41 protein-coding genes are annotated in these 45045 nt (G+C 72.1%); 9 read left to right on the top strand and 32 right to left on the bottom strand.

The window, feature by feature from the left end:
* Positions 1-1014 (bottom strand): AAA family ATPase (locus tag ACFP3V_RS28350; RefSeq protein WP_380589468.1); only part of this gene is annotated, 1014 nt, incomplete at its 3' end.
* Between the two features lie 145 nt (positions 1015-1159).
* Here ACFP3V_RS28350 and ACFP3V_RS28345 point away from each other — a divergent pair.
* From ACFP3V_RS28345 to ACFP3V_RS28330, 4 genes are all read left to right on the top strand, one after another.
* Entirely contained in the window at positions 1160-1528 is a 369-nt protein-coding gene (locus ACFP3V_RS28345) for a nuclear transport factor 2 family protein (RefSeq protein WP_380589465.1), read from the top strand.
* A 179-nt stretch (positions 1529-1707) separates the two neighbouring features.
* Positions 1708-3144, top strand: coding sequence for an MFS transporter (locus ACFP3V_RS28340; RefSeq protein ID WP_380589462.1), 1437 nt, complete (start codon positions 1708-1710; stop codon positions 3142-3144).
* A gap of 155 nt (positions 3145-3299) precedes the next feature.
* Positions 3300-4154 (top strand): Rieske (2Fe-2S) protein, encoded by an 855-nt coding sequence (locus ACFP3V_RS28335; protein ID WP_380589459.1) that lies wholly within the window; start codon positions 3300-3302, stop codon positions 4152-4154.
* Entirely contained in the window at positions 4151-4684 is a 534-nt protein-coding gene (locus ACFP3V_RS28330) for a DUF488 domain-containing protein (RefSeq protein ID WP_380589456.1), read from the top strand. The genes ACFP3V_RS28335 and ACFP3V_RS28330 overlap by 4 nt, the downstream gene beginning before the upstream one ends.
* Positions 4685-4707: 23 nt before the next feature.
* On the opposite strand, the gene ACFP3V_RS28325 is transcribed toward ACFP3V_RS28330, so the two are convergent.
* The 14 genes from ACFP3V_RS28325 to ACFP3V_RS28260 form a co-directional block, all read right to left on the bottom strand.
* Positions 4708-5514, bottom strand: coding sequence for a hypothetical protein (locus ACFP3V_RS28325; RefSeq protein WP_380589453.1), 807 nt, complete (start codon positions 5512-5514; stop codon positions 4708-4710).
* Positions 5515-5680: 166 nt separating this feature from the next.
* Complete coding sequence (nusB, locus tag ACFP3V_RS28320) at positions 5681-6121, bottom strand: transcription antitermination factor NusB (protein WP_380589450.1); 441 nt, start codon at positions 6119-6121, stop codon at positions 5681-5683.
* Positions 6122-6123: 2 nt separating this feature from the next.
* Positions 6124-6690, bottom strand: coding sequence for an elongation factor P (gene efp, locus ACFP3V_RS28315; protein WP_380589447.1), 567 nt, complete (start codon positions 6688-6690; stop codon positions 6124-6126).
* A gap of 79 nt (positions 6691-6769) precedes the next feature.
* Complete coding sequence (locus ACFP3V_RS28310; RefSeq protein WP_380589445.1) at positions 6770-7843, bottom strand: M24 family metallopeptidase; 1074 nt, start codon at positions 7841-7843, stop codon at positions 6770-6772.
* A gap of 248 nt (positions 7844-8091) precedes the next feature.
* Positions 8092-8808: an AAA family ATPase gene (locus tag ACFP3V_RS28305; protein ID WP_380589442.1), complete on the bottom strand. Its 717-nt coding sequence runs from the start codon at positions 8806-8808 to the stop codon at positions 8092-8094.
* 29 nt (positions 8809-8837) lie between these two features.
* A complete protein-coding gene (aroB, locus tag ACFP3V_RS28300; protein ID WP_380589439.1) occupies positions 8838-9920 on the bottom strand; it encodes a 3-dehydroquinate synthase in 1083 nt (360 codons plus the stop codon).
* On the bottom strand, positions 9917-10444 hold the full coding sequence (locus tag ACFP3V_RS28295) for a shikimate kinase (RefSeq protein WP_380589436.1): 528 nt from the start codon (positions 10442-10444) through the stop codon (positions 9917-9919). The genes aroB and ACFP3V_RS28295 overlap by 4 nt, the downstream gene beginning before the upstream one ends.
* A complete protein-coding gene (aroC, locus tag ACFP3V_RS28290) occupies positions 10441-11625 on the bottom strand; it encodes a chorismate synthase (protein WP_380589433.1) in 1185 nt (394 codons plus the stop codon). Before aroC ends, ACFP3V_RS28295 begins: the two co-directional genes overlap by 4 nt.
* A gap of 89 nt (positions 11626-11714) precedes the next feature.
* A complete protein-coding gene (locus ACFP3V_RS28285) occupies positions 11715-12545 on the bottom strand; it encodes a shikimate dehydrogenase (RefSeq protein WP_380589430.1) in 831 nt (276 codons plus the stop codon).
* Positions 12545-14245: an endolytic transglycosylase MltG gene (gene mltG, locus ACFP3V_RS28280; protein WP_380589427.1), complete on the bottom strand. Its 1701-nt coding sequence runs from the start codon at positions 14243-14245 to the stop codon at positions 12545-12547. The genes ACFP3V_RS28285 and mltG overlap by 1 nt, the downstream gene beginning before the upstream one ends.
* Positions 14246-14363: 118 nt before the next feature.
* Positions 14364-14825, bottom strand: a complete 462-nt coding sequence (gene ruvX, locus ACFP3V_RS28275; protein ID WP_380589424.1) for a Holliday junction resolvase RuvX — start codon at positions 14823-14825, stop codon at positions 14364-14366.
* Between the two features lie 11 nt (positions 14826-14836).
* Positions 14837-17506, bottom strand: coding sequence for an alanine--tRNA ligase (gene alaS / locus ACFP3V_RS28270; protein WP_380589421.1), 2670 nt, complete (start codon positions 17504-17506; stop codon positions 14837-14839).
* Positions 17493-17846 carry a hypothetical protein gene (locus ACFP3V_RS28265; protein ID WP_380589418.1) on the bottom strand — a complete coding sequence of 118 codons (354 nt, stop codon included), beginning with the start codon at positions 17844-17846 and terminating at the stop codon, positions 17493-17495. Before ACFP3V_RS28265 ends, alaS begins: the two co-directional genes overlap by 14 nt.
* Before the next feature lie 11 nt (positions 17847-17857).
* Positions 17858-18343, bottom strand: coding sequence for a DUF948 domain-containing protein (locus ACFP3V_RS28260; RefSeq protein WP_380589415.1), 486 nt, complete (start codon positions 18341-18343; stop codon positions 17858-17860).
* A 369-nt stretch (positions 18344-18712) separates the two neighbouring features.
* On the opposite strand from ACFP3V_RS28260, the gene ACFP3V_RS28255 reads away from it, so the two are divergent.
* Complete coding sequence (locus ACFP3V_RS28255; RefSeq protein ID WP_380589412.1) at positions 18713-20875, top strand: ATP-binding protein; 2163 nt, start codon at positions 18713-18715, stop codon at positions 20873-20875.
* On the opposite strand, the gene rpsD is transcribed toward ACFP3V_RS28255, so the two are convergent.
* The gene (gene rpsD, locus ACFP3V_RS28250) at positions 20863-21477 is read right to left on the bottom strand and encodes a 30S ribosomal protein S4 (RefSeq protein ID WP_380589409.1); all 615 of its coding nucleotides are present in this window, start codon (positions 21475-21477) and stop codon (positions 20863-20865) included. The two genes, ACFP3V_RS28255 and rpsD, sit on opposite strands and share 13 nt — an antisense overlap.
* 297 nt (positions 21478-21774) lie before the next feature.
* Positions 21775-23121, bottom strand: a complete 1347-nt coding sequence (locus ACFP3V_RS28245; RefSeq protein ID WP_380589406.1) for a replication-associated recombination protein A — start codon at positions 23119-23121, stop codon at positions 21775-21777.
* Positions 23122-23410: 289 nt separating this feature from the next.
* Here ACFP3V_RS28245 and ACFP3V_RS28240 point away from each other — a divergent pair, with 289 nt between their 5' ends.
* Entirely contained in the window at positions 23411-24040 is a 630-nt protein-coding gene (locus ACFP3V_RS28240) for a hypothetical protein (protein WP_380589403.1), read from the top strand.
* A 4-nt stretch (positions 24041-24044) separates the two neighbouring features.
* On the opposite strand, the gene ACFP3V_RS28235 is transcribed toward ACFP3V_RS28240, so the two are convergent.
* Together ACFP3V_RS28235 and ACFP3V_RS28230 are read right to left on the bottom strand one after the other, a co-directional pair.
* The gene (locus ACFP3V_RS28235) at positions 24045-24719 is read right to left on the bottom strand and encodes a response regulator (RefSeq protein ID WP_380589400.1); all 675 of its coding nucleotides are present in this window, start codon (positions 24717-24719) and stop codon (positions 24045-24047) included.
* Positions 24716-26308 (bottom strand): sensor histidine kinase, encoded by a 1593-nt coding sequence (locus ACFP3V_RS28230; protein WP_380589397.1) that lies wholly within the window; start codon positions 26306-26308, stop codon positions 24716-24718. The genes ACFP3V_RS28235 and ACFP3V_RS28230 overlap by 4 nt, the downstream gene beginning before the upstream one ends.
* A 123-nt stretch (positions 26309-26431) precedes the next feature.
* On the opposite strand from ACFP3V_RS28230, the gene ACFP3V_RS28225 reads away from it, so the two are divergent.
* Entirely contained in the window at positions 26432-27781 is a 1350-nt protein-coding gene (locus tag ACFP3V_RS28225) for a cation:dicarboxylate symporter family transporter (protein WP_380589394.1), read from the top strand.
* Between the two features lie 153 nt (positions 27782-27934).
* Here ACFP3V_RS28225 and aspS read toward each other — a convergent pair whose 3' ends face one another.
* From aspS to ACFP3V_RS28210, 3 genes are read right to left on the bottom strand one after another with little or no spacing between them, the layout of a single operon-like run.
* Positions 27935-29689, bottom strand: a complete 1755-nt coding sequence (gene aspS / locus ACFP3V_RS28220) for an aspartate--tRNA ligase (protein ID WP_380589391.1) — start codon at positions 29687-29689, stop codon at positions 27935-27937.
* On the bottom strand, positions 29686-30951 hold the full coding sequence (gene hisS / locus ACFP3V_RS28215) for a histidine--tRNA ligase (RefSeq protein ID WP_380589388.1): 1266 nt from the start codon (positions 30949-30951) through the stop codon (positions 29686-29688). The genes aspS and hisS overlap by 4 nt, the downstream gene beginning before the upstream one ends.
* 12 nt (positions 30952-30963) lie before the next feature.
* The gene (locus tag ACFP3V_RS28210) at positions 30964-31674 is read right to left on the bottom strand and encodes an MBL fold metallo-hydrolase (protein ID WP_380589386.1); all 711 of its coding nucleotides are present in this window, start codon (positions 31672-31674) and stop codon (positions 30964-30966) included.
* Between the two features lie 308 nt (positions 31675-31982).
* Here ACFP3V_RS28210 and ACFP3V_RS28205 point away from each other — a divergent pair, with 308 nt between their 5' ends.
* Both ACFP3V_RS28205 and ACFP3V_RS28200 read left to right on the top strand, forming a co-directional pair.
* Positions 31983-32720 carry a peptidylprolyl isomerase gene (locus ACFP3V_RS28205; RefSeq protein WP_380589471.1) on the top strand — a complete coding sequence of 246 codons (738 nt, stop codon included), beginning with the start codon at positions 31983-31985 and terminating at the stop codon, positions 32718-32720.
* A gap of 184 nt (positions 32721-32904) precedes the next feature.
* Complete coding sequence (locus ACFP3V_RS28200; protein ID WP_380589383.1) at positions 32905-34131, top strand: DUF349 domain-containing protein; 1227 nt, start codon at positions 32905-32907, stop codon at positions 34129-34131.
* A gap of 204 nt (positions 34132-34335) precedes the next feature.
* Here the strand turns inward: ACFP3V_RS28200 and ACFP3V_RS28195 are convergent, their stop codons facing one another.
* The 10 genes from ACFP3V_RS28195 to pdxT all read right to left on the bottom strand — a co-directional run bounded on the left by ACFP3V_RS28195 (position 34336) and on the right by pdxT (position 45009).
* Positions 34336-36711 carry a RelA/SpoT family protein gene (locus ACFP3V_RS28195; protein WP_380589380.1) on the bottom strand — a complete coding sequence of 792 codons (2376 nt, stop codon included), beginning with the start codon at positions 36709-36711 and terminating at the stop codon, positions 34336-34338.
* 162 nt (positions 36712-36873) lie between these two features.
* Complete coding sequence (locus ACFP3V_RS28190; protein ID WP_380589377.1) at positions 36874-37416, bottom strand: adenine phosphoribosyltransferase; 543 nt, start codon at positions 37414-37416, stop codon at positions 36874-36876.
* A gap of 17 nt (positions 37417-37433) precedes the next feature.
* Positions 37434-38561 (bottom strand): protein translocase subunit SecF, encoded by a 1128-nt coding sequence (gene secF / locus ACFP3V_RS28185; protein WP_380589374.1) that lies wholly within the window; start codon positions 38559-38561, stop codon positions 37434-37436.
* A gap of 3 nt (positions 38562-38564) precedes the next feature.
* Positions 38565-40349 (bottom strand): protein translocase subunit SecD, encoded by a 1785-nt coding sequence (gene secD / locus ACFP3V_RS28180; protein ID WP_380589371.1) that lies wholly within the window; start codon positions 40347-40349, stop codon positions 38565-38567.
* A 160-nt stretch (positions 40350-40509) separates the two neighbouring features.
* Positions 40510-40962 (bottom strand): preprotein translocase subunit YajC, encoded by a 453-nt coding sequence (yajC, locus tag ACFP3V_RS28175; RefSeq protein WP_380589368.1) that lies wholly within the window; start codon positions 40960-40962, stop codon positions 40510-40512.
* 183 nt (positions 40963-41145) lie between these two features.
* Positions 41146-42207, bottom strand: coding sequence for a Holliday junction branch migration DNA helicase RuvB (gene ruvB, locus ACFP3V_RS28170; RefSeq protein WP_380589365.1), 1062 nt, complete (start codon positions 42205-42207; stop codon positions 41146-41148).
* A 38-nt stretch (positions 42208-42245) separates the two neighbouring features.
* On the bottom strand, positions 42246-42860 hold the full coding sequence (gene ruvA, locus ACFP3V_RS28165) for a Holliday junction branch migration protein RuvA (RefSeq protein WP_380589362.1): 615 nt from the start codon (positions 42858-42860) through the stop codon (positions 42246-42248).
* Entirely contained in the window at positions 42857-43387 is a 531-nt protein-coding gene (ruvC, locus tag ACFP3V_RS28160) for a crossover junction endodeoxyribonuclease RuvC (RefSeq protein WP_380589359.1), read from the bottom strand. The genes ruvA and ruvC overlap by 4 nt, the downstream gene beginning before the upstream one ends.
* Before the next feature lie 181 nt (positions 43388-43568).
* Positions 43569-44327 (bottom strand): YebC/PmpR family DNA-binding transcriptional regulator, encoded by a 759-nt coding sequence (locus ACFP3V_RS28155; RefSeq protein WP_380589356.1) that lies wholly within the window; start codon positions 44325-44327, stop codon positions 43569-43571.
* Between the two features lie 58 nt (positions 44328-44385).
* Positions 44386-45009, bottom strand: a complete 624-nt coding sequence (gene pdxT, locus ACFP3V_RS28150) for a pyridoxal 5'-phosphate synthase glutaminase subunit PdxT (RefSeq protein ID WP_380589353.1) — start codon at positions 45007-45009, stop codon at positions 44386-44388.
* Positions 45010-45045: the final 36 nt, after the last annotated feature.

The following is a 45045-nucleotide window of genomic DNA, read 5'->3' as shown; positions in this document are numbered from 1 at the left end:
GGCCTCCGGCCCCAGCGCCTCGGCCAGGGCGGCGTGCGCCGCCAGCCGGTCGGCCAGCGGGGCACGGTCCACCAGCGCGGAGCGCAGCAGCGGGTGGCGGAAGGTCAGCTCCCCTGCCGTCAGGTCCACCCGCACCAGCCCCGCGGCCTCCGCCGGGGCCAGGTCCGCGACGGTCAGACCGCACTCCCCGGCCGCCCGCAGCAGCACGTCCAGCGCACCGGTCTCCTCCAGCGCGGCCAGCAGCAGCCACCGCTGAGTTGCCCCGGGGAGACGGCTGACCTGGCCGTGGTAGGCGACCCGGAGGCGTCCGGCCGGCGGCAGGGCGAGGTCGCCCGTCTCCGTCGCACGGCTCTTCGGCAGTTCCACCAGTGCCAGCGGATTGCCCTGGGCCTCGGCCAACACCCGTTCCGCCCCGCCGAGTTCGGGGGCGACGGCCGTCAGCAGCTCGGCCGCGGCCGCGGCCGTCAGCGGCTCGACGCGCAACTCGGGCAGGCCGGGCAGCTCCGCACCCTCGGGGCGGGCCGCGAGCAGCAGCGCCACCCGCTCCGCACCCAGGCGCCGCGCCGCCAACTGCAGTGCCTCGGCCGAGCTGTGGTCCGCCCACTGCACGTCGTCCACGACGCACAGGACGGGCCGCTCCTCGGCCATGTCGCCGAGCAGCGTCAGCACGGCGAGGCCGACCAGCAGCCGGTCGCCGCCGCCGACGGGGCCCTCCGCGAGCCCCAACGCCCGTTCCAGCGCCGCCCGTTGCGGGCCGGGCAGCGCGGCGGACCGGTCCAGCACCGGGGCCAGCAGCTGCGTCAGCGTGGCGAAGGAGAGCCGCGCCTCCGACTCGACGCCGGACGCGCGCAGTACCCGGAACCCCTCCGCCTCCGCCACGGCATGGTCGAGCAGCGCCGTCTTGCCGATCCCCGGATCGCCGCGGAGCACCAGGACCCCGCTCGTCCCCTCGCGTGCCGATGCCAGCAACCGGCCGATGGCCGCCTGCTCCCGCCCCCGTCCGTACAGCAGCATGCTCCGCACCCTACCTACACCTGCCGACAATCCCGCGCCGGCGGTACCTAAGGACGACAGATTCCCTCGTCCCCGCTCCTCCGTAACTTCTTGACCTGCAAGGACAACCGGTCACGAAGAGACCACCCGGACCACGGAGGACACCATGTCGCACAACCTGCAGGACCTCGCCGAGCGCTACCTCGCCGCCTGGAACGAGACCGACCCCGCCGCCCGCCGCAAGCTGATCGACGAGACCTGGGCGGAGGACGGCAGCTACACCGACCCGCTGGTCGAGGCCCGCGGCCGCGACGCGATCGACGCCACCCTGGCCGCCGTGCAGGGCGAGTTCCCGGGCTTCGTCTTCCGGCTGGCCGGCCCGGTCGACGCGCACCACCACATCGCCCGCTTCACCTGGGAGTTGGGCCCGGCGGGCGAGGAGCCGCTGGTCCTCGGCTTCGACGTGCTCGCCGCGGACGAGGAGGGCCGGATCGCCACCGTGCTCGGCTTCCTCGACCGGGTGCCCGCCGTCTGAGCATCCCGGCACCGCCGGCGGCCGCGCGCCGCGGCCGCCGACCGGCGCCCCGTCCCCACCGCACACAACAGCCCCGCCCCGTCACCACCGCTCACCCCGCAGCCCGCCCCGTCACCACCGCTCACCCCGCAGCCCGCCCCGTCACCACCGCTCACCCCGCAGCACCAAGGAGCCCCAGCATGTCCACCACCAAGGCCCCGGCCGCCGTCCCCGGCGCCGTCGGCACCGCTGCCGCCGAGCAGCCCGCCCCGCGGGGCCTGCTGCCGGTCGTGCTCGTCGCCACCTTCATGTCCGCGCTCGACTTCTTCATCGTCAATGTGGCCATCCCCTCGGTCCAGCGCGACCTGCACGCCGGGGCCTCGGCCATCCAGTGGGTGATGGCCGGCTACTCCCTCGCCCTGGCCGGCGGGCTGATCACCGCCGGGCGGCTGGGCGACCTGCTCGGCCGGCGCCGGATGTTCTCGCTGGGCCTGGGCCTGTTCACCGCGGCCTCCGCGGCCTGCGGCCTGGCCACCGGTCCGGCCTTCCTGATCGCCGCCCGCGTGGTCCAGGGGCTGGGCGCGGCGCTGATGGGCCCTCAGGTCCTGGCCCTGCTACGGACCAGCTTCCACGGCGCCGCCCAGGCGCGGGCCTTCGCCCAGTACGCGCTGACCATGGGACTGGGCGCGGTACTCGGCCAGCTCATCGGCGGCCTGCTGATCCGGGCGGACCTGTTCGGCACCGACTGGCGGGCCTGCTTCCTCATCAACGTGCCCGTCGGCCTGGTCACCCTGCTCCTGGTGCCGCGCGCCGTGCCCGAGTCCCGCGCGCCGCAGCGCCCGTCGCTCGACCTGCTGGGCGTGGTGCTGGTGACGGCGGCCCTGGTGACGCTGGCCCTGCCGCTGATCCAGGGGCGGTCGAGCGGCTGGCCGCTGTGGACCTGGATCTGCCTGGGCGCCTCGGCGCTGCTGTGGGCCGCGCTGGCCCGGCACCAGGTGCGGCTGGCGGGCCGTGACGGCTCCCCGCTGGTCCACCCGCACCTGTTCCGGGCCCGCGCGTTCAGCGCCGGGATGCTGGCCCAACTCGCCTTCTGGCTGGGGCAGGCGTCGTTCTTCCTGATCCTGGCCGTCTACCTGCAGCAGGGCCGCGGTCTCGACGCGCTGGGCTCGGGCCTGGTCTTCACCGCGCTGGGCGTCGGCTACCTGGCCACCTCCCTCTGCGCGGACCGGGTGGCGGCGCGGCTGGGCCACCAGGCCGTCACGCTGGGCGCGGTGCTGATGGCCCTGGGTCTGGCCGGTCTCTGGCTGACCGTCAACTCCGGTGCGCCCGGGACCGCCTGGCTCGTCCCGGCCCTCGTGCTGGACGGCCTGGGCATGGGCCTGGTGATCGCCCCCCTGACCACCTCGGTGCTTGTGGGCGTCCCCGCCCACCTGGTCGGCTCCGCCTCCGGCAGCGTGGCGACCGTGCAGCAGGTCGGCGGCGCCCTGGGGGTGGCCCTGATCGGCATCCTCTTCTACGGCGCCGGTTCCGTCGGCTCCGGCTTCCAGGCCGGACTGGTCGCCCTGACGGTCCTCGAACTGGTCCTCGCCGCCACCGTGCAGCTGCTGCCCAAGCCCGCGCAGGGGGCCGGGGCCTGACCGCCCGAAACCCCGCGAGGCCCGCAGGCCCGTCCCCGTCCGGGGGGCGGGCCTGCGGGCGTTCCGGATGGCTGCCCGCACGGCCGTGTGGCACGGTGAGTCCGAAACGCCCTGAATGTCCGTCAGCGATCGGACAGCAACGAGGAGTGACCGTCATGCAGCAGGTGGTCCAGGAGATCGGGGAGCAGCACCTCCTCGACGGTGTCTGCGGCAAGCTCTCCGGCTGGGTGTCCCGGGTGACCAGCCAGACCGAGGTCCGCAACGCCCTGTCGGGCACCTGGTTGGGCCATCCACTGCATCCCGTGCTGACCGATCTGCCCATCGGGGCCTGGGTGATGGCGAGCGTCGTGGACGTCGCCGGCGGCCGGGCCGGGGCGCGGACGGCACGCCGGCTCGTCGGCGTCGGACTGCTGGCCGCGGTGCCGACGGCGCTCTCCGGTGCGTCGGACTGGTCCAGCAGCTACGGCGCCGCGCGGCGGATCGGCTTCGTCCACGCGGTGGCCAATGCCACGGCCTCCACCCTGCAGGCGGCCTCCTGGCTGGCCCGCCGCAGGGGGCGGCGCGGGACCGGGGTCGCGCTGAGCGCGCTGGGCGTGGGCTGCACGCTGGGCTCCGCCTACCTGGGCGGCCACCTGTCCTTCGTGCTGGGCGTCGGCGTCAACCGCACCGCCTTCCAGGAGCCCGTCACCGAGTGGACCGAGGTCGCGCCGCTGTCCGCGGTGTCCGACGACAGCCCGCTGCGGGTGACGGCGGGCGGCGTCCCCGTGCTGCTGGTCCGGCACAAGGGCGAGCTCTGCGCGCTGTCGGCGACCTGCCCCCACGCCGGCGGCCCCCTCGACGAGGGCAAGCTCGCCGAACCGGGGTGCATCCGGTGCCCCTGGCACGGCAGCACGTTCCGGCTGACGGACGGCGCCGTGGTCCGCGGCCCCGCGGCGGTGGCCGCCCCGCGCTGGGACGTCCGGGTCGACGACGGCCGCGTCTTCGTCCGCTCCGCCCGCGCGGCGGGATGAGCCGGCTCGTCCACACCCTCGGGCACTCCGACCGGGACTTCGACGAGGTGCTGGAGATGCTCCGCAGGAACGCGGTCACCCATCTGGTGGACGTCCGCGCCTTCCCGTCCTCGCGGAAGCACCCGCAGTGGAACCAGGACGCGATCCGCGCGGCGCTCCCCCCGGACATCGGGTACCGCTGGGCGCCGAAGCTGGGCGGGCGGCGGCACACCCCGGCGGGGGCGCCCAGCGTCAACACCGCCTGGCGGGTCAAGGCCTTCCGCGACTACGCCGACCACATGGCGAGCGACGAGTTCCGCGAGGGCCTGGCGGATCTGCTGGCCCTCGCCGACGAGGGGCGTCCGGCCGTCATGTGCAGCGAGGCGGTGCCCTGGCGCTGCCACCGCCGTCTGATCACCGACGCGCTGATCGTCGCCGGCGCCGAGGTCGTCGACATCCTCTCACCGGCCTCCACCCGCCCGGCGGTGCTGAACGAGCACGTCCGGGTGGTGGACGGGGTCCTCACCTACCCTGCCGGAACGGCGACCTGACGCGGCGTCGGCACGCGCCGCGCCTACTCCTCCAGCCGGACGCCCGTCAGCGAGTAGCCCGGCGCGGAGACCGCGTCGGGGGCGGCCGCCGCGAGCAGGGCGGCACCCCGGGCGGTCAGGTCCAGGGCCACGTCGCTGGCGTGACGGGGCGTCAGCCTGCTGCCGTCGAAGGACCAACCCCAGCGGACCTCTCCCGCGCCGGTCCGCTCGCCGGCGAGCAGCAGTCCGCCCGGCAGGCCCAGCGCGTGACCGGTGCACAGCAGCGAGCAGAGCAGGTCGAGGCACTCCTCCTCGACGACCAGCACCCCGTCCGCGTCCATGGTCAGGTCCGCCCACGCCTCGACGGGCCCCTCGGGCGGGCAGAGCACGGCCAGCACCCGGTAGCTGCCGGGGCCGGCTCCGACCAGCACCCGGCGCAGCTCGCGGGCTCCGTCCTCGTAGGCCGGGCGCAGCAGCTCCACCGGGAAGCCGCCGTTCTCGGCGGCCTCCACGGTCTCCTCCAGCAGCTGCTCCAGGATGCCGTGGACGGCGTCGCGCTCGCGGGCCTCGCGGGCCCGGTAGAGCAGCTCGCGCAGCGGCTCGCCCTCCCACTGGACCCAGGAGGCGTCCTCGCTCCAGCTGAGCGCGCGGGCGAAGACGACCTTGCCGGCGCGGCGGCAGTGGTCCAGGTAGTCGGAGATCCAGCGCAGGTACTCGCCGAAGTCCAGGTGCCGGGTCTCGCCGAGCTCCCGCAGCATCGCGAACTCCTCGCCGTCGGTGATGAGTTCGAGGTGCGCGGGGGTGGGCCAGGTGGTCGCGGCTGCCGGAGCGAGGTCGCGGGACTGCTTCATCGGAGCCTCCGTTGACGGGGAGTGGGCGGTACGTCCGTTACCTCCCCGATCACCCCGATCACATGCGCACCGTGTGTCACAGCACTGTCACCATCCGTGATGCCGGGAGGGACGACAGAGGCCCGGCTCCCGCGAGGCGGGACGCCGGGCCCAGAAGCCGTGTCGCTCAGTCGCGCGCGGCGCGCAGCGAGGGCTTGAGCTCCTTGAGTCGGGCCAGCAGGCCGTTGACGAACGCGGGCGACTCGTCGGTGGAGTACTCCTTGGCGATCTCCACGAACTCGTCCAGCACCACCGCGTCGGGGACGTCGTCCTCCCAGACCAGCTCGTACGCGCCCAGGCGCAGCACGTTGCGGTCCACCATGGGCATCCGGTCGAGCTCCCAACCCACCGCGTAGGTCGAGATCAGGTCGTCGATCCGGGCGGCGTGCTTGTTGTAGCCCTCGACCAGCTGCACCGTGTACTCGCCGACCTGGGGCGTCCCCTCGTCCGGCGTGCGCGCGCGGCGCATCCAGTCGGCGAGGACCTCGACCACGGGCACGTCGCGGTGGTCGGCCTCGAAGAGGATCTGGAAGGCGCGGGTACGGGCCTTGTTGCGGGCGCTGGACACGGTTAGGAGTTCACCCGGCCGAGGTACTCGCCGGTGCGGGTGTCGACCTTGATCTTCTCACCGGTGGTGATGAACAGCGGGACGCCGATCTCGGCGCCGGTCTCCAGGCGGGCCGGCTTGGTGCCGCCGGTGGAACGGTCACCCTGCAGGCCGGGCTCGGTGTACTCGACGACCAGCTCGACGGCGGCCGGGAGCTCGATGTACAGCGGGTTGCCCTCGTAGACGGCCACGAGCGCGTCGAAGCCCTCGAGCAGGAACTTGGCGGCGTCGCCGACGACCTCGGGGCCGACCGGGGTCTGCTCGTAGGTGTCCATGTCCATGAACACGAACTGCTCGCCGTCCTTGTAGGAGAACTGCATCGTCCGCTTGTCGACGTTGGCCGTCTCGACCTTCACGCCGGCGTTGAAGGTCTTGTCGACGACCTTGCCGGACAGCACGTGCTTGAGCTTGGTGCGCACGAAGGCCGGGCCCTTGCCGGGCTTGACGTGCTGGAACTCGACGACCGACCAGAGCTGGTCGTTGTCGAGCTTGAGCACCATGCCGTTCTTCAGGTCGTTGGTGGTAGCCACGGTCGCGCTTACTCCTGCGATTCGTATGTCAAGGAACCAAGTACTCGTGTCCGCGGGACCACGCGGGCGGACCCGCGGATCACAGGGCGAGGAGCTCCTTGGTTGTGATGGTGAGCAGCTCAGGCCCCCCGTCCTCGAGGGGACGGACGACGAGCGAGTCCTCGATCCGGACCCCGCCGCGTCCCGGGATTCCCACTCCCAGGCCGACGGTGACCGGCACACGGTGTTCAAGCTTACCGAACTCCCCCGGCCGCAACGTCGGCTCCTCCGTCGCGTCGAGCCCGAGTCCGTGGCCGACCCCGTCGTCGAGGGGATCGGAGTAGCCGTGGCGCTCGAGTTCCCGGCGCGCCGCCTTCAACGGGTCCTCGTATGCGGCGCCCGGCAGCAGCGCCTCACGCGCGGCCCGCTGGGCGGCGAACACGGCCCGGTGCAGGTCGATCTGCCACTCCTCGGGCGAGAGCCCGACGACGAAGGTGCGGGTCGCGTGCGAGCGGTAGCCGCGGTAGCAGGCGCCGAGGGAGACGGTGAGGAAGTCCCCCTCCTCCACCCGCCGGTCCCCCGGCAGGTGCCGGGAGCGCCCGGCGTGCTCCCCGGTCCCCACCCGCACCGGGTAGGCGGGCGCGTCGGCGCCGTGGTCGACCATCCGGCGCTCCAGCTCCATCGCGAGGTGCCGCTCGCTGCGACCGACCAGGATCGACTCCAGCAGCTCGCCCAGGGCCTGGTCGGCGATCTCCCCGGCCACGCGCAGGCAGTTGAGCTCGTCCTCGTCTTTGACCAGGCGCAGCTGTTCGACTGCGTGGCCCAGGTCCACCAGCGAGGCGCCGCTCCCGGCGGCGAGGGCGCGGTGCCGAGTGACCGTCAGATCGTGCTCCTCCACACCGAGTAGGCCCGTGGCCCCCACCGCCTCGACCACGACGAGCCCGGGCTCCCGCCCGGGGAGGACGCGCCGCTCCTCGATCCCGTCCTCCCGCTCACGGGCGGGATGCGCGACGGCGACGACGGCGCGGTCCCGTGTCACCAGCAGGGCCTCGGCGGCCGGCATCCCGGTCAGCCACCGGACGTTCCCGGGACGGGTCACCAACGCCCCGTCGAGCCCCGCCGCGCTGCAACGCTCCCGCAGGCGGCTCCGCCGCTCCTCGTGCACCGTTCCCATGCTCCCGAGGCTAGGTGGCTCCCCCGGGTCACGCCTGTTGGCGCCGTCCGGTTGCACCCTCCGGGGGCGCTGGGGGCACCTCCCGCCCGAAGGGTGGGAGAGGAACTGCGCGACCAGCCCACCACTCGGGGAGGGAGGTTCGCCCCGCAGACGGGGGGTCGGACCTCCCCGGGTGGTGGGCTGGTCGCGCCCACGCGGCGGAGCCGCACATGTCCGCAGCCTCGCGCCCCTGAAGGCGGCTGCGCCGCCTAGCGGGGGCGTCCGACCAGTTGGGCGATCGTGTTGTCCAGCGCGGCGGCCGTCTGTGCGACGTCCAGTCGCGAGTTGTCGATGATCGGCAGGCCCGAGCCGTACCAGCCCGCCATGCGGGAGTGGATCTCCGCGACCTGTTCGTCGGGCAGTCGGCGATTCCCGCTGCGCTGCGCGTTCCTCGCCAACACCACGTCAAGTCCGGGCAGCAGCACGACCGTCAGCAGGTTCGGGCCGATGTGCCGCTTCCAGCCGCCCAGGCCGATCGCCGGGCGGTCGGGGAAGACCGCGTCGTCGATGATGCAGGAGATCCCGTTGACCAGGTAGTTCCGGGCGGCGAAGCCGCACGTGCGCCGGGCCAGCCGGTACTGGGTCTCGGACTGGTCGTTCCATCCGGACTGCGGGTTGGCGAAGCCCGAGCGCATCCACTCGCGCACGTCGTCGAGGCTGACGTGGGCGGTGGGCGAGGGCCTGCGGTCGGCCCAGTGGCGGGCCACCGAGGTCTTGCCCGCGCCGGCGGGGCCGATCAGCAGGACGGCCAGCGGGCCGGTCGCCGGGAACGCCGGGTAGGGGAACGGGGGCGGCGTCGGCATCACGAAGTGGCCCGTCCCACCGGCCTGTTCGGCCGCCGCCGGGACCTGCCGCAGTTCGAGCGTCGACCTGGGCCGACGCTCGATCGGCTCGGGCAGACTGCCCGGATAGTGTCCACCGGACACGGCGCTCACCTCCGGGCCTGAGCGTACCGTCAGCCGGCGACCTCGGCGTAGGCGGCGGTGAGCAGGGTGGGGTCGGGCGCTTCGAGGACGGTGGGCTTGCCCAGGCCGTCCAGGACGATGAAGCGGAGCCGGTCGGCCCGGGACTTCTTGTCCACCTTCATCGTCTCCAGCAGCTTCTCCCAGTCGCCACCGCTGTAGGTCAGCGGCAGGCCCACCGAGGCGAGCACGCTGCGGTGGCGGTCGGCGGTGGCGTCGTCCAACCTCCCGGCGAGGCGGCCGAGTTCGGCGGCGAAGACCATGCCGACGCTGACCGCGGCGCCGTGGCGCCACTTGTAGCGCTCGGCGCGCTCGATCGCGTGGCCCAGCGTGTGGCCGTAGTTGAGCACCTCGCGCAGCCCCGACTCGCGCAGGTCGCTGGAGACGACCTCCGCCTTGACCTTGATGGACCGCTCGATCAGCTCGGCGGTGTGCGGACCGGCGGGGGTCTTCGCTGCCTCCGGGTCGGACTCGATCAGGTCGAGGATCACCGGGTCGGCGATGAAGCCGGTCTTGATGACCTCGGCCAGGCCGGAGATGTAGTCGTTGCGCGGCAGCGACTCCAGCGTCCCCAGGTCGGCCAGCACGCCCGCGGGGGGGTGGAAGGCGCCGACGAGGTTCTTGCCCTCGGCGATGTTGATGCCGGTCTTGCCGCCGACGGCGGCGTCCACCATGCCGAGCAGCGTGGTCGGCACCGCCACCCAGCGCACCCCGCGCAGCCAGGTAGCGGCGACGAACCCGGCGAGGTCCGTGGTCGATCCGCCGCCGACGCCGACGACGACGTCGGTGCGGGTGAAGCCGGTCTGCGCCAGCACCGACCAGCAGTAGGCCGCGACCTGGGCGCTCTTGGCCTCCTCGGCGTTGGGCACCTGGATCGCGATGGCCTCGTAGCCCTGCTCGGCCAGGTCGGCGCGGATCGCCTCGCCGGTCTCGGTCAGCGCCTCCGGGTGGATCACCGCCACCCGCTGCGCCGCGGTGCCGATCAGCCCCGGCAGCTCACCGAGCAGCCCGGTGCCGATCAGCACGTCGTAGGACTGGTCGCCGCTCACGCGGATCCTGCTGATCTCCGTGCTCATCGCTTCTCCAGCTCCAGCGCCGCCAGGACCGCGTCCGCGACCTGGTCCGGCGAAAGTCCGTCGGTGTCCACGACCACCCGGGCCACCTGCGTGTACAGCGGGCGGCGCGCCTCCATCAGCTCGCGCCACCGCTGCCGCGGGTTGCCCAGCAGCAGCGGGCGCGGCGCGTCCAGGCCCACCCGGTGGACGGCGTCGTGCAGCCCGACCTCCAGGAACACCACGGGGTGCTCGGCCAGCAGCGCCCGGGTGCCCTCGCGCAGCACGGACCCGCCGCCGAGGGCGAGCACGCCCCGGTGCTCGGCCAGCGCCGTGCGGACCGCCTCCGCCTCGATCTCGCGGAACCGCTCCTCGCCGTCGTCGACGAAGATGTCCGCGATCTCCTTGCCCTGCCCGGCGACGATGTCCGCGTCCGTGTCCCGGTACCCGCAGTCCAGCCGCTCGGCCAGCAGCCGCCCGACCGTGGACTTGCCCGCACCCGGCGGGCCCACCAGCACGACCAGCGGGCCGGTCTGAGTGTCCGTCACTTCACCACCAGGTGGTCCAGGTAGCCCTGCACGTTGCGGCGGGTCTCCGAGACGTGGTCGCCGCCGAACTTCTCCGCCACCGCGTCCGCGAGGACCAGCGCCACCATCGCCTCGGCGACGATCCCGGCCGCCGGGACCGCGCACACGTCCGAGCGCTGGTGGTGGGCCTTGGCGACCTCCCCGGTGCGGGTGTCGATCGTCGCCAGCGCGCGCGGAACGGTCGCGATCGGCTTCATCGCGGCACGGACCCGCAGCAGCTCGCCGGTGGACAGACCGCCCTCGGTGCCGCCGGAGCGACCGGAGGTGCGGCGCACGCCGTCGGGGCCGGGGACGATCTCGTCGTGGGCCTGCGAACCGGGCACCCGGGCCAGCTCGAAGCCGTCGCCCAGCTCGACGCCCTTGATCGCCTGAATGCCCATCAGGGCGGCGGCCAGCCGGGCGTCCAGGCGCCGGTCCCAGTGCACGTGCGAGCCCAGCCCCGGCGGCAGGCCGTAGGCCAGCACCTCGACGACGCCGCCGAGGGTGTCGCCGTCCTTGTGCGCCTGGTCGATCTCGGCGACCATCCGCTTGGACGCGTCGGCGTCCAGGCAGCGCACCGGGTCCTCGTCCAGCCGCGCCTCGTCGGCGGGCACCGGGTAGTGCCCGGCGGGGGCCTTGGCAGCGCCCAACTCCACGACGTGCGAGACGAGTTCGATGCCGCAGGTCTCCTTGAGGTAGGAGCGGGCGACGGTGCCGATGGCGACGCGTGCGGCGGTCTCGCGGGCGGAGGCGCGCTCCAGGATGGGCCGGGCCTCGTCGAGCGAGTACTTCTGCATGCCGGCCAGGTCGGCGTGCCCGGGACGCGGCCGGGTCAGCGGCTCGTTGCGGGCCAGCCCGGCCAGGATCTCGGCGTCCACCGGGTCGGCGGACATGACCTGCTCCCACTTGGGCCACTCGGTGTTGCCCACCATGATCGCCACCGGCGAGCCCAGGGTCAGCCCGTGCCGGACACCGCCGAGGAAGGTGACGACGTCCTGCTCGAACTTCATCCGCGCACCACGCCCGTAGCCGAGCCGACGCCGGGCCAGCGCGTCCGCCACCATCTCCGTGGTGACCGGGACACCGGCGGGCAGGCCCTCCAGCGTCGCGACGAGAGCAGGGCCGTGCGACTCCCCAGCGGTGAGCCAGCGCAAGGTACCCAACGGAAGACTCCTTATGTCCCTGTGGTGCGTCGCCTCGATCCTCCCACGACGCACCACGGGACACGGAATTCGTCCAGGCTGCGGACGTTTCAGCGCGCCGCGAGCGCCCTTTCGCCCGCATCGCGCATCGCGGCCAGCGGGGCCGGCCGGACGCCGGTGAACTGCTCGAACTGGAGGACCGCCTGATGCACCAGCAGGTCCAGCCCGCCCAGGACGGCCCCGCCCCGCTCCGCCCAGGCGGCGGCGAGGGCGGTCGGCCAGGGGTGGTACAGCACGTCGAACAGGGTGCCCGGCCGGGACGGGAGCCGGGACGCCAGCTCGTCGGCGGCGCCCGCGGGGGTGGTGTTGACGACGAGCGGCAGCTCGAAGGCCTCCGCGGCGCGCGCCCAGTCCACCGGGCGGATGTCGACACCCAGCCGCTCGCCGATCCCACGCACCTCGGCCGCTCGCTCGGCGCTGCGGACGTAGGCCCGGACCTCGCCGCGGCAGACCCGGGAGAGCGCGGCCAGCGTGGACGCCGCCGTCGCGCCGCCGCCGAGCACGGCGGCCCCCTCCACGGAGGTCGCCCCACGCTCGGCGAGGGCGTTGACCAGCCCGGGCACGTCGGTGTTGTCCCCGGTGCGGCGCCCGTCCTTGTGCAGCACGACGGTGTTCACGGCGTCCACGGACAGCGCGGTGGGGCTGACCTCGTCGAGCAGCGGGATGACCGCCCGCTTGAGCGGCATGGTCAGCGACAGCCCGCGCCAGCCCTCGTGCGGGTCGCCAAGTCCCTTGAGAAATCCGGGCAGTGACTCCTCGTCCACCTCGAACCGGTCGTAGCGCCAGTCCCCCTCCAGGCCCACCGCCTCGTACCCGGCGGTGTGCAGCACCGGCGAGAGCGAGTGCGCGATCGGGGAGCCGAGGACGGCGGCACGCTTCATCACTGGCACTGTCCGGAGGTCTGGTTGACGGTCTGGCCGTGGGCCTTGCAGTAGTCGTTGACGTCCTTGAGGAAGTCCTGCCAGGTCACGTCGAAGCGCGTGTCCGTCGGGCTGACGGCGACGAAGTAGACCCAGTCGCCGGCCGTCGGGTTGAGCACGGCCTTGATGGCGTCCTCGCCCGGGTTGGAGATCGGCGCCGGGGGCAGGCCCTTGACCAGGTAGGTGTTGAAGCCGCCAGCCCGGTCGGTCTCCTTCTGGGCGTTGGTGAAGGTCTTCGAGTTGAGCGCGTACTGCAGTGTGGTGTCGAGCTGGAGCTTGCCCTGGGTGGCGGTCCCGTTGATGCGGTTGTAGAGCACCCGGGCGATCTTCCCGAAGTCGGCGGAGTTGTTGCCCTCGGCCTGCAGAATGCTGGCCTCGATCAGGACCTGGTACCCCGTCTGGAGCTTGATGCCCTGGGCGCCCGCGTCGAGACCGAGGGCCGAATACTCCGCGTTCGCCTTGGCGACCATCTGCTTGAGCAGGTCGACCGGGGCCATGCCCTTGGCGATGGAGTACTTGGCCGGCCAGAGGAAGCCCTCGGGGTTGTCGTGCGCGAAGGCGGGCAGCCCCAGCTTGGCCGCATTGGCCTTGGCAGCCTTGGCGGTTGTGCCCGCGGCCACGCCGAGCTTCTTGTCGATCGTCGCGTAGATGACGCTGGCGCGCAGGCCCTCGGGGATGATGACGGCCTCGCCGCCGGCCGCGTCGATGAGCTCCTGCAGCGCCGCGGCGGCGGACATCTGCAGCTTCATCGTGTAGTAGCCGGACTGGATGGTCTGCGCCTTGGCCAGGTCCTTGTTGTACGCGTCCACGAAGGCCTGCGCGCTCTTGACGACGCCGGCCGCCTTCAGCGCGTTGGCCATGGTCCAGCCTGTCGCACCGTCAGGAATGGTCACCTGGACGCTCCCGGTGCCCTGGCCGGAGTAGTCGGGAGCCGGGCCGTACTTGGCCTCGTAGAGGCGGTATCCGCCGTAGCCGATGCCGCCCATGATGGCGACCAGCAGCACCGACATGCCCAGGCAGGCCACGCCGCTGCGCTTGCGCTGCTTGCGGTCGCCGTCGATGGACTTCTTGCGGCCCTTACGGCTGTCGTCCTCGGGGGCGAGGAAGGGCGTGTAGCCGTCCTCGTCCTCGTCGTAGACGTCCTCCGAGGGGGGGTCCGGCAGCGGCTCCGGCTCGTCGTAGCCAGGACCCACTGGGTCGTGGCCGGCCTCCAGCTTGGCGGCCTCGGCCTCCCAGTCGATGCCGTCCGCGCCCACCGCGGGCTGCGGCTGCATCGACCGCTGCGGCTGGGCGGACGGCGGCTGCTGGGGGTACCCGGGCTGCTGCCCCTGGCCCTGCCCCTGCTGCGGATAGCCGGGCTGCTGCTGGGGGTACCCCTGCTGCGGGTATCCCGGGTACTGCGGCTGCTGGGGCTGCGGCTGCTGCTGCGGGTAGGCGGGGTACTGACCGGTGCCGTACGGGTCCTGCTGGTAGCCGGGGTACTGCGGCTGCTGGGGCTGCTGCGGGTACCCGGGCTGCTGGGGCTGCTGGGGGTACCCGGGCTGCTGGGCCTGCGGGACCTGCTGCGCCTGCTGCTGCGGGTACGCCGGATACTGCCCCGTGCCGTAGGGGTCCCCCTGGCCCCAGTGTTCGGAGCCGTAGCCCCGGCCCTGGTCGGTCATGTTTCCCCTCGGTCCCGGCGACGGATTTCGATCCGGAACGTTACCTCAAGCCCTTGCCGGGCTGGTATGACGACCACACGAGTCGCACAGAGCAACCCTGACGGCCCCTCACCCGCAGCTACTCCGCGGTCGGTTCGACCACTTCGCCGGGGATCCGGCCACTGGTCTTCTCCGTCTCGAGCGCACTCTGCAGGATGACCACCGCCGCGGCCTGGTCGATGACCGAGCGGCCCTTCTTCGACTTCACGCCCGACGCGCGCAGCCCCGCGCTCGCCGTGACCGTGGTCATCCGCTCGTCCACCAGGCGCACCGGGACCGGGGCGACCCGGGCCGCCAGCCTGCCCGCGTACGCGCGCACCTTGGCCGCGGCCGGGCCCTCGCGTCCGCTCAGGGAGCGCGGGAGCCCGACCACCACCTCGATCGGCTCGTACTCGGCGACGATCGCCGCCAGCCGGCCCACGGAGCGGGCCCCGGCGGGGACCGTCTCCACGGGCGTGGCCAGCAGCCCGTCGGGGTCGCAGGACGCGACCCCGATCCGGGCGTCTCCGACGTCGACGGCGATCCGTCGTCCTCGACGCATCTGACGCGGCCTCAGGCCTTCTCGGCGACCAGGGCGCGGACCGCGGCGACGGCCTCGCCGATCGCGGCCGGGTTCTGGCCACCGCCCTGGGCGACGTCGTCCTTGCCGCCACCGCCGCCGCCGAGCGTCTTGGCCGCGGTGCGGACCAGCTCGCCGGCCTTGATGCCGCGCTCGCGGGCGGCCTCGTTGGTGGCGATGACCGTCAGCGGGCGGTCGTTGGCGACGGTGAACAGCGCGACCACGGACGGCCGTCCGCCGCCGATGCGGTTGCGCACGTCCAGCACCAGCTTGCGCAGGTCGTCCGCGCCGGTGCCCTCGGCCACCGCGGCGGCGACCAGGGCCACGCCGCGCACGTCCTCGGCGTTGCCGGCGAGACCGGCCGCGGCCTGGAGCACCTTCTCCGCGCGGAACTTCTCGATCTCCTTCTCGGCGTCCTTGAGCTTGCCGAGCATGGCCGCGATCTTCTCGGGCAGCTCCTCCGGACGGCCCTTGACCAGGTCGGTCAGCTGGGAGACCACGGTGTGCTCACGGGCCAGGAAGTTGTAGGCGTCCACGCCGACCAGCGCCTCGACGCGGCGCACGCCGGAGCCGATCGAGGACTCGCCGAGCAGCTTGACCAGGCCCAGCTGGGCGGTGTTGGCGACGTGCGTACCGCCGCACAGCTCCTTGGAGAAGTCGCCGATGGTGACGACGCGGACCTTCTCGCCGTACTTCTCGCCGAACTCGGCGATGGCGCCCGCGGCCTTGGCCTCGTCGATGCCCATGATCTCCGCGGTGACGTCGAGTTCGCGGGCCAGCACCTCGTTGATCTTCTGCTCGACGTCGGTCAGCACGGTGCCGGGGACGGCGGTCGGCGAGCCGAAGTCGAAGCGGAAGCGGCCCGGGGAGTTCTCCGAACCGGCCTGGGCGGCGGTCGGGCCGAGCGCGTCGCGCAGCGCCTGGTGGGTCAGGTGGGTGGCGCTGTGCGCGCGGGCGATGGCCCGGCGGCGGCGCACGTCGATGGCGGCGAAGGCCTGCTGACCGATCGTCACCTCGCCCACCAGCACCTGGCCCTTGTGCGCGTAGACGCCCGGGACCGGCTGCTGCACGTCGCGGACCTCGACGATGGCGCCGTTGTCCAGCTTCACCCGGCCCTGGTCGGCCAACTGGCCGCCGCCTTCCGCGTAGAAGGGGGTGCGGTCCAGGACCAGCTCGACCTCGTCGCCCTCGGAGGCGGCCGGGGCGGGCACGCCGTCCACGAGCAGGCCGACGACGGTGGCCTCGTTCTCGGTGAGGGTGTAGCCGGTGAAGGTGGTGGAGCCGGCGGTGTCGGCGACCTCGCGGTAGGCGGTGACGTCGGCGTGGCCGGTCTTCTTGGCGCGCGCGTCCGCCTTGGCGCGGTCGCGCTGCTCCTTCATCAGCCGGCGGAACCCCTCCTCGTCCACGGAGAGGCCCTGTTCGGCGGCCATCTCCAGGGTGAGGTCGATCGGGAAGCCGTAGGTGTCGTGCAGCTGGAAGGCCTTGTCGCCGCCGAGCACGGTGCCGCCGGAGCTCTTGGTCTCGGTGACCGCCGTGTCCAGGATGTTGGTGCCCGCGCGCAGCGTCTTGAGGAACGCGGCCTCCTCGGCCAGCGCGACCGTCTCGATGCGCTTGCGGTCGGTGATCAGCTCCGGGTACTGCTGCCCCATCGTGTTGATGGTGACGTCCAGGAGCTGCTCGGCGACCTCACCGGTCGCGCCGAGCAGGCGCATGTTGCGGATGGCGCGGCGCAGGATGCGGCGCAGCACGTAGCCGCGGCCCTCGTTGCCCGGGGTGACCCCGTCCGCGATCAGCATGGTGGCGGTGCGGATGTGGTCGGCGACCACGCGCAGCGAGACGTCCGAGTCGTGGGCGGCGCCGTAGTGCACGCCGGTCAGCTCGGTGGCCTTGTCGATGACGACGCGCAGGGTGTCCGTCTCGTACATGTTCTGGACGCCCTGGAGGATCATCGCCAGGCGCTCCAGGCCGAGGCCGGTGTCGATGTTCTTGGCCGGGAGGTCGCCCAGGATCGGGAAGTCCTCCTTGCCCTCGCCCGCGCCGCGCTCGTACTGCATGAAGACCAGGTTCCAGATCTCCACGTAGCGCTCGTCGTTGACGGCCGGGCCGCCCTCGACGCCGAACTCGGGGCCGCGGTCGTAGTTGATCTCGGAGCAGGGTCCGCAGGGGCCGGGGACGCCCATGGACCAGAAGTTCTCCTTCTTGCCCAGGCGCTGGATCCGCTCGGCGGGGACGCCGACGACGTCCCGCCAGATCTGCTCGGCCTCGTCGTCGTCGAGGTAGACGGTGATCCAGAGCTTCTCCGGCTCCAGGCCGTAACCGCCGTCGGCGACCGGGGTGGTCAGCAGCTCCCAGGCGAGCTTGATGGCCCCTTCCTTGAAGTAGTCGCCGAAGGAGAAGTTGCCGCACATCTGGAAGAAGGTGCCATGCCGGGTGGTCTTGCCGACCTCCTCGATGTCCGGCGTGCGGACGCACTTCTGCACCGAAGTGGCGCGCGGGAAGGGGGGCTTGGTCTCGCCGAGGAAGTAGGGCTTGAACGGCACCATGCCCGCGTTGACCAGCAGCAGCGTCGGGTCGTCTGCGATCAGCGACGCCGAGGGGACGACGGCGTGCCCGCGCTCCTCGAAGAAGCGCAGCCAGCGGCGGCGGATCTCAGCCGACTCCATGGGGGTCCTCGTTTCGATCGTTCGTGTCGTGGTTCGTGAGGTGGGTGTTGCTGCTGGGGAGCTGCGGACGCAGCGCCGTAGCTCGGAGCACGTGCGCCTGCGGCGGCACCGGCGCGGTCAACACGCTGCCATCCAGGCCGAGTTGGCGGTTGAGCTCGAGTTCGCGCTGGAGCATCCCGGCGCGCACCTCGGCCAGGAACCCGCGGGCGGCGACGCCGGCCTCGGCGGCGCCGAGGGTCGCGGTCTCGGCCAGGCTGCCGGGAGTGAGGCCGCGCACCAGGCGGTTGGCCTTGTTCATGCCCCAGACCGCGGCGCCGGCGCCGACGGCCATCCAGAACATCCGACGCATCGTCAGCCCCTCCCCTTGCCCAGCCCCACCAGGCGCAGCAGCGCGTTGCGCCTGACGGTCTGCCGCTGCACCTCGGCGGTGACCATGCGCTGGATCAGCTCGCGGTCCGTCTGCTGGTAGGCGGCCTGCGGCCGGCCCGCGGCACGCTGCTTGGCGACCGCGCTGCGCACGCCGTAGCTGAACGCGGAGAGCTTGACCAGCGGCCCGCCCAGCGTGGCCGCCATGGTGGACGACAGCGCCTGCGCGTTGGCGGCGGCGTCCTGGACGTCGGCGGTGATGGCGTCGACGCGCACGAGTTGGTCGTTGGCGGCGCGCAGGGTGACCGCGGCGTCGTCCAGCAGCGGGAGGGTGCGCTCGGTCACCTGCTCCACCAGCACGGTGGCACTGCGCAGAGCCCGGGCGAGGCGCACCAGCACCACGGCGAGCAGGGCGACGAGCACGGCCCAGAACACCGCGACCACCAGGCCCGCGACCTCTCCTGCGGACACCCGCCCCACTCCCTCATGCCGTTGCCTACCTGGGCGAAACCCTATCGCGCCGGGGCCCCTGCCCAGGAACGCTTTCCCCGGGGGTGTCACGTGCCGCCCCCTCAGGGGGCGCGAGGATCCCCCACCGCGACCGGCCCACCACCCACGGGGGTTCGACCCGCACACGGAGCCGGGCCTCCCCGAGTGGTGGGCTGCTCGGGGTGCGCGCACCTCCCGCCCTGGGGGCACCCCCGACCGACGGCCGAAGGCTGGGGGAGGGTGGGGAATCTCCGCACCCTGAGCGGGGCGGTCCCGGGGGTAACGTAACCACCGGTTCGCGCGTTGGGCACGGTAAGCCACCGCCGTGCCGCCCGGAGGGATCGAGGACGCATGCCCAGGAGGGGAAACCTTCCCGCCGAAGCCACCAGCTTCATCGGCCGCGACGCCGAACTCCGCCTCGCCGCCCGCCTCCTGACGGAGGCTCGGCTGATCACCGTGGTCGGGCCGGGCGGGGTGGGCAAGAGCCGCCTCGTCCTGCGGGCCGGCGCCGAGGCCCGCTTCCCCGACGGTGTCTGGCTCGCCCAGCTCGCGCCGGTCACGGAGGCGTCACTCCTCGGCCACGTCCTCGTGGAAGCCCTCGGCCTGGTCGACGGGACCGCCCGCGAGCCCCTGGCCGTGCTCACCGACGCGCTGCGGGACCAGGAGCTGCTGCTCGTCCTCGACGGCTGCGAGCACCTCCTCCCCGAGGCCGCCGCGCTCGTCGCGGCCCTGCTCGCCGCCGCACCGGGGCTTCGCGTCCTGGCCACCAGCAGGCAACCGCTCGGCGCCCCGGGCGAGCACCTGCTGCCGCTGTCCCCGCTGCCTAGCGACGGGCCGGACACCGAGGCGGTCCGGCTCTTCCTGCAGCGTGCCGCCGCCGTCGTGCCCGACTTCGCGCTCACCGAGCAGAACCGGGCCCAGATCGTCTCCCTGTGCCACCGCCTCGACGGCATCCCGCTGGCCATCGAGCTCGCGGCCGGACGGCTGCGCGCGCTGAGCCTGCAGCAGATCCTCGACCGTCTGGACGACCGCTTCCGCCTGCTCGCCGCGCCCTCCCGGCTGGCGCTCCCCCGCCACCAGACCCTGCGCATGGCCGTGGGCTGGAGCCACGAACTGTGCACCCCCCAGGAGCGGTTGCTGTGGGCCCGGCTCTCCGCCTTCGCCGGTCCGTTCGACCTGGAGGCGGTCGAGTACGTCTGCGCCGGCGGCACGCTCCCGGCCGTCGAGATCCTCGACGTGCTCAGCGAGCTTGTCGACAAGTCGATCGTGATTCACGAGGACGACCCCGACTACGGTCCGCACTACCGCATGCTGGACACCCTGCGCGAGTACGGCGCCGAGTGGCTGCGCTCCTCCGGCGAGCAGCACCGGCTGCAGCGCCGGCACCGTGACTGGTATCTGGGGCTGGCCAGTTGGGGCGAGCTGGAATGGTTCAGCCCGCGCCAGGAGGAGACCCGGCGACGGGCCGAGCGCGCGCACGCCAACCTCCGCGCCGCGCTGGAGTTCTCGCTCACCGAGCCCGGGGAGGAGGAGAGCGGGCTGCTGCTCGCGGCGACGCTCTGGTACTTCTGGGTCGGCTGCGGCCACCTCGGCGAGGGCCGCCACTGGCTGGACCGGGCGCTCCAGCTCGCCCCCGGCGCCACCGCCGCCCACACCAAGGCGCTCGGCGTGACCGGATACGTCGCCACCCTCCAGGGCGATCTGGCCCACGCAGCCGTGCGGTTGGAGGAGTGCCGCGAGCTGGCCCTGGCCAACGGCGACGACCGCGCCCTGGCGTATGCCGTGCACCGGCAGGGCTGCGCCGCGCTGATCGGCGACGACCTGCCCCGCGCGGCGACCCTCTTCGAGGAGGCCGTCTGGCTCTACGAGCAGGTGGGCGAGCTGAACAGCAATGTGCTGATGGCCATGTTCGAGCTGGGGCTGACGCGGATCCTGCTCGGCGACCTGGAACCGGCCGGGGCGCTGATGGACAAGGTCCGGCACACCTGCGAGGACTTCGGCGAGCAGTGGGCCTACGCCTACGGCCTCTACGCGCTGTCGATGCTCAGCCGCCACCGCGGCGAGCTGGGGACGGCCCGCCGGCTGATCCGCGAGTGCGTCCGGATCAACCTCCGCTTCCGCGACCTGGTGGGCCTGGCGCTGGGGCTGGAGATGGCGGCGCTGCTGGCCACCGAACCGTCCCCGGACGGCCGCGCGGCCGACCTGCGCGAGGCCTCGCGGCTCAACGGGGCCGCCCACGGCGTCTGGCAGCATGTCGGGCCGGCGCTGTTCGGCTCCCGGACCTTCCGGTCCGCCCACGCGGAGTCGCGGCTGCGGGTCAGCGCGGAGCTGCCGGAGGCCGTCGCCGCCGAAGCCTTCGAGGAGGGACGGCAGTTGACGCTCGACCAGGCCGCCGCCCTGGTGCTGGCCTGGGACGAGTCCGGTCTCGCACCCGGCCCCGGAAACGGCGGTGCCCCCGCCGCCCGGAGGGCGACAGGGGCACCGCGTGAACCGCTCGCGGGTCAGCGCGAGTAGTACTCGACGACCAGCTGCTCGTCGCAGATGACCGGGACCTCGCGCCGCTGGGGCAGCCGGTCCAGACGGAAGGCCAGGGCCTTCAGGTTGACCTCGAGGTACTTCGGGGTCTGACCCTCACCCGCGTTGCCACCCTCACGGGCGACGACGAACGGGGTCTTCTCCTTGGACCGCTCGCGCACCGTGACGACGAAGCCGGGCTTCATCTGGAACGACGGACGGTTGACCTTCTGGCCGTTGACCTCGATGTGGCCGTGGACGACCATCTGGCGGGCCTGGTAGATGGTCCGGGCGATGCCCGAACGCAGCACCAGGGCGTCGAGGCGGGTCTCCAGCAGGGCGATGAGCGCCTCACCGGTCTTGCCCTCGACCTTGCGGGCACGGTCGAACGCGCGGGAGAGCTGCGTCTCGCTCAGGTCGTACTGGGCGCGGAGACGCTGCTTCTCGAGCAGACGGACCTTGTAGTCCGAGTTCTGCTTGCGGCCACGGCCGTGCTGCCCCGGCGGGTACGGGCGGGCCTCGAAGTACTTGACGGACTTCGGGGTCAGCGGAATGCCCAGTGCACGGGCAATCTTGACCTTGGGGCGCTTCTGGTTCGCCATGAACCAAACCTCTCTTGATCGTTACAGGCTCACCGCTGTTGAAGGAGGTCGCCTCTCGCGGTCCGGGAGACCCGCGCGCCCGAGGGCGCGTGAGCTGCCGTTCCCGATGGCCGGGCACACTGTGCAAGCACACGTGAGGCCCACGTCCGGTGAGGGAGGTGGGCTGCACGCGACACCCCAGGGGGTGCGCGACGCTCCTGGAACCCCGGCGGACCGGAGCTCCCTGTATGACGGCCCGCCGGTGACGTCCGGGCCGGAGCCTGGACACGGGTCGTCTCGCTCCGGCGATTCTACACGTCAGTCGCCCTGCAGTTTTCCGCGCACCCACTCGACGACGTCCGCGTAGCGGGCCTCGGCCCCGTGACGGGTGGGTTCGTAGTAGTGGCGGCCGTGGATCGCGTCCGGGGCGTACTGCTGGGCCGCGATGCCCTCGGGCAGGTCGTGCGGGTAGACGTAGCCCTGGGCGTGGCCGAGCTTCTTGGCTCCCGCGTAGTGGCCGTCCCGCAGGTGCGGCGGAACCGGCCCGGCCAGGCCCTTGCGGACGTCGGCGAGGGCCGCGCCGATGGCGGTGGTCGCGGAGTTGGACTTGGGCGCCAGGGCGAGCGCGATGGTGGCGTGGGAGAGGGTGAGCGCCGCCTCGGGGAAGCCGATCATGGCCACGGCCTGCGCGGCGGCGACGGCGATGGGGAGCGCGTTGGGGTCGGCGAGGCCGATGTCCTCACTGGCCGAGATCATCAGGCGGCGGGCGATGAACCGGGGGTCCTCCCCCGCCTCGATCATGCGGGCGAGATAGTGCAACGCGGCGTCCACGTCGCTGCCGCGGATCGACTTGATCAGCGCGCTGGCCACGTCGTAGTGCTGGTCGCCGTCCCGGTCGTAGCGGACGGCCGCCTTGTCCACAGCCTGCTCGGTGATCTCGACGCTGATCTCGCCCTCGCCGAGCTCCAGCGCCGTGCCGGCGGCGGCCTCCAGTGCCGTCAGCGCCTTGCGGGCGTCCCCGCCCGCGATCCGGACCAGGTGCTCCTCGGCGTCCTGATGCAGCGTCAGCGCGCCCGCGAGGCCGCGCTCGTCCGCGACGGCACGGTGCAGCAGCTCGCGGATGTCGTCGTCGGTGAGCGACTCCAGCGTCAGCAGCAGCGAGCGGGAGAGCAGCGGGGAGATGACGGAGAAGTAGGGGTTCTCGGTGGTGGCCGCGATCAGCGTCACCCAGCGGTTCTCGACGGCGGGCAGCAGGGAGTCCTGCTGGGCCTTGGAGAAGCGGTGGATCTCGTCGAGGAAGAGGACCGTCTCACGGCCGGTCATCCCCATCTCCCGGCGGGCGGACTCGATGACCGCCCGCACCTCCTTGACCCCGGCGGTGATCGCCGACAGCTCGACGAAGCGCCGGTCGGTGGCGGCGCTGATGACGTACGCCAGCGTGGTCTTGCCGGTGCCCGGCGGCCCCCAGAGGATCACCGACGACGTCGCCGCCGGCCCGCCCACGTCCGCGACCAGCCGCCGCAGCGGCGAGCCCTGCCGCAGCAGCTTCTTCTGCCCCGCCACCTCGTCCAGCGTGCGCGGCCGCATCCGCACCGCGAGGGGACTCCGCCCGGGCTCCCTGGCCTGACGGTCCTCTGCGGCTGCGGTGAAGAGATCGGCGTCCACGCTCCCGACCTTAATTCACCCCGCTGACAGTCCGGGCGGCCCTGTCAGTGGCAGGTGGGAGGGTGACGGCCAGGCCTGGTCCAGCTGCGGGCTGTCCGCCCCGGCGACGGGCGCGCCGGTGCCGGCAGTGCACCGGCAGCGCGGCTGCGAGCCACGGGCTCACGCTCCCGCGCGGCGGCTGCGACGGTGAACCGTCTCGGGCGCTGACGGTGGCTGCGCTGGACTGGCGCCAGCGGCTCACGTGATCATGGCTTGATCCGAGGAGGGGCAAGGGGGTTGAGGGGGCGTCATGCGGCGGCAGGCGGGTGTGCAGGAGGTCGCGGCCGGGGGCGGCAGGGTGCGGCCCGCGCCGCCGTCGCGGCGGGCGGGTGCCCTCGCGGTGCTGCTGGCCTTGGGCACGGTCTCCCTCGCCGGATGGCTGGCCGCGCTCTTCCCCGGCGACAACCTGCGCTACGACGCAGGCTGGGCCGGCAAGCCGGGCCGCTTCACCGCCGCGCACTGCGCGGAGCAGGGCGCGGGCAAGAGCAGCCACCGGCTCTGCAGCGGCGTCTTCGACTCCGCGGACGGCACGGTGACGGGGCGTCAGGTGACGCTGGACGACGCCCGGGTGGACGTGGGGCGGCCGGTCACCCTGCGGCTGCGCCCGGACGGCGGGTATGCCGTGCCCGGCTGGGACAACGTCCTGTTCGACCTGGGCGGCTGCTTCGCACTGCTGGGCGGCGCCGGGGCGGTGGTCGCGTTCGTCGGCATCGCGCCGCGGGGCGTGGTGGTCCGCAGGGAGGTGCCCCTCTCCGCGAACGGTCGGCCGTGGGCCCCGCTGATACGCATGGGCGGCACGCTGGCGACGTGCTGCGGCGGCGCGGCCATGGTGATCTACCCGGTGGGCTTCCTGGTGATGCTGGTGCGCGGGTTCAGCTGAGTCGTCAGCGGCGCCGGTAGACCAGTTCCGGGCGGCCGACCTGGCCGTACTGGGGCTCGCGGCTGGCGCGGCCGGTCTCGACCAGGTGCTCCAGGTACCGCCGGGCGGTGATCCGGGAGACACCCGCGGCCTCGCCGACCGCCGCGGCGGAGAGGCCGCCGTCCGCGCGGTCGAGCACGGCGGCCACGGCGTCGAGCGTCGCCGAGGTCAGTCCCTTCGGCAGCCGCCCCCGGTCCGCCGTGCGCAGCGCGGCCAGCGCGGCGTCCACCGCGTCCTGCCCGAGGGCGTCCGACTCCGCCGCGTCCAGTGCCGCGCGGTACTGGGCGTAGCGCTCGAGCCGGTCCCGCAGGGCCGCCGCGGCGAAGGGCTTGAGGAGGTACTGCACGACGCCGATGGAGACCGCCTGACGGACCGTCGCCAGGTCCCGCGCTGAGGTGACGGCGATGACGTCCGTCGCGTGTCCGGCCGCGCGCAGGCGGCGGACCAGGTCGAGGCCGTGACCGTCGGGCAGGTACAGGTCGAGCAGGATGAGCGGCACCGGCCGGCGGTCCAGGAAGCGCAGCGCCTCGCCCACGCCGTGGACGACGCCGGCCGCGCGGAAGCCGGGGCAGGCGTCCACGTAGAGCGCGTGGGCGTCCGCCGCCACCGGGTCGTCCTCGACGACGAGCACCTCGATCATGCCGGTATCCGTACCGTCAGGACGGCGCCCGGTCCAGACCCCACCGTGACGGTGCCGCCGTTGCGGCGGGCGGTCTGGGCGACGAGGGCGAGTCCGAGGCCGTGTCCGGCCTGCTGCTTGGTGGTCCAGCCGCGGCTGAAGACGCGCTCCACGGCGTCCGCGGGGATGCCCGGCCCCGAGTCCGCGACGCGCAGCAGCAGGTCGTCGCCGTCCCGTCGGGCGGTGACGACGACCTCGGGGGCCCGTTCCGCGCAGCCGGCGATCGCGGCGTCCATGGCGTTGTCGATCAGGTTGCCCAGCAGGGTGACCAGGTCACGCGGGCTCAACTGCCGTGGCAGCGCGGCGTCGTCGAGGCGCGAGTCTTCCGTCAGCGTCAGTTCGACCCCGCGCTCCGCCGCCTGTGCCGCCTTGCCGAGCAGCAGCGCGGCGAGCACCGGCTCCTGCACGGCTCCGACCACGCGGTCGGTGAGCTGCTGCGCCAGCTCCAGCTCCGCCGTGGCGAAGTCGACGGCCTGCCGGTGGCGGCCCAGCTCGATCAGCGAGACGACGGCGTGCAGCCGGTTGGCGGCCTCGTGGGCCTGCGCGCTCAGCGCCTCCGCGAATCCCCGGACCGAGTCCAACTCCCCCGCCAGCGACTGGAGTTCGGTGTGATCGCGGAGCGTCAGCACGATGCCCAGGCCGTCCCCGGAGCCGATCGTCGAGCTGTTGACGACCACCACCCGCGCGGGCGTCAGGTGCAGCGAGTCGCGCAGCGGCTCCGCTCCCCCGAACGCGGCGGGCAGGCCCAGCCCGGCGAGCGAGCGGCCCTCCACCTGCCCGTCCAGGCCCAGGAGTTCACGTGCGGCGTCGTTGCACAGGACGACCGTGCCGTCCCGGTCCAGCAGGACCAGGCCCTCGCGGACGGAGTGCAGGGTCGCCTGGTGGTAGTCGTACAGGTGGGCCAGCTCGGTGGCGTTCATGCCGTGGGTGTGCCGCCGCAGCCGCCGGTTGGCCAGCCAGGTCCCGGCACCGCCGAGCGCGAGGGCGACCAGGGTGACGCCGGTGACGGCGATCACCGGACCGGTCAGGCCGCTGTCGATGTTCTCGACGGTGATCCCGACCGCCACCAGCGCGACCACCCGGCCGCGGTCGAAGACCGGGACGACGGCCCGCCGGGAGTCCCCGAGCGTGCCCCGGTAGGTCTCGACGAACGCGTGCCCGGCCTGGGCGGGGGCGATGTGCCCGAGGAAGGGCCTGCCGATCTGCTTCGGGTCGGGGTGGGTCCAACGGATGCCGTGCGTGTCCATGATGGTGACGAAGTCGACCCCGGTGTCCCGCACGACCTGCGTGGCGTAGGGCTGCAGCACCGCGCTCGGATCCGCCGTCGCCGCGGCCTGACGGACCGTCGGAGCGGCGGCGATCGCCTGCGCGGTGGCCATGGACTTGTCCGCCGCCGCGTCCTGCGCGCGGCTCGCCGTCCACAGGTAGACCAGCACCGCGCCCGCCGTCACGACCAGCGCCACGATCAGCACCTGCACGGCGAACAGCTGCCCGGCGAGGCTGCGGGGCAGCCGCCGACGCAGCGTCAGGCGGGTGGACTGAGGGCGCATGCAGGGAATTGTCCCTCGCCCCGCGAACACTATGAACACAAACGTGACCTGCGCCACTGCCGAGCCCATGCTCGGATCGGCCCGCCACCTCGGGCCGTGGACCGAACGGCAAGGGAGCCGCGCATGACCTCCAGAGGAACCGTCGCCCGGAACCGGACGCACTACCTCTATCTCGCCGTCCTGGCAGCCGTGTTGGCCGGTATCGTGGTCGGCCTGGCCGCGCCCGGGTTCGCGGTGGACCTGAAGCCGATCGGGACCGGCTTCGTGAACCTGATCAAGATGATGATCAGTCCCGTGATCTTCACCACCATCGTGCTGGGCATCGGCTCGGTGACGAAGGCGGCCAAGGTCGGCCGGGTGGGCGGACTGGCCCTCGGCTACTTCGTCGTCATGTCGACCGTGGCGCTGGGCATCGGACTGGTCGTCGGCAACCTGCTCACGCCGGGCGCGGGCCTGCACCTGACCGACGCGCTGGCCAAGGCCGGCCACGCCCAGGCGGCGACGGGCGCGGCGGAGAACACCACGGACTTCCTGCTCGGCATCATCCCCACCAGCCTGCTCTCCGCGCTGACGGAGGGTCAGGTGCTGCAGACGCTGCTGGTGGCGCTGCTCGTGGGCTTCGCACTGCAGGCGATGGGCGAGACGGGCGCCCCGGTGCTGCGCGGCATCGAGCACATCCAGCGCCTGGTGTTCCGGGTCATGTCGATGATCATGTGGGCGGCCCCGGTGGGCGCGTTCGGCGCGATGGCCGCGGTGGTGGGAGCGACCGGCACGGCGGCGCTCAAGAGTCTCGCGGTCATCATGGTGGGCTTCTACCTGACCTGCGCGATCTTCGTCTTCGTGGTGCTCGGGCTGGTGCTGCGGCTGGCGGCGGGCATCAACATCTTCGCGCTGCTGAAGTACCTCGGACGGGAGTTCCTGCTGATCCTGTCGACGTCGAGCTCGGAGAGCGCGCTGCCGCGGCTGATCGCGAAGATGGAGCACCTGGGCGTGTCCCGGCCGGTCGCCGGCGTCACCGTCCCGGCGGGCTACAGCTTCAACCTGGACGGCACGGCCATCTACCTGACCATGGCGTCGATCTTCATCGCTGAGGCGATGGACAAGCCGCTCTCGATCGGCCAGCAGGTGTCGCTGCTGCTGTTCATGGTCATCGCCAGCAAGGGCGCAGCGGGCGTCACCGGCGCGGGACTTGCCACGCTGGCCGGTGGACTCCAGTCCCACCGCCCGGAGTTGGTGGACGGCGTCGGCCTCATCGTCGGCATCGACCGCTTCATGAGCGAGGCGCGGGCGCTGACCAACTTCGCGGGGAACGCGGTGGCGACGGTGCTGATCGGGCACTGGACGAAGGAACTCGACCGTCCGCGGCTGACCGCGGTGCTGGCGGGCCGACTCCCCTTCGACGAGACCAGTCTGCTGCCGGCGGAGGACACTGCCGTCATCCCCGCCCAACCGGAACCTGTCGCAACTTCCTGAGGCCGCACGTCCGGGCGCGCGGGGAACTGCGCGCCCGGCACACCACTCGGGGAGGTCCGTCCCGCACATGGGGTCGGACCTCCCCGGGTGGTGTCTTGCTCGCGCAGTTCCCCGCGCCCCTGAGGGGCCTTCGGCCCCTGGGCGGTTGCCGGGTTACTCCTTGGGCTTGGCGTCGACGCCGGCTTCCTTCCGCTGCTCGGGCGTGATGGGCGTCGGAGCACCGGTGAGCGGGTCGCCGCCGTTCGACGTCTTCGGGAAGGCGATGACATCGCGGATGGTGTCCAGCCCGCCGAGCAGGGTGACCAGGCGGTCCAGGCCCAGGGCGATGCCGCCGTGCGGCGGGGGGCCGTAGTCGAAGGCGTTGAGCAGGAAGCCGAACTGCTCCTGCGCCTGCTCCTCCGTCAGCCCGATCGCGTCGAAGGCGCGCTTCTGCACGTCCTTCTGGTGGATACGGATCGAACCGCCACCGATCTCCGAGCCGTTGAGGACCAGGTCGTACGCGTTGGACAGCGCGCGGCCCGGGTCCTTGTCGAAGGTGTCGATCGACTCCGGCGCCGGGGAGGTGAACGGGTGGTGCATGGCGTGCCAGCCGACGAAGTTGCCCTTGTCGTCCTCGATGGGCTCGAACATCGGGAAGTCGACGACCCAGAGGAACGCCCACTTCGACTCGTCGATCAGCCCGCAGCGGCGGCCGATCTCCAGGCGCGCCGCGCCCAGCAGTTCCTGCGACGGGGTCTTCTTGCCGGCCGCGAAGAAGATCGCGTCACCCGGCTTGGCGCCGGTCGCGTCCGCGAGGCCGGCCAGGTGCTCCTCGGAGAGGTTCTTGGCGACCGGGCCGCGCAGCTCGCCCGTCTCCTCGTCGATGAGGACGTAGGCCAGACCGCGCGCGCCGCGCGCCTTGGCCCAGTCCTGCCACGCGTCCAGCTGCTTGCGCGGCTGCGAGGCGCCGCCCGGCATGACGACCGCGCCGACGTACTCGGCCTGGAAGACGCGGAACTCGGTGCCGGTGAAGTACGCGGTGAGGTCCGTCAGTTCGTTGTCGAAGCGGACGTCCGGCTTGTCCGAGCCGTACCGGGCCATCGCGTCGGCGTAGCTGAGCCGGGGCAGCGGCAGCGGCACCTCGTAGCCGTGGACCTCGCTCCAGATCCGGGAGACGACCTTCTCGCCCAGCTCGATGATGTCGTCCTGGTCCACGAAGGAGGCCTCGACGTCGAGCTGGGTGAACTCCGGCTGGCGGTCCGCTCGGAAGTCCTCGTCACGGAAGCAGCGGGCGATCTGGTAGTACCGCTCCATGCCGGCCACCATCAGCAGCTGCTTGAACAGCTGCGGCGACTGCGGCAGCGCGTACCAGGAGCCCGGCTGCAGCCGGACCGGCACCAGGAAGTCGCGCGCACCCTCGGGGGTGGACCGCGTCAGGTACGGGGTCTCGATGTCGAGGAAGCCGTTCTCCTCCATCACCGTGCGGATGATGTGGGTGGCCTTCGAGCGCAGCCGCAGCGCCTTGGCCGGGCCCTCGCGGCGCAGGTCCAGGTAGCGGTACTTGAGGCGGACCTCCTCGTTGACCGTGCCGGGCTCGTACTCGGCGACCGGGAACGGCAGCGGGGCGGCCTCGGACAGCACCGTCAGCTCGTTGACGACGACCTCGACGCCGCCGGTGGGGATGTCCGGGTTCTCGTTGCCCTCGGGACGGACCCGCACCTCGCCGTCGACCTTGACGCAGTACTCGGCGCGCAGGCCGTGCACGGACTCCAGGTCGCGCACGACGACCTGGACGGTGCCGGAGGCGTCCCGCAGGTCGATGAAGGCCACGCCGCCGTGGTCGCGGCGGCGGGCGACCCAGCCGGCGAGGGTGACGGTGGTGCCGGCGTGCTCCGGGCGGAGCGTGCCGGCCTCGTGGGTGCGGATCACTGGAGCTTCTCCTTCAGGGTGGCGACGAGAGCGTCGAGGGCGACCGGGGTCTGGTCACCGGTGGTGAGGTCCTTCAACTGCACGAGGTTCTCGGCGAGATCGCGCTCGCCGGCGACCAGCGCGAACCGCGCACCGGACCGGTCGGCGTCCTTCATGGCCGCCTTCAACCCCTTGGCGCCGTAGGCGAAGTCGGCCGAGACGCCCTCGCGGCGCAGCTCGGTCACGAGCGCGAACAGCACCCGGCGGGCCTGCTCGCCCAGCGGCACGGCGAAGACCGCGTTGGTGCTGGGCTGTGTCAGCGAGATGCCCTCGGCCTCCAGCGCGAGCACCGTCCGGTCCACGCCCAGGGCCCAGCCGACGGACGGGAGCGCCGGGCCGCCGATCATCTCGGACAGGCCGTCGTACCGGCCGCCGCCGCCGACGGCGGACTGGGCGCCGAGGCCGTCGTGGACGAACTCGAAGGTCGTGCGGGTGTAGTAGTCGAGGCCGCGGACCAGCTTCGGGTCGTCCTCGAAGGAGATCTGAGCCGCCGTCAGCAGCTCGCGGACCTGCTCGTGGTACGCCTTGCAGTCCTCGCACAGGTAGTCGGCGAGCAGCGGGGCGCCGGTCAGCTGGGCCTGCACCTCGGGGCGCTTGTCGTCGAGCACCCGCAGCGGGTTGATCTCGGCGCGGCGCAGCGTGTCCTCGTCCAGGTCCAGCCCGCGCAGGAACTCCTGCAGCGCGGCGCGGTAGACGGGACGGCAGGTCCTGTCGCCCAGGCTGTTGAGCAGCATGCGGAAGTTCTTCAGGCCGAGCGAGCGGTAGGCGTCGACGGCCAGGATGATCAGCTCCGCGTCCAGCGCCGGGTCCTCGGCGCCGATCGCCTCCGCGCCGACCTGCCAGAACTGGCGGTAGCGGCCCTTCTGCGGACGCTCGTACCGGTACTGGGAGCCGCTGTACCAGACCTTGACCGGCAGGTTGCCGCTGCGGTGCAGGTTGGCCTGGAGGGTCGCGCGCAGCACCGAGGCGGTCATCTCGGGACGCAGCGCGAGCTCCTCCTTGCCCCGCTTGACCAGGTTGAACATCTCCTTGGTGACGATGTCGGTCGACTCGCCGACACCCCGGGAGAAGAGCTTCACGTCCTCGAAGACCGGTGTCTCGATGTAGCTGTACCCGGCCCTGCGCAGCGGTGCCGCCAGCGCGTCACGCACCGCCAGCACGGTGCCGGACACGGCGGGAAGGATGTCGTACGTGCCCTTGGGGGCCTGGAAAGTGCTGCTCACGTCTCGTCTCAATCACAGTCCGCGGCGCGGTGCGCCGGGGCCTTGGGCGGTCGCCCCCGCGACCTGGAGCAGGTACGGGTTGGTGCGACGCTCGCGGCCGATGGTCGTCTGGGTGCCGTGGCCGGAGAGGACGACGGTCTCGTCCGGGAGCGGCAGGCACACACGGGCCAGCGACTCCAGGAGGGCGTCGTGGTCGCCTCCGGGCAGATCGGTGCGTCCTACGGAGCCGGCGAACAGGAGATCGCCCGAGAAGAGCACCGGGGGCAGGTCCGGCGCGGCGGGCGTCCTGAAGGTCACCGACCCCTTGGTATGGCCGGGCGCGTGATCGACCGTCAGCTCCAGCCCGGCGAGCTCCAGCACACTGCCGTCGTGCAGCACCCGGACGTCGTCCGGCTCGCCGATGGTCAGCTCGCCCAGCAACTGCGCCCCGAAGGAGCGGCCGAGGCCCTTCTCCGGGTCGGCCAGCATGTAGCGGTCCTCGGGGTGGATCCACGCCGGGATCCCGCGCGCGCCGCAGACGGGGACGACGGAGGCGGTGTGGTCGATGTGACCGTGCGTCAGCACGACGGCGACGGGCTTGAGCCCGTGCTCCCGGATGGCGTCCTCGACCCCCTGGGTGGCCTGGTGGCCGGGGTCGACGATGACGCACTCCTCACCGGCGGCGGGGGCGACCAGGTAGCAGTTGGTGCCCCAGGCCCCAGCGGGAAATCCGGCGACGAACACGTGAGTCCCTCGTGGCTTGTCAGAAGAGGTGTCCAGGAGTACGAAGGCAGCCTACCGGCGGTGCTGCGGCGGAAGCGAACCGTATCCGGGTGGCGCGCTGATCCTCTCCTTACCGCGGGCACACAGGCCCGCTCCCTACACTGTGCGCGCGACTGGTGGCATGATCCGGGCCAGCAGTCCGCGTCCCGACCGTTGAACCGAGGAGTGACCTACCGGTGGCCCCCAACGACGCCCGCCCGCGCCAGCAGCTCTCCAAGGACAAGGAGAAGCGTCGCCGCCAGTTGGAACGGCTGCGCTACGAGCGTCAGATGCAGCGGCGCCAGGAGGCGGTGGCCCGGGCCCGCAGGCGCACCGCGATCATCGGCGGCGTCGTCGCCGGCGTACTGGTGATCGGCGGCGTGGTGTGGGCCGTGGCGCCCTCCGGCTCCAAGAAGACCCCTGCCGCGGCCGCCCCCTCCGCCTCGGCCGCCGCCTCGACCGCGGCCACCCCTTCGGCCTCGCCGAGCTACAAGCAGTGGAAGACCGAGCCGGCGATGTCGATCGACACGAAGGCGACCTACACCGCGACGATCAAGCTGGACCAGGGCACGGTCACCCTCAAGCTGAACGCGGCCAAGGCCCCCCACACCGTCAACTCCTTTGTCTTCCTTGCCAAGCAGGGCTTCTTCGACAACGTGAAGTGCCACCGGCTGACCACCGCGGGCATCTACGTGCTCCAGTGCGGCGACCCGACCGGCACCGGCTCCGGCGGCCCCGGCTACAGCTTCACCGACGAGAACCTCAAGGCCTTCGGCAGCGGCACCCAGGTGACCTACCCGGCCGGCACCGTCGCCATGGCCAACTCGGGCGCGAACACCAACGGTTCGCAGTTCTTCCTGGTCTACAAGGACAGTCCGCTGGCCCCCTCCTACACCCCCTTCGGCACCATCACCGGCGGCCTGGACACGCTCCAGGCCATCGCGAAGAAGGGCGTCCAGGGCGGCGGCACCGACGGCGCCCCGGCGGAGTCGGTCGTGATGAAGTCGGTCACCACCGCGAAGAGCTGAGGGCTCGTGCCAATTGACCGGGCCGGGATGCGGACAGCACCCGGCCCGGTCGCCTATGTTGTGGTCTTGTAGGGTGCCTTGACCCGGCCGCCCCGACTAGAAGAGCGGCCCGGCCGGCATCAATTCTGTGGACGGCGGCAGCCCTGCCCGTGCGGAGCGGGGACCGCCATAGCGAGGAGGCGCTGTGACCAGCGACCCGTGGGGCCGTGTCGACGACGAGGGGACCGTCTACGTGCGGACGGCCGACGGCGAACGCGTCGTCGGCTCGTGGCAGGCCGGCTCCCCCGAGGAGGCCCTGGCCTACTTCACGCGCAAGTACGAGGGCATCGCCGTCGAGATCGGCCTGCTGGAGCGCCGCGTGCGCACCACCGATCTCGCCGCCAAGGACGCGCAGGCCGCGATCGACCACCTCAAGGCGCAGGTCGCCGAGGGCCACGCGGTGGGCGACCTGGACGCGCTCGCGAAGCGCCTGGACGCGCTGAGCGCCGAGGTCGAGAGCCGCCGCGAGGAGCGCAAGGCCGCCCGGGCCAAGGCCCAGGAGGAGGCCCGTGCCGCCAAGGAGGCCCTGGTCGCCGAGGCCGAGCAGCTGGTCGACTCCACCCAGTGGCGCGAAGCGGGCGACCGGCTGCGGGAGTTGGTGGACACCTGGAAGGGACTGCCCCGCCTCGACCGCAAGTCCGACGACGAGCTCTGGCACCGCTTCTCGCACGCCCGCTCGGCCTTCTCCAAGCGCCGCAAGGCCCACTTCGCGCAGCTCGACCAGCAGCGCGAGGAGGCCCGGCTGCGCAAGGAGAAGCTGGTCCTCGAGGCCGAGTCGCTCTCCGGGTCCACGGACTGGGGCCCGACGGCGGCCCGTTACCGCGAACTGATGGCCGACTGGAAGGCTGCGGGCCGCGCCCAGCGCGAGGCCGAGGACGAGCTGTGGACCCGCTTCCGCGGCGCGCAGGACGTCTTCTTCCAGGCCCGTTCCGCCGTCTTCGACGAGCGGGACGCGGAGGAGCGGGAGAACCAGACCGCCAAGGAGGCGCTGCTGGTCGAGGCCGAGGCGCTGCTCCCGATCGGCGACCTGAAGGCCGCCAAGGCCGCGTACCGCGACATCGCGGAGCGCTGGGAGGCCATCGGCCACGTGCCCCGCGACGCCCGCGGCCGCCTGGAGTCGCGCCTGCGCGCCGTCGAGCACGCGCTCCGCGAGGCGGAGGATGCGGAGTGGCAGCGCAGCAACCCGGAGGTGCGCGCCCGCGCCGAGGGCATGGCGGGGCTGCTGCAGGCGGCGGTGGACAAGCTGGAGAAGCAGCTTGTCGCTGCGCAGGCGAAGGGTGACGCCCGTACGGTCGCCAAGCTGGAGTCCGAACTGGCCGGTCGCCGCGAACTGCTGGCGCAGGCCCAGAAGGGCCTTGAGGAACTCGGCTGACGCTCCGTCAGTTGCGCTTCCCTCCGGGGGCGCGAGGATCCCCCACCCTTCGGGTGGGAGGTTGCCCCACCGCGAGCAACACACCACCCCGGGAGGTCCGGCCCGTTCAATGGGGTCGGACCTCCCGGGGTGGTTGGCTTCTCGCGGTGGGGGCACCTCTCGCCCGAAGGGTGGGGGATCCTCGCGCCCCTACGGGTGCAACTGCTACTTCTTGGAAGACGTGACCCGGTAGACGTCGTAGACGCCCTCCACGCCGCGGACGGCCTTGAGGACGTGGCCCAGGTGCTTCGGGTCGCCCATCTCGAACGTGAAGCGGGACATCGCCACCCGGTCGCGGGACGTCTGGACCGCCGCCGACAGGATGTTCACGTGCTGGTCGGACAGCACCCGCGTCACATCCGACAGCAGCCTGCTGCGATCCAGCGCCTCGACCTGAATGGCCACCAGGAACACCGACGACTGCGTCGGGGCCCACTCGACCTCGACCATCCGCTCCTGCTGCTGGGACAGCGAGTCCACGTTCACGCAGTCCGCCCGGTGCACCGACACACCGTTGCCCCGCGTGATGAAACCGACGATCGGGTCGCCCGGCACGGGCGTGCAGCAGCGGGCCAGCTTGACCCAGACGTCGGCCACGCCCTTGACCACCACGCCGGGGTCGGGCGTCGCCCTCCGCTGGCGGCGGTTCGGGCGGGACGACGGGGCGGCCGTCTCCTCCAGGTCCTCGGCCGCGCCCTCCTCGCCGCCGAGCGCGGTGACCAGCTTCTGCACGATGGTCTGCGCGGAGACGTGCCCCTCCCCGATGGCCGCGTACAGCGACGAGATGTCGGGGTAGCGCATCTCGTGGGCCAGGGTCACCAGTGAGTCGCCCGTCAGGATGCGCTGCAGCGGCAGGCCCTGCTTGCGCATGGCCCGGGTGATCGCGTCCTTGCCCTGCTCGATGGCCTCCTCGCGGCGCTCCTTGGAGAACCACGCACGGATCTTGTTCCGGGCCCGCGGCGACTTGACGAAGCCCAGCCAGTCCCGCGACGGGCCGGCGTTCTCCGCCTTGGACGTGAAGACCTCGACCGTGTCGCCGTTCTCCAGCGTGCTCTCCAACGGCACCAGCTTGCCGTTGACCCGCGCTCCTATCGTCCGGTGCCCGACCTCGGTGTGGACCGCGTACGCGAAGTCCACCGGCGTCGATCCGGCCGGAAGCGCTATCACGTCGCCCTTCGGCGTGAAGACGAAGACCTCGCTCTGGCCCAGGTCGAACCGGAGCGCGTCGAGGAACTCGCTCGGGTCCTCGGTCTCCTTCTGCCAGTCCAGCAGCTGGCGCAGCCAGGCCATCTCGTTGACGGTGTCGCCCTTGCCGGCCGGCGTGTCCGTGCGGACCTTCGACGTGCCCGCCACCGCCTGCTGCTTGTACTTCCAGTGCGCGGCGATGCCGTACTCCGCGCGCCGGTGCATGTCGAAGGTCCGGATCTGCAGTTCGACGGGCTTGCCCTCGGGGCCGATGACCGTCGTGTGCAGCGACTGGTACATGTTGAACTTCGGCATGGCGATGTAGTCCTTGAACCGCCCCGGCACCGGGTTCCACCTGGCGTGGATGGTGCCCAGCGCCGCGTAGCAGTCGCGGACGGAGTCGACCAGGACGCGGATGCCCACCAGGTCGTAGATCTCGGCGAAGTCCCGGCCCCGCACGATCATCTTCTGGTAGACGCTGTAGTAGTGCTTCGGCCGGCCGGTCACCGTGGCCTTGATCCGCGCGGCCCGCAGGTCGCCGTTCACCTGGTCGGTGACGACGGACAGGTACTCGTCCCGCTTCGGCGCCCGCTCGGCCACCAGACGCACGATCTCGTCGTACATCTTCGGGTAGAGGATGGCGAAGGCCAGGTCCTCCAGCTCCCACTTGATGGTGTTCATGCCCAGGCGGTGGGCGAGCGGGGCGTAGATGTCGAGGGTCTCGCGGGCCTTCTTCTCCTGCTTCTCCCGCTTGAGGTAGCGCATGGTGCGCATGTTGTGCAGGCGGTCGGCCAGCTTGATGACCAGCACGCGCGGGTCCTGCGCCATCGCGATGACCATCTTGCGCACGGTCTCCGCCTGCGCGGCCTCGCCGAACTTCATCTTGTCGAGCTTGGTGACGCCGTCCACCAGCTTGGCCACGGTGTCGCCGAAGTCCCGGCGCAGCTGCTCCAGGCCGTAGTCGGTGTCCTCGACGGTGTCGTGCAGCAGGCCCGCCATCAGCGTGGGGACGTCCATGCCGAGCTCGGCGAGGATCGTGGTGACGGCCAGCGGGTGCGTGATGTACGGGTCGCCGCTCTTGCGCTTCTGGCCGCGGTGCCAGCGCTCCGCGATCTGGTAGGCGCGCTCCAGCGCGGGGAGGTCGGCCTTGGGGTCGTTCTGGCGGACGACCCGGAACAGCGGCTCGAGAACCGGGTTGAAGGTGCTGGCGCGCTGGCCGCCGAGGCGGGCGAGCCGAGCCCGCACGCGGGAGGGCGTGGCCGCCGGGGGTCCCGGTTTGGGCGGCGCGGACTGCGCGGGCGCGGCGGGGACGGACTCCTGCTGGCTCGCGGCTGCGGGCACGACCTCTTCGGGCAAGTGCACTCCTTGGAACAAGGTCCGGAACCTCATGGTACCGAGAGTCACCACCCGGTGTTCCCCGTGACCAGCGGGTGGAACGGGTCGGAACGAAGCAGGTGGGGCCCCCGGGTCAACGGAGGCCCCACCTGTTCGCATTCCGGACTGACGGCCCGTCAGCCCTCAGATCTGGATGACCGCCTCCAGCGGGACGTCGCCCAGCTTCGGCAGCAGCCGCTCCCGACCGCCGAGGAAGCCCAGCTCCATCAGCATCACCACGCCGGCGACCTCGGCCCCGGCGCGGGCGATCAGCTCCAGCGCTGCCTCCGCGGTGCCGCCGGTGGCGAGCACGTCGTCGACGACCAGCACCCGGTCGCCCGGGCTGAAGGCGTCGACCTGGACCTCGATCACGGCGGAGCCGTACTCCAGGTCGTAGGACTGGCTCAGGCAGGCGCCGGGGAGCTTGCCCTCCTTGCGGACCGGGACGAAGCCCGCCCCCGCCGCGTAGGCGCCGGGCGCGGCGAGGATGAAGCCGCGCGCCTCCAGGCCCACGACCTTGGTCGCGCCCAGAGCCCGGGCCCGCTCGCCGATGTGCCGCACCAGCGCCGCGAAGGACTCCGCGTCGTCCAGCAGGGGCGTGATGTCCTTGAAGACCACGCCCGGCTTGGGGTAGTCCGGGACGTCGCGGATCTTCGCGGCCAGCAGTGCTGCGAGTTCAGTGCTCATGACGGTGTGTCAGTTCCTCAGCTCCGGCGGCCGGAGCGACGCTCGCTGCGGCTGCGGTTGACCGGCTGGCGGCGCGGACCCGTTCCGGACCCGGCATGCACCGCGTCCTCGACGACCTCCTCGGCGCCCGGCGCGGGCACCGGGCGCTCGGCCGCGGCCTTGGCCTCGGCGGCCTTGCGCTGGGCGACGCGCTTGGCGAGCGCCTGGTACTCCGGACGCTTCTCCTGCAGCCAGGCGACCAGCGGGGTGGCCACGCAGATCGAGGAGTAGGCACCGGCGGTCAGACCGATGAACAGCGCCAGCGAGATGTCGTTGAGGACACCCGCGCCGAGCAGGCCGCCACCGATGAACAGCAGGCCGGCGACCGGCAGCAGGGCCAGGACCGTGGTGTTGATCGAGCGGACCAGGGTGCTGTTCAGCGAGTTGTTGGCGGCGTCGCTGTAGGTCAGCCTGGTCTGCTTGGTCAGGTCCTTCGTCGCCTCCTTGAGACCGTCGTAGACGACGACGGTGTCGTAGAGGGAGTAGCCGAGGATGGTCAGGAAGCCGATGACGGTACCCGAGGTCACCTCGAAGCCAGCCAGGGCGTAGACGCCGACCGTGATCAGCAGGTCGTGGATCAGGGCGACCAGCGCGCCGATCGCCAGCCGCCACTCGAAGGCGACGGCGAGGTAGATCGTCACCAGCACCATGAAGGCGATCAGGCCGTAGAGCGCCTTGTGGCTGATGTCGCTGCCCCAGCTGGGGCCGATCTCCTGGACGCTGATCTGGGAGGTCGGAACGGACAGCTCCTGCGCCAGCTTGGTCTGTCCGGTGGCCGAGTCCAGGTGCTCGTTCGAGCTGACCTGGATGGTGATGTTCTTGGTGCCGTTGAGGTTCGTCGTCTGCTGCACGACGGCGGAGCTGTCTCCGAGCATCCTGTTGGCGGCGTCCTGAGCCTGACTGACCGTCAGCCCGGGCTTGGTGACCGTGTAGATCTCGCCGCCCTTGAACTCGATGCCCAGGTGCAGGCCGCGCAGGCCCAGACCGAGGATGGCCGCGAGCAGGATGACCCCGGAGATGGCGAGCCAGAGCTTCCGCCGGCCGACGAAGTCGATGCTGACCTCGCCGGTGTAGAGGCGGTGTCCGATGTTCCCGAAGCGCGACACGGGTCAGGCCTCCTTGGTGGCGGCAGGACGGCCGCGGCGGGAGCCGCGGAGGGGCGCACGGACGCCGAGGCGCTCCGGCGAGAGGCCGGACCACTTGTGCCCGTTGCCGAAGAACTTCGTCCGGGCCAGCAGCGTGATCAGCGGCTTGGTGAACAGGAAGATCACGACGACGTCGAGCAGCGTGGTCAGGCCCAGCGTGAAGGCGAAGCCCTGCACCTTGCCGACGGTGAAGAAGTACAGCACCGCGGCGGCGAGGAAGGACACGAAGTCCGAGACCAGGATCGTGCGCCGGGCGCGCGGCCAGGCCCGCTGCACGGCCGGGCGCAGCGTGGAGCCCTCGCGCAGCTGGTCGCGGATGCGCTCGAAGTACACGACGAAGGAGTCGGCGGTGATACCGATCGCGACGATGGCGCCGCAGACCGCGGGCAGGTTCAGCGCGAAGCCGATGGTGCCACCGAGCAGGCTCATGATCGACCAGGTCAGCACCGCCGAGACGACCAGACCGGCCACGGCGACCAGGCCCAGACCGCGGTAGTAGAACAGCGAGTAGAGCACGACCAGGGCGAGGCCGATGGCGCCCGCGAGCAGACCGGCGTCCAGCTGGCTGCCGCCGAGCTCGGCGGAGACGGTGGTGACGTCCTGGGTCTTGAAGTCCAGCGGCAGCGCACCGTAACTCAGCACGTTGGCAAGGGCCTTGGCCTCTTCCGGAGAGAAGTTGCCGGTGATCTGCGCCTTGCCGCCGGCGATGGTCTCGTTGACCGCCGGGGCGGAGACCGTCTGGCCGTCGAGGACGATGGCGAACTGGTTCTGCGGCGAGGTCTTCGAGGTCAGCGCCTTGGTGGTGTCGGCGAACTGCTTGGTGCCCTTGCCGTTGAAGCTGAGGTCGACCTCCCACTGGCCGGTGGTCTGGCTCAGGCCGGCACTGGCGTCGGACAGGTCCTGGCCGGCGACGGCCACGGGACCCAGCGCGTACTTCTCCCACACGCCCGAGGAGGACTTCTGGGAGCAGGAGACGATGTTCGCGGTGGTGGCGGCCTTGACTGCGGCGTCCCGGGCGGCCTTCTGCCCCGCCGAGGTGCTGCAGTCGATCGCGGCGAACGCGGCCGTCAGGTCGGTCGGCACGGTGCCGGTCTGCCCGATCGTCGCGCCCGAGGTGGCTGCCGACGCGGCGGCCGTCGGGGTGGCGCTCGCCTTGGCGGAAGCAGGCGCGGACGCGGTGGCCTTCGCGGAGGCCGAGGCCGAACCCGCGGTCAGCGCCTTGCTCACGGCGTCACCCTGCGTCTTGCTCGCCGAGGGCGAGGCCTGCGACTTCACGCTCGTGCTGGACGACGCGGACGCGGAGGGCGACGCGCTGCCGGGGGCGGACGGAGAGGAGGTGGACTTCGGGATGCTCCCCGAGTACGCCTGGGCGAGCACCGGCCGGAAGTACAGCTTGGCGGTGGCGCCGAGCTGCTGGGCGACCTGGGTCGAGTTCGTGCCCTTGGGAATGTTCACGATGATCGTGTCATTGCCCTGGGTCTGCACGGTCGCCTCGGACACGCCGTAGCCGTTGACGCGCTCCTGCAGGATCGACACCGCGGTCGCCATGTTGGTCGAGTTGACCGCCTTGGGGTCCGACGAGGTCGCCTTCAGCGTGACGCTGGTGCCGCCGGCGAGGTCGATGCCCAGGCGCGGCTTGTAGTTCCCGGTGCCGAACATGATGGCGACGAGCGCCACGATCGCGACCAGGATCAGGCTGAGCGCACGCCCCGGGTAGCCGTCACGGGGACGGGACTTGGGTGATGCCACCTTCTCGATTCTCTCTGTCCATGCCGTGGGGTGGGTCGCGCCGCCCTCGCCGGGGTTCCGGCGGACAGGGGACAGCGCGGCCACGACGCAGCGGTCCGGTTGGGCCGTGCCGGGGCCATGTCAGAAACGCGGACCCCGGGGCTGTGCCGCAGAGGGCAGGCTACTTGGCCGAGGCTTCCTTGTCGCCATCCAGGTTCTTGGACAGAGCAACCGGCTCGTCCTTGTCCTCGGCGGCGTCCTTCGTCTCGGCCTCGGCGGCGTCCACGACGGCCTGCGCGACCGGCTCGGAGGTCGCGTCGGCGTCCTCGACGGCCTCGTCCTCGGGCTCGTCACCGTGGACGAGGCGGTTGTACTCGACCGGGTCCATGACCACGGCGATGGCCTGCTTGGAGTAGATGGCGTGCACGCCGGGGGCCACCTCGAGCTCCACGGTCTCGTCGTTGACCGACTTGACCAGCGCGTACATGCCGCCGATCGTGCGCACGCCGGAACCCGGCTCCATCTTGTTGCGCATCTCGGCAGCCTGCTGCTGCTTCTTCTTGGCGGAGCGCGTCATCAGGAACATGGCGCCCATCATCAGCACCATGATGAGCAGGAAAGAGGAGGAACCCACGGTTGACAGTCCTTTGCGAGGCCGCAAGGGACGCGGCCGAACTAGCTGGCGGAGGTACCGCCCGGGAAGGGCGGCGGGCGGAGTCTAGGGGACTCGCCATGGTCGGACAACGTCAAGCATCGCATTCCGGTTCCGCGAAAGGCGAGTTCCTCGCGCGGATCTGTTCCACATCACGCCCGCGGGTCACGCCTCCGCGGCGCCGAACAGGTCCTGCTGCCCGGCGACCGGGCTCTGCGGCGGAGGCGTGAGCCCCAGGTGCTGCCAGGCCGCCGCCGTCGCGATCCGGCCGCGGGGGGTACGTGCCAGCAGGCCCTCGCGGACCAGGAAGGGCTCGGCGACCTCCTCCACCGTCTCCGACTCCTCCCCCACGGCGACGGCCAGCGTGGACAGGCCCACGGGCCCGCCGCCGAACAGCTTCAGCAGTGCGTGCAGTACGGCCCGGTCCAGCCGGTCCAGGCCACGGGCGTCCACCTCGTACACGTCCAGAGCCGCGGCGGCGATGTCCCGGGTGACCTCGCCGTCGTGCCGGACCTGGGCGTAGTCGCGCACGCGGCGCAGCAGCCGGTTGGCGATGCGCGGCGTGCCGCGCGAGCGGCCGGCGATCTCGGCCGCGCCGGCGGCGTCGATGTCCACGTCGAGCAGCCGGGCCGAGCGGTGGATGACCCGTTCCAGCTCACTCGGGGCGTAGAACTCCATGTGCCCGGTGAAGCCGAAACGGTCCCGCAGCGGCGGCGGCAGCAGACCGGCCCGGGTGGTCGCCCCGACGAGGGTGAACGGTGGAAGTTCCAGCGGGATGGCGGTGGCGCCGGGACCCTTGCCGACGACGACGTCGACGCGGAAGTCCTCCATCGCCATGTAGAGCATCTCCTCGGCCGGCCGGGACATCCGGTGGATCTCGTCGAGGAAGAGCACCTCGCCCTCGGTCAGCGAGGACAGGATCGCCGCCAGATCGCCCGCGTGCTGGATGGCCGGGCCCGAGGTGATGCGGATCGGCGCGCCCATCTCGGCCGCGATGATCATCGACAGCGTCGTCTTGCCGAGGCCGGGCGGCCCCGACAGCAGCACGTGATCCGGGGTGGCCGCGCGGCGCTTGGCGGCCTGGAGCACGAGCGAGAGCTGTTCCCGCACGCGCTCCTGGCCGATGAACTCGTCCAGGTCGCGCGGGCGCAGGGCGGCCTCGACGGCCCGGTCCTCACCGTCGGCGGCGGCGGTGACCAGACTGCGGTCCGACGGGTCGTCATACATGGCTCAGCGGCTCCAGGTTGGGCTCGTACGCGGGTGGGTCAGCGGGCGCGGTTGCGGCTGCGCAGGGCGCTGCGGAGCAGGACCGAGACGTCGGCCTTGTCCATGGCCTCGGCCTCCGGCGTCACCGCGTTGACCGCGTCCTCGGCCTCACGCGGCGCGAAGCCCAGGCCGACCAGCGCGGCGTGGAGCTGGTCCTGCCACGGCGGCGGCCCGGCGGCGACGGCCGGACCCTGCGCGGGGACGGCGCCGGTGGGCGTGCCGAGCCGGTCCTTGAGCTCGATCAGCAGCTTCTGCGCACCCTTGGGCCCGATGCCCGGCACGGCGGTCAGCGCCTTGGCGTCACCGCGGGCCACGGCCACCCGCAGGGCGTCCGGGCTGTGCACGGCGAGCATGGCCTGGGCGACCTTGGGCCCGACACCGCTGGCGGTCTGCAGCAGCTCGAAGGTCTGCCGCTCGTCGTCGTCGGCGAAGCCGTAGAGGGTGAGCGAGTCCTCCCGGACGACGAGGGACGTGGCGATCCGCGCCTCCTGACCGAGACGGAGGCCGGCCAGCGTGTTCGGCGCGCAGTGCACCAGCATGCCCACCCCGCCCACCTGCACGACGGCGGAGCTGGGCGTGAGCGCGACCACGGGGCCGCTGACGAACGCGATCACGGGCGGTACTCCCTGGCTCGGGTCGAGGCGACGGCTGCGGCGATGCGTTGCGACGCGGTGCCGCGCCAGATGTGGCAGATGGCCAGCGCGAGCGCGTCGGCCGCGTCCGCGGGCTTCGGCGGCGCGTCCAGCCGGAGGATCCGCGTCACCATCGCCCCCACCTGCGCCTTCTCGGCGCGCCCGGACCCGGTGACGGCGGCCTTCACTTCACTGGGCGTGTGCAGCGTGACCGGTATGCCGCGCCGGGTGGCCACCAGCATGGCCACCGCGCTGGCCTGGGCGGTGCCCATCACGGTGCGGACGTTGTGCTGCGCGAACACCCGCTCGACAGCCACGAGTTCGGGCCGGTGGGTGTCGAACCAGGCCTCCAGGCCCCGCTCGATCTGCAGCAGGCGGTCGGCAACTTCCAGCTCCGCGGGTGTTCTGACGACCCCACAGGCGAGCATGCGCAGGGCGCGGCCGGGCGCGCCCTCGACGACGCCCACCCCGCACCTGGTCAACCCAGGGTCCACACCCAGAACTCGCATGCGAAGAGGCTAGCCCGTCGCACTGACAGAACCCCGCAACACCCAGGGGCGCGAGGAACCGCGCGACCAGCCCACCACCCAGGGAGGTCCGTCCCGCACACGGCGCCGGACCTCCGCCAGTGGTGGGCTCTGGTCGCGCAGTTCCCCGCGCCCCTGGCGGCTGCGCCGCCGGGCGGGACAGCTACTCGGCGTCGAGCTCGGCCTCGACCTCGGGCGAGATGTCGAAGTTGGCGTAGACGTTCTGCACGTCGTCGCTGTCCTCGAGGGCGTCGATCAGCTTGAAGATCTTGCGGGCACCCTCCGCGTCCAGCTGGACCTGGACGCTGGGCACGAAGTTCGCCTCGGCGGAGTCGTAGTCGATGCCCGCCTCCTGCAGGGCGGTGCGCACCGCGACCAGGTCGCTCGCCTCGGTCTGGATCTCGAAGCTCTCACCGAGGTCGGTGATCTCCTCGCCGCCCGCGTCGAGCACGGCCTCCATGATCGTGTCCTCGTCGACCTTCTCGGCCTTGGGCACGATGATGACGCCCTTGCGGGAGAACATGTACGACACCGAACCCGGGTCGGCCATGGAGCCGCCGTTGCGGGTCATGGCGACGCGCACGTCGGACGCGGCGCGGTTGCGGTTGTCCGTCAGACACTCGATCAGCACGGCCACCCCGTTCGGGCCGTAGCCCTCGTACATGATCGTCGAGTAGTCCGCGCCGCCGGCCTCCGCGCCGGAGCCGCGCTTGACCGCACGGTCGATGTTGTCGTTCGGGACCGAGCTCTTCTTCGCCTTCTGGATGGCGTCGTAGAGCGTCGGGTTGCCGGCGGGGTCACCGCCGCCGGTCCGGGCCGCCACCTCGATGTTCTTGATCATCTTGGCGAAGAGCTTGCCGCGCTTCGCGTCGATGACGGCCTTCTTGTGCTTGGTGGTAGCCCACTTGGAGTGGCCGGACATCGAGTTGCTCCTTTATGCAAACACCAGGGAAACGAAACAGACGGGAGGGATCTTACCGTCACCCGCCGTGACGGGCGGTGCGGACCATGTCCACGAAGTACCCGTGCACGCGGTGGTCACCGGTCAGCTCCGGGTGGAACGAGGTGGCCAGCAGGTTGTTCTGACGCACCGCCACGATGTGGTCCGCCTCGGTGCCCGTGTCCAGCTGTGCCAGCACCTCGACGCCCTCGCCCACCGACTCGACCCAGGGGGCGCGGATGAACACACCGTGCACGGGGCCGCCGTCCTCCAGGCCCCGGAAGTCCACGCCGTACTCGAAGGACTCGTTCTGCCGGCCGAAGGCGTTGCGGCGCACCACCATGTCGATGCCGCCCACGGTCTCCTGGTCGTCGCGGCCGTCCAGGATCTTGTCCGCGAGCATGATCATGCCGGCGCAGGTGCCGTAGACGGGCATGCCCTCGCGCACCCGCTGCCGCAGCGGCTCCATGACGCCGAAGATGAGCGCGAGCTTGGACATGGTCGTGGACTCGCCGCCGGGGATGACCAGGCCGTCGAGCTCGGCCAGCTCCTCGGCCCGGCGGACCGGGCGCGCCTGCGCGTCCGCCTCGGCCAGGGCGACCAGGTGCTCGCGGACGTCGCCCTGCAGGGCCAGGACGCCGATGACGGGGGTGGCGCTGGACACGTGAACTACCTCTTCGTTGCTGAAGGTTGACGGCCC

Origin of the sequence: Streptacidiphilus monticola, assembly GCF_042658505.1 — a bacterium.
GTDB lineage: Bacteria > Actinomycetota > Actinomycetes > Streptomycetales > Streptomycetaceae > Streptacidiphilus > Streptacidiphilus monticola.
This window is presented reverse-complemented; position numbering and strand designations above follow the sequence as displayed.

What these genes read in the sequence shown, in the direction of transcription:
- ACFP3V_RS28345 (WP_380589465.1), top strand. Translation starts at nt 1,160, where the DNA reads ATGTCGCACAACCTGCAGGACCTCGCCGAGCGCTACCTCGCCGCCTGG.
- ACFP3V_RS28340 (WP_380589462.1), top strand. Translation starts at nt 1,708, where the DNA reads ATGTCCACCACCAAGGCCCCGGCCGCCGTCCCCGGCGCCGTCGGCACC.
- ACFP3V_RS28335 (WP_380589459.1), top strand. Translation starts at nt 3,300, where the DNA reads ATGCAGCAGGTGGTCCAGGAGATCGGGGAGCAGCACCTCCTCGACGGT.
- ACFP3V_RS28330 (WP_380589456.1), top strand. Translation starts at nt 4,151, where the DNA reads ATGAGCCGGCTCGTCCACACCCTCGGGCACTCCGACCGGGACTTCGAC.
- ACFP3V_RS28325 (WP_380589453.1), bottom strand. Translation starts at nt 5,514, where the DNA reads ATGAAGCAGTCCCGCGACCTCGCTCCGGCAGCCGCGACCACCTGGCCC.
- ACFP3V_RS28310 (WP_380589445.1), bottom strand. Translation starts at nt 7,843, where the DNA reads ATGGGAACGGTGCACGAGGAGCGGCGGAGCCGCCTGCGGGAGCGTTGC.
- aroB (WP_380589439.1), bottom strand. Translation starts at nt 9,920, where the DNA reads ATGAGCACGGAGATCAGCAGGATCCGCGTGAGCGGCGACCAGTCCTAC.
- ACFP3V_RS28285 (WP_380589430.1), bottom strand. Translation starts at nt 12,545, where the DNA reads ATGAAGCGTGCCGCCGTCCTCGGCTCCCCGATCGCGCACTCGCTCTCG.
- mltG (WP_380589427.1), bottom strand. Translation starts at nt 14,245, where the DNA reads ATGACCGACCAGGGCCGGGGCTACGGCTCCGAACACTGGGGCCAGGGG.
- ruvX (WP_380589424.1), bottom strand. Translation starts at nt 14,825, where the DNA reads ATGCGTCGAGGACGACGGATCGCCGTCGACGTCGGAGACGCCCGGATC.
- alaS (WP_380589421.1), bottom strand. Translation starts at nt 17,506, where the DNA reads ATGGAGTCGGCTGAGATCCGCCGCCGCTGGCTGCGCTTCTTCGAGGAG.
- ACFP3V_RS28265 (WP_380589418.1), bottom strand. Translation starts at nt 17,846, where the DNA reads ATGTTCTGGATGGCCGTCGGCGCCGGCGCCGCGGTCTGGGGCATGAAC.
- ACFP3V_RS28255 (WP_380589412.1), top strand. Translation starts at nt 18,713, where the DNA reads ATGCCCAGGAGGGGAAACCTTCCCGCCGAAGCCACCAGCTTCATCGGC.
- rpsD (WP_380589409.1), bottom strand. Translation starts at nt 21,477, where the DNA reads ATGGCGAACCAGAAGCGCCCCAAGGTCAAGATTGCCCGTGCACTGGGC.
- ACFP3V_RS28240 (WP_380589403.1), top strand. Translation starts at nt 23,411, where the DNA reads ATGCGGCGGCAGGCGGGTGTGCAGGAGGTCGCGGCCGGGGGCGGCAGG.
- ACFP3V_RS28235 (WP_380589400.1), bottom strand. Translation starts at nt 24,719, where the DNA reads ATGATCGAGGTGCTCGTCGTCGAGGACGACCCGGTGGCGGCGGACGCC.
- ACFP3V_RS28230 (WP_380589397.1), bottom strand. Translation starts at nt 26,308, where the DNA reads ATGCGCCCTCAGTCCACCCGCCTGACGCTGCGTCGGCGGCTGCCCCGC.
- ACFP3V_RS28225 (WP_380589394.1), top strand. Translation starts at nt 26,432, where the DNA reads ATGACCTCCAGAGGAACCGTCGCCCGGAACCGGACGCACTACCTCTAT.
- ACFP3V_RS28205 (WP_380589471.1), top strand. Translation starts at nt 31,983, where the DNA reads ATGCAGCGGCGCCAGGAGGCGGTGGCCCGGGCCCGCAGGCGCACCGCG.
- ACFP3V_RS28190 (WP_380589377.1), bottom strand. Translation starts at nt 37,416, where the DNA reads ATGAGCACTGAACTCGCAGCACTGCTGGCCGCGAAGATCCGCGACGTC.
- ruvB (WP_380589365.1), bottom strand. Translation starts at nt 42,207, where the DNA reads ATGTATGACGACCCGTCGGACCGCAGTCTGGTCACCGCCGCCGCCGAC.
- ruvC (WP_380589359.1), bottom strand. Translation starts at nt 43,387, where the DNA reads ATGCGAGTTCTGGGTGTGGACCCTGGGTTGACCAGGTGCGGGGTGGGC.
- ACFP3V_RS28155 (WP_380589356.1), bottom strand. Translation starts at nt 44,327, where the DNA reads ATGTCCGGCCACTCCAAGTGGGCTACCACCAAGCACAAGAAGGCCGTC.